This is a genomic window from Microbacterium sp. Z12_35 (genome assembly GCF_058310475.1).
The window spans coordinates 2,596,747-2,651,643 of record NZ_JBZEGJ010000001.1 but is presented as its reverse complement, the minus strand read 5'-3'; the positions used below and the strand labels follow the sequence as shown (position 1 = coordinate 2,651,643).

At 69.7% G+C, this 54,897-nt stretch carries 56 protein-coding genes (2 of these 56 cut by a window edge); 26 read left to right on the top strand and 30 right to left on the bottom strand.

The window, feature by feature from the left end; genetic code table 11:
- Positions 1-116, bottom strand: the 5' end (the start) of a protein-coding gene (pyrE, locus tag AC4FS1_RS12800) for an orotate phosphoribosyltransferase (protein ID WP_491155566.1). It extends 463 nt beyond the left edge of the window; the window shows 116 of its 579 coding nt (coding positions 1-116); its start codon is at positions 114-116; its stop codon lies off the left edge, out of view.
- A 217-nt stretch (positions 117-333) separates the two neighbouring features.
- On the opposite strand from pyrE, the gene AC4FS1_RS12795 reads away from it, so the two are divergent.
- On the top strand, positions 334-1,179 hold the full coding sequence (locus tag AC4FS1_RS12795; protein WP_491155564.1) for an exodeoxyribonuclease III: 846 nt from the start codon (positions 334-336) through the stop codon (positions 1,177-1,179).
- 6 nt (positions 1,180-1,185) lie between these two features.
- On the opposite strand, the gene AC4FS1_RS12790 is transcribed toward AC4FS1_RS12795, so the two are convergent.
- Positions 1,186-1,743, bottom strand: coding sequence for an NAD(P)H-dependent oxidoreductase (locus tag AC4FS1_RS12790; RefSeq protein ID WP_491155562.1), 558 nt, complete (start codon positions 1,741-1,743; stop codon positions 1,186-1,188).
- Positions 1,740-2,813: an LLM class flavin-dependent oxidoreductase gene (locus tag AC4FS1_RS12785; RefSeq protein WP_491155560.1), complete on the bottom strand. Its 1,074-nt coding sequence runs from the start codon at positions 2,811-2,813 to the stop codon at positions 1,740-1,742. The genes AC4FS1_RS12790 and AC4FS1_RS12785 overlap by 4 nt, the downstream gene beginning before the upstream one ends.
- Positions 2,814-2,901: 88 nt before the next feature.
- Between AC4FS1_RS12785 and AC4FS1_RS12780 the strand changes: the two genes are divergently transcribed.
- Positions 2,902-3,348: a MarR family winged helix-turn-helix transcriptional regulator gene (locus AC4FS1_RS12780; protein ID WP_491155558.1), complete on the top strand. Its 447-nt coding sequence runs from the start codon at positions 2,902-2,904 to the stop codon at positions 3,346-3,348.
- Between the two features lie 3 nt (positions 3,349-3,351).
- Here AC4FS1_RS12780 and AC4FS1_RS12775 read toward each other — a convergent pair whose 3' ends face one another.
- The 5 genes from AC4FS1_RS12775 to AC4FS1_RS12755 form a co-directional block, all read right to left on the bottom strand.
- Positions 3,352-3,834, bottom strand: coding sequence for a Cif family virulence factor (locus tag AC4FS1_RS12775; RefSeq protein WP_491155556.1), 483 nt, complete (start codon positions 3,832-3,834; stop codon positions 3,352-3,354).
- 82 nt (positions 3,835-3,916) lie between these two features.
- The gene (locus AC4FS1_RS12770) at positions 3,917-4,537 is read right to left on the bottom strand and encodes a dihydrofolate reductase family protein (protein ID WP_491155554.1); all 621 of its coding nucleotides are present in this window, start codon (positions 4,535-4,537) and stop codon (positions 3,917-3,919) included.
- Positions 4,538-4,554: 17 nt separating this feature from the next.
- The gene (locus tag AC4FS1_RS12765) at positions 4,555-5,250 is read right to left on the bottom strand and encodes a winged helix-turn-helix transcriptional regulator (RefSeq protein WP_491155552.1); all 696 of its coding nucleotides are present in this window, start codon (positions 5,248-5,250) and stop codon (positions 4,555-4,557) included.
- A 3-nt stretch (positions 5,251-5,253) separates the two neighbouring features.
- Positions 5,254-5,691 carry a VOC family protein gene (locus AC4FS1_RS12760; protein ID WP_491155551.1) on the bottom strand — a complete coding sequence of 146 codons (438 nt, stop codon included), beginning with the start codon at positions 5,689-5,691 and terminating at the stop codon, positions 5,254-5,256.
- Between the two features lie 140 nt (positions 5,692-5,831).
- Entirely contained in the window at positions 5,832-6,416 is a 585-nt protein-coding gene (locus AC4FS1_RS12755; protein WP_491155549.1) for an NADPH-dependent FMN reductase, read from the bottom strand.
- 142 nt (positions 6,417-6,558) lie between these two features.
- On the opposite strand from AC4FS1_RS12755, the gene AC4FS1_RS12750 reads away from it, so the two are divergent.
- The 6 genes from AC4FS1_RS12750 (at position 6,559) to AC4FS1_RS12725 (ending at position 12,397) form a co-directional block, all read left to right on the top strand.
- Positions 6,559-7,806, top strand: a complete 1,248-nt coding sequence (locus AC4FS1_RS12750; RefSeq protein WP_491155547.1) for a sensor histidine kinase — start codon at positions 6,559-6,561, stop codon at positions 7,804-7,806.
- Positions 7,799-8,464, top strand: coding sequence for a response regulator (locus AC4FS1_RS12745; RefSeq protein ID WP_491155546.1), 666 nt, complete (start codon positions 7,799-7,801; stop codon positions 8,462-8,464). Before AC4FS1_RS12750 ends, AC4FS1_RS12745 begins: the two co-directional genes overlap by 8 nt.
- A gap of 85 nt (positions 8,465-8,549) precedes the next feature.
- Positions 8,550-8,804 carry a hypothetical protein gene (locus tag AC4FS1_RS12740; protein WP_491155544.1) on the top strand — a complete coding sequence of 85 codons (255 nt, stop codon included), beginning with the start codon at positions 8,550-8,552 and terminating at the stop codon, positions 8,802-8,804.
- A gap of 146 nt (positions 8,805-8,950) precedes the next feature.
- Positions 8,951-9,835 (top strand): ABC transporter ATP-binding protein, encoded by an 885-nt coding sequence (locus AC4FS1_RS12735; protein WP_491155542.1) that lies wholly within the window; start codon positions 8,951-8,953, stop codon positions 9,833-9,835.
- A gap of 35 nt (positions 9,836-9,870) precedes the next feature.
- Entirely contained in the window at positions 9,871-10,938 is a 1,068-nt protein-coding gene (locus AC4FS1_RS12730) for an ABC transporter permease (RefSeq protein ID WP_491155730.1), read from the top strand.
- A gap of 67 nt (positions 10,939-11,005) precedes the next feature.
- Positions 11,006-12,397 (top strand): glucose-6-phosphate dehydrogenase, encoded by a 1,392-nt coding sequence (locus AC4FS1_RS12725; RefSeq protein WP_491155540.1) that lies wholly within the window; start codon positions 11,006-11,008, stop codon positions 12,395-12,397.
- Positions 12,398-12,407: 10 nt separating this feature from the next.
- On the opposite strand, the gene AC4FS1_RS12720 is transcribed toward AC4FS1_RS12725, so the two are convergent.
- Entirely contained in the window at positions 12,408-12,797 is a 390-nt protein-coding gene (locus tag AC4FS1_RS12720; RefSeq protein WP_491155538.1) for a VOC family protein, read from the bottom strand.
- Between the two features lie 283 nt (positions 12,798-13,080).
- Positions 13,081-13,662, bottom strand: coding sequence for an ArsR/SmtB family transcription factor (locus AC4FS1_RS12715; protein WP_491155536.1), 582 nt, complete (start codon positions 13,660-13,662; stop codon positions 13,081-13,083).
- A gap of 57 nt (positions 13,663-13,719) precedes the next feature.
- Between AC4FS1_RS12715 and AC4FS1_RS12710 the strand changes: the two genes are divergently transcribed.
- The 4 genes from AC4FS1_RS12710 to AC4FS1_RS12695 all read left to right on the top strand — a co-directional run bounded on the left by AC4FS1_RS12710 (position 13,720) and on the right by AC4FS1_RS12695 (position 18,047).
- Positions 13,720-15,036, top strand: coding sequence for an MFS transporter (locus AC4FS1_RS12710; RefSeq protein WP_491155534.1), 1,317 nt, complete (start codon positions 13,720-13,722; stop codon positions 15,034-15,036).
- 62 nt (positions 15,037-15,098) lie between these two features.
- The gene (locus AC4FS1_RS12705) at positions 15,099-16,241 is read left to right on the top strand and encodes a type III polyketide synthase (protein ID WP_491155533.1); all 1,143 of its coding nucleotides are present in this window, start codon (positions 15,099-15,101) and stop codon (positions 16,239-16,241) included.
- The gene (locus AC4FS1_RS12700; RefSeq protein ID WP_491155532.1) at positions 16,238-16,930 is read left to right on the top strand and encodes a methyltransferase domain-containing protein; all 693 of its coding nucleotides are present in this window, start codon (positions 16,238-16,240) and stop codon (positions 16,928-16,930) included. The genes AC4FS1_RS12705 and AC4FS1_RS12700 overlap by 4 nt, the downstream gene beginning before the upstream one ends.
- A complete protein-coding gene (locus tag AC4FS1_RS12695; protein WP_491155530.1) occupies positions 16,923-18,047 on the top strand; it encodes an FAD-dependent oxidoreductase in 1,125 nt (374 codons plus the stop codon). Before AC4FS1_RS12700 ends, AC4FS1_RS12695 begins: the two co-directional genes overlap by 8 nt.
- Before the next feature lie 318 nt (positions 18,048-18,365).
- On the opposite strand, the gene AC4FS1_RS12690 is transcribed toward AC4FS1_RS12695, so the two are convergent.
- The 3 genes from AC4FS1_RS12690 to AC4FS1_RS12680 form a co-directional block, all read right to left on the bottom strand.
- Positions 18,366-19,217, bottom strand: coding sequence for a UbiA family prenyltransferase (locus AC4FS1_RS12690; RefSeq protein WP_491155528.1), 852 nt, complete (start codon positions 19,215-19,217; stop codon positions 18,366-18,368).
- 103 nt (positions 19,218-19,320) lie between these two features.
- Positions 19,321-21,525 (bottom strand): ATP-dependent Clp protease ATP-binding subunit, encoded by a 2,205-nt coding sequence (locus AC4FS1_RS12685; protein WP_491155526.1) that lies wholly within the window; start codon positions 21,523-21,525, stop codon positions 19,321-19,323.
- A gap of 137 nt (positions 21,526-21,662) precedes the next feature.
- Positions 21,663-22,712 carry a GlxA family transcriptional regulator gene (locus AC4FS1_RS12680; RefSeq protein ID WP_491155525.1) on the bottom strand — a complete coding sequence of 350 codons (1,050 nt, stop codon included), beginning with the start codon at positions 22,710-22,712 and terminating at the stop codon, positions 21,663-21,665.
- Between the two features lie 84 nt (positions 22,713-22,796).
- On the opposite strand from AC4FS1_RS12680, the gene AC4FS1_RS12675 reads away from it, so the two are divergent.
- Entirely contained in the window at positions 22,797-23,018 is a 222-nt protein-coding gene (locus tag AC4FS1_RS12675) for a hypothetical protein (RefSeq protein WP_491155523.1), read from the top strand.
- Between the two features lie 52 nt (positions 23,019-23,070).
- A complete protein-coding gene (locus AC4FS1_RS12670; protein WP_491155521.1) occupies positions 23,071-23,712 on the top strand; it encodes a hypothetical protein in 642 nt (213 codons plus the stop codon).
- 4 nt (positions 23,713-23,716) lie between these two features.
- On the opposite strand, the gene AC4FS1_RS12665 is transcribed toward AC4FS1_RS12670, so the two are convergent.
- Together AC4FS1_RS12665 and AC4FS1_RS12660 are read right to left on the bottom strand one after the other, a co-directional pair.
- Positions 23,717-24,940, bottom strand: a complete 1,224-nt coding sequence (locus tag AC4FS1_RS12665; RefSeq protein ID WP_491155519.1) for a glycosyltransferase — start codon at positions 24,938-24,940, stop codon at positions 23,717-23,719.
- Between the two features lie 3 nt (positions 24,941-24,943).
- The gene (locus tag AC4FS1_RS12660) at positions 24,944-26,149 is read right to left on the bottom strand and encodes a glycosyltransferase (protein ID WP_491155517.1); all 1,206 of its coding nucleotides are present in this window, start codon (positions 26,147-26,149) and stop codon (positions 24,944-24,946) included.
- Positions 26,150-26,272: 123 nt separating this feature from the next.
- On the opposite strand from AC4FS1_RS12660, the gene AC4FS1_RS12655 reads away from it, so the two are divergent.
- On the top strand, positions 26,273-26,863 hold the full coding sequence (locus AC4FS1_RS12655; protein WP_491155516.1) for a hypothetical protein: 591 nt from the start codon (positions 26,273-26,275) through the stop codon (positions 26,861-26,863).
- Positions 26,864-27,002: 139 nt separating this feature from the next.
- On the opposite strand, the gene AC4FS1_RS12650 is transcribed toward AC4FS1_RS12655, so the two are convergent.
- Genes AC4FS1_RS12650 through AC4FS1_RS12620 form a run of 7 tightly spaced genes read right to left on the bottom strand, consistent with a single transcriptional unit; the run spans position 27,003 to position 35,129 of the window.
- Entirely contained in the window at positions 27,003-27,428 is a 426-nt protein-coding gene (locus tag AC4FS1_RS12650) for an RbsD/FucU domain-containing protein (protein ID WP_491155514.1), read from the bottom strand.
- Between the two features lie 7 nt (positions 27,429-27,435).
- Positions 27,436-29,073, bottom strand: coding sequence for a fucose isomerase (locus tag AC4FS1_RS12645; protein WP_491155512.1), 1,638 nt, complete (start codon positions 29,071-29,073; stop codon positions 27,436-27,438).
- The gene (locus AC4FS1_RS12640) at positions 29,070-30,575 is read right to left on the bottom strand and encodes an FGGY-family carbohydrate kinase (RefSeq protein WP_491155510.1); all 1,506 of its coding nucleotides are present in this window, start codon (positions 30,573-30,575) and stop codon (positions 29,070-29,072) included. Before AC4FS1_RS12640 ends, AC4FS1_RS12645 begins: the two co-directional genes overlap by 4 nt.
- Positions 30,576-30,605: 30 nt before the next feature.
- Positions 30,606-31,649 (bottom strand): ABC transporter permease, encoded by a 1,044-nt coding sequence (locus AC4FS1_RS12635; protein WP_484534150.1) that lies wholly within the window; start codon positions 31,647-31,649, stop codon positions 30,606-30,608.
- The gene (locus AC4FS1_RS12630; RefSeq protein WP_491155508.1) at positions 31,646-33,214 is read right to left on the bottom strand and encodes a sugar ABC transporter ATP-binding protein; all 1,569 of its coding nucleotides are present in this window, start codon (positions 33,212-33,214) and stop codon (positions 31,646-31,648) included. Before AC4FS1_RS12630 ends, AC4FS1_RS12635 begins: the two co-directional genes overlap by 4 nt.
- On the bottom strand, positions 33,214-34,206 hold the full coding sequence (locus AC4FS1_RS12625) for a sugar ABC transporter substrate-binding protein (protein WP_491155506.1): 993 nt from the start codon (positions 34,204-34,206) through the stop codon (positions 33,214-33,216). Before AC4FS1_RS12625 ends, AC4FS1_RS12630 begins: the two co-directional genes overlap by 1 nt.
- Positions 34,207-34,256: 50 nt before the next feature.
- The gene (locus AC4FS1_RS12620; protein WP_491155505.1) at positions 34,257-35,129 is read right to left on the bottom strand and encodes an N-acyl homoserine lactonase family protein; all 873 of its coding nucleotides are present in this window, start codon (positions 35,127-35,129) and stop codon (positions 34,257-34,259) included.
- A gap of 199 nt (positions 35,130-35,328) precedes the next feature.
- Here AC4FS1_RS12620 and AC4FS1_RS12615 point away from each other — a divergent pair, with 199 nt between their 5' ends.
- Complete coding sequence (locus AC4FS1_RS12615) at positions 35,329-36,519, top strand: Fic family protein (protein WP_491155503.1); 1,191 nt, start codon at positions 35,329-35,331, stop codon at positions 36,517-36,519.
- A 160-nt stretch (positions 36,520-36,679) separates the two neighbouring features.
- On the opposite strand, the gene AC4FS1_RS12610 is transcribed toward AC4FS1_RS12615, so the two are convergent.
- Genes AC4FS1_RS12610 through dnaK form a run of 4 tightly spaced genes read right to left on the bottom strand, consistent with a single transcriptional unit; the run spans position 36,680 to position 40,710 of the window.
- Complete coding sequence (locus AC4FS1_RS12610) at positions 36,680-37,141, bottom strand: heat shock protein transcriptional repressor HspR (protein ID WP_491155502.1); 462 nt, start codon at positions 37,139-37,141, stop codon at positions 36,680-36,682.
- Between the two features lie 24 nt (positions 37,142-37,165).
- Positions 37,166-38,158, bottom strand: coding sequence for a DnaJ C-terminal domain-containing protein (locus AC4FS1_RS12605; protein WP_491155500.1), 993 nt, complete (start codon positions 38,156-38,158; stop codon positions 37,166-37,168).
- 8 nt (positions 38,159-38,166) lie between these two features.
- Entirely contained in the window at positions 38,167-38,835 is a 669-nt protein-coding gene (locus AC4FS1_RS12600) for a nucleotide exchange factor GrpE (RefSeq protein WP_491155498.1), read from the bottom strand.
- A 9-nt stretch (positions 38,836-38,844) separates the two neighbouring features.
- Positions 38,845-40,710 (bottom strand): molecular chaperone DnaK, encoded by a 1,866-nt coding sequence (gene dnaK / locus AC4FS1_RS12595; protein ID WP_491155496.1) that lies wholly within the window; start codon positions 40,708-40,710, stop codon positions 38,845-38,847.
- A gap of 344 nt (positions 40,711-41,054) precedes the next feature.
- Between dnaK and AC4FS1_RS12590 the strand changes: the two genes are divergently transcribed.
- From AC4FS1_RS12590 to AC4FS1_RS12555, 8 genes are all read left to right on the top strand, one after another.
- Positions 41,055-41,441 (top strand): prepilin-type N-terminal cleavage/methylation domain-containing protein, encoded by a 387-nt coding sequence (locus AC4FS1_RS12590; protein ID WP_491155494.1) that lies wholly within the window; start codon positions 41,055-41,057, stop codon positions 41,439-41,441.
- Between the two features lie 85 nt (positions 41,442-41,526).
- Positions 41,527-41,955: a type IV pilus modification PilV family protein gene (locus tag AC4FS1_RS12585; protein WP_491155493.1), complete on the top strand. Its 429-nt coding sequence runs from the start codon at positions 41,527-41,529 to the stop codon at positions 41,953-41,955.
- Positions 41,952-42,596, top strand: a complete 645-nt coding sequence (locus tag AC4FS1_RS12580) for a PulJ/GspJ family protein (protein WP_491155491.1) — start codon at positions 41,952-41,954, stop codon at positions 42,594-42,596. The genes AC4FS1_RS12585 and AC4FS1_RS12580 overlap by 4 nt, the downstream gene beginning before the upstream one ends.
- Positions 42,593-44,203, top strand: a complete 1,611-nt coding sequence (locus AC4FS1_RS12575) for a hypothetical protein (protein ID WP_491155489.1) — start codon at positions 42,593-42,595, stop codon at positions 44,201-44,203. The genes AC4FS1_RS12580 and AC4FS1_RS12575 overlap by 4 nt, the downstream gene beginning before the upstream one ends.
- On the top strand, positions 44,200-45,102 hold the full coding sequence (locus tag AC4FS1_RS12570) for a prepilin peptidase (protein ID WP_491155487.1): 903 nt from the start codon (positions 44,200-44,202) through the stop codon (positions 45,100-45,102). Before AC4FS1_RS12575 ends, AC4FS1_RS12570 begins: the two co-directional genes overlap by 4 nt.
- A 13-nt stretch (positions 45,103-45,115) precedes the next feature.
- Positions 45,116-46,204 (top strand): pilus assembly protein PilM, encoded by a 1,089-nt coding sequence (gene pilM, locus AC4FS1_RS12565; RefSeq protein ID WP_491155485.1) that lies wholly within the window; start codon positions 45,116-45,118, stop codon positions 46,202-46,204.
- On the top strand, positions 46,201-46,845 hold the full coding sequence (locus AC4FS1_RS12560; protein ID WP_491155484.1) for a hypothetical protein: 645 nt from the start codon (positions 46,201-46,203) through the stop codon (positions 46,843-46,845). The genes pilM and AC4FS1_RS12560 overlap by 4 nt, the downstream gene beginning before the upstream one ends.
- A gap of 3 nt (positions 46,846-46,848) precedes the next feature.
- Positions 46,849-47,523, top strand: a complete 675-nt coding sequence (locus AC4FS1_RS12555; RefSeq protein WP_491155482.1) for a hypothetical protein — start codon at positions 46,849-46,851, stop codon at positions 47,521-47,523.
- A 19-nt stretch (positions 47,524-47,542) separates the two neighbouring features.
- On the opposite strand, the gene AC4FS1_RS12550 is transcribed toward AC4FS1_RS12555, so the two are convergent.
- Genes AC4FS1_RS12550 through AC4FS1_RS12540 form a run of 3 tightly spaced genes read right to left on the bottom strand, consistent with a single transcriptional unit; the run spans position 47,543 to position 51,705 of the window.
- Positions 47,543-48,772, bottom strand: a complete 1,230-nt coding sequence (locus AC4FS1_RS12550; RefSeq protein WP_491155480.1) for a type II secretion system F family protein — start codon at positions 48,770-48,772, stop codon at positions 47,543-47,545.
- A 1-nt stretch (position 48,773) separates the two neighbouring features.
- A complete protein-coding gene (locus AC4FS1_RS12545; RefSeq protein ID WP_491155479.1) occupies positions 48,774-50,054 on the bottom strand; it encodes a type IV pilus twitching motility protein PilT in 1,281 nt (426 codons plus the stop codon).
- A complete protein-coding gene (locus tag AC4FS1_RS12540) occupies positions 50,041-51,705 on the bottom strand; it encodes a GspE/PulE family protein (protein WP_491155477.1) in 1,665 nt (554 codons plus the stop codon). Before AC4FS1_RS12540 ends, AC4FS1_RS12545 begins: the two co-directional genes overlap by 14 nt.
- 285 nt (positions 51,706-51,990) lie before the next feature.
- Between AC4FS1_RS12540 and AC4FS1_RS12535 the strand changes: the two genes are divergently transcribed.
- Together AC4FS1_RS12535 and AC4FS1_RS12530 are read left to right on the top strand one after the other, a co-directional pair.
- Positions 51,991-52,788 carry a response regulator transcription factor gene (locus AC4FS1_RS12535; protein WP_491155475.1) on the top strand — a complete coding sequence of 266 codons (798 nt, stop codon included), beginning with the start codon at positions 51,991-51,993 and terminating at the stop codon, positions 52,786-52,788.
- Between the two features lie 110 nt (positions 52,789-52,898).
- Positions 52,899-54,317, top strand: coding sequence for an MFS transporter (locus AC4FS1_RS12530; RefSeq protein WP_491155474.1), 1,419 nt, complete (start codon positions 52,899-52,901; stop codon positions 54,315-54,317).
- 156 nt (positions 54,318-54,473) lie between these two features.
- Here the strand turns inward: AC4FS1_RS12530 and AC4FS1_RS12525 are convergent, their stop codons facing one another.
- Positions 54,474-54,897, bottom strand: the final stretch of a protein-coding gene (locus AC4FS1_RS12525) for a zinc-dependent alcohol dehydrogenase (protein WP_491155473.1). It continues 596 nt past the right edge of the window; only the last 424 of its 1,020 coding nucleotides appear in the window; the start codon falls outside the window, past its right edge — the gene reads right to left on this strand; it ends in the stop codon at positions 54,474-54,476.

The following is a 54,897-nucleotide window of genomic DNA, read 5'->3' as shown; positions in this document are numbered from 1 at the left end:
GTCGCCTTCTTGCCGCTGGAGAGGGTGAAGTCGCCGTGGAAGACCGCCTCCGCAGTGATGAGGTCGATGAGGTTCTGGCGGTCGGCTTCGAGCTCGGGCGTGGAGGCGATCGTCATGCCCCGAGTCTATTGAGCGGCGCGCGCCGGCTTGTCCGCGGCGTCGGCAGGCGCCCGTCGCGCGCCGTGCCCATGTCCCAGCATCCGCACCAAGTCTCAGCATCCGCGGTCCATGTCTCCCTTCCTGCAGGAATCGACCCGGATCCTTGCAGGAAGTGAGACATGGAGGCCAGGATGCGGCAGCGGCGCGTCGGCGGGCGCCCGTAGGGTGGGATTCATGCGTCTGGCCACCTGGAACGTCAACTCGATCCGCGCTCGCCTCCCCCGCATCCTCGACTTCGCGGTGCGCGAGCACATCGACGTGTTGGCGATGCAGGAGATCAAGTGCAAGACCGACCAGTTCCCCACTGAGGCGTTCGAAGAGGCCGGGTACCACGTCGCCGCGCACGGCCTCGACCAGTGGAACGGCGTCGCGATCGCCAGCCGTGAGCCGCTCACCGACGTCGAGATCGGGTTCCCGGGCATGCCCGGCTTCGCGAAGGGTCACGACGGTCCGGATGCTCCGCAGGAGGCCCGCGCGATCGGCGCGACTGTCGGCGGGGTGAAGGTGTGGAGCCTGTACGTCCCCAACGGCCGCTCCCTCGGCGACCCGCACTACTACTACAAGCTGGAGTGGCTCAGCGCGCTGCAGCAGTACACCTCCGACACCCTCGCGCGGACGCCCGATCTCGCGTTCGCGCTGACCGGCGACTTCAATATCGCCCCCACCGACGCCGACAACGGTGTCCCCCAGATGGTGCAGGGCTTCTCGACCCACATCTCACCTCCCGAGCGCGAGGCCTTCGCGGCGCTGGAAGCAGCCGGCGTCACCGATGTCGTCCGGCCGCTCATCCCCACCGGCTACACCTACTGGGACTACAAGCAGCTGCGCTTTCCCCGCAACGAAGGGCTGCGGATCGATTTCATCCTCGGCTCCCACGCCTTCGCCGACGCGGTCACCGGCGCCCAGATCCACCGCAATGAGCGCAAGGGCCAGGTGCCGAGCGATCACGTGCCGGTGGTCGTCGACCTCGATCTCACCGGCCCCGAAGCCGACGACGACCGGCCCATGATCTTCGGCTGATCCGCCTCACGCCGCGTACGCGTCGGCCCCGGCGAGGCGCTCGAGCTGGGGAAGCACGTCCTGCAGCCCCACCTGGATGCGGCTGTACACCTCGGCGTTGAGCACCGTCCCCCCGTCGATGTCGCCGGCGTTGACGTAGAAGCCGACCGGCATGACCGCCGCCTGGAAGAACCCGAAGAGAGGGCGCAGTTCGTGCTCCAGCACGAGCGCGAACCGCTCGGATCCCCCCGTGGCAGCCAGGATCACCGGCTTATTCGCGAGCGCGTACTGGTCGACGAGGTCGAACACGTGCTTGAACATGCCCGGGTATGAGCCGCGGAACACCGGGACCGCGACGACCAGGACGTCGGCCTCCTCGATGGCGCGAAGCTCCGCCTCGACGTCGGCGCTCACCTCGCCCCGTTCGGTCGCCTCGGTGAGCCCCGGCCCGAGCCGGTAGACATCCACGCGGCGAACGGACACGGGCAGGAGCTCACCGAGGGTTCCGGTGATGAGGTCGGCGAGCGCCATGGTCTTGGACGGCACGTGGGGACTGCCGTTGACGACAACCACCTCCAGGCTCATACGACCCTCCCGAAGGCGTCGACCCGTCCGGTCTCGCGGCGGAGGACGGGTGCGACCTCGGTACCGATGCGTTCGATGGCAGCCAGGTGGTCGGCCTGCGAGAGCCCGCCGTAGCCGATCTGGAAGGTCACGCGGCTCGCGCCGTAGACCTCGCGGTAGGTCATGAGCTTGTCGATGATCTCCTGCACGCTTCCCACCAGCAGTCCACCGGCGGCGGTGGACTGCGCGTCGAATGCCGCGCGCGGAAGCGGGAACCCGGCCCCGCGCTGATGGTTGTTCTCCATCATCCCGACGCGGAACGCGGGATACATGAGGTCGCGCGCGCTCTGGCTCGTGGCCCCGACGAACCCGTGCGCCCCGATGCCGACGCGCAGCGAATCCGGGTCGTGACCGGCATCGGCGGCCGCTCGCCGGTAGATGTCGGCCATCGGAGCCAGGCTGTTGAGCGGTCCGAGGAGGAGGCCGAGCGCCATCGGGAGCCCCAACTGGCCGGCGCGCACCGCGGACGCGGCCGTGCCGCCCACACCCACCCAGATCGGCAGATCCCCGACCGGACGCGGAGCGATGTCGATGCCGCGGAGGTCGCGCGTGTGGAAGCTCCCCGGCCAGGACGCGGGGTTGCCGGCGCGGATGGCGAGGAGGGCGTCGAGTTTCTCGCGGAAGAGGTCCGCGTAGTCGGCGAGGTCGTAGCCGAACAGCGGGAACGACTCCAGGAACGAGCCGCGCCCGGCGATGATCTCGGCGCGCCCGCCCGACAGCAGGTCGACGGTGGCGAAGTTCTGGAAGACCCGCACGGGGTCCTCCGAACTGAGCACGGTGACGCCGCTGGTCAGGCGGATGCGCTTCGTGCGCTGCGCGACAGCGGCCAGCACGACGGGGGGCGAGGCGATCACGAAGTCGGAGCGGTGGTGCTCCCCCACGCCGAACACATCGAGCCCGACCTGATCGGCCAGTTCGGCCTGCTCGAGCACCTCCTGCATGCGGGTGAGGGGTGACGGCGTCACTCCCGTGCGGGGATCGGGTGAGATCTCTCCGAACGTGAGGACACCGATCTCAAACGGATGGGTCATTTCCCAGCCTTCCAAATAGGTGAAGTTTCATCTTCAACCAGTGTAGGTGAAGTTTCACCTAGGTAGGCCGCGGGCCTACAATCGTGGAGTGGCGAACGCGACAGGCCTGACGGAAGACGATTGGGCGCTATGGCGCGCCTTCCTTGCGGCCAACGCCCGCCTGACCCTCCGGATCGACCGTCAACTGCAGCAGGGAGCGGGCCTGGCGCAGGGCGAGTACGGCACCCTCGTCGCCATCCTGGACTCGCCCGATCGGGCACTGCGCATCGGCGAACTCGCCGCCCAGCTGGGGTGGGAGAAGAGCCGAGTGTCGCACCTGGTGACCCGGATGCAGCGGCGCGGGCTCATCGAACGAACACCGACGGCCGAGGACGGACGCGGAACCCGCATCACCGTCACGCCGGAGGGCAGGCGCGCCATGCTCGCTGCGGTCCGCGGTCACGCCGACGAGGTGCGGCGCGCCTTCCTGGAGAACATCGATCCCGGCGAACGCGCCATCCTCCAGCGGGTGCTGCAGCGCATCGGCGATGCCTGAGGCCTACCCGAAGTAGGAGTCGGCCTCCGCCTCGGTGATCGGGTAGATCGCCGTCTGGTCGCGCACGATGTGCCACCCCGATGCGTCCGTCCGGCGCCACACCTGCGAGTTGTAGCAGCGCACGCGGGTCACCGCACCCTCGGGAGAGACCAGCACGGCGATGAAGACCATGCGCGCTGCGGCGAGGTCACCGGCGACGAGCACCTCCGGTTCTTCATCGATCGCGTGCCGGGCAGAGCGCAACGCCGAGAAGGTCGGCCAGAACGCGTCGGCATAGTCGGCCACCCGCCGGTGCGTCCGAAGCTCGGGATCGGCGTCGTCGAAAAGGAGGACGTCCGCGTCGAAGTCGTAGTACCGCCCGAAGACCTCCTCGAACCGCCGGGCGGGCTCGCCCTCCACGCGGTCCCATCCGAAAATCCACTCGCGCTGCAGGGCGCCGACATCCTGTGCGGCGCGCCGGTCGATCTCACTCGTGTCGTTGACCATGCGTCTTTCCTAGCGGCGGACGACGCGCGCATCCAGGGTCCGGTGAACCCAGGGTCCGGTGAACCCAGGATGCGATGGAATGTCAGCTCTCCATCGTGCCGGTGGTCACGGAGCCCCCGGGGCCGTACCGCAGGAGGAGCGCGCCGTGCTCCCCCGCGACCGGCGGCTCGAGGAGTGTGAGGCCGAAGGCCGGGCCATCCGCGGGAAACAGCCGCTTCCCCGCGCCCAGGACGACCGGATACACCCACAGGTTCAGCACGTCGAACAGCCGTTCGCGCACGAGCGTGCGGGCGAAGTCGATGCTGCCGATCACGTGGATCTCGGAGTGCTTCTCGCGCAGCCCGGCGACGGCGGCCGCGGTGTCGCCGTCGAGCAACGTCGATCCGTCCCACGCGAGCTCCGGCCTGCCGCGGGACGCGACGTACTTCGGCAGGGCGTCGAACCTCCGCGCGATCTCGGCGGCCGGGCCGTCGCCGTAGACCGGCCAGTAAGCCGCGAAGATGTCGTAGGTCTTCGCCCCGAGGAGCAGCGCATCCATGCTCCGGATGCCCTGCATCACCCGCTCTCCGACGGCATCGTCCTCGATCGGAGCCTGCCAGCCTCCGTAGGCGAACCCCCCTTCGGGATCCTCGTCGGGGGCACCGGGCGCCTGCGCGACGCCGTCGAGCGTGGTGAACAGGTCGATGTGGATGACGCCGGCCATGGCGTTCTCCTTCGGTCTTATGCCGCTGAGACAGCGACGGCGATGTGGAATGTTGCCGCGAACCGCTCCAGGAGCGTGGCGTCGCCGCGGATGACCGTGACGATGTCACGCTCGAGGGCTTCGGCGGGAGTCACCTCGCCCGAGATGAGAAGGCGGATGCCCGGTCCCGCGGCGATCACGACGTCGGGGACGCCGCCCGGCGCGGCTCCCCCCACGGGGGGCGCCGGCGGCGCGATCTGCTGCACGCTCAGCGAGCCCCGGTCCACCCGGGCACGCAGGGCAACGTCGCCCACCCGCAGCTCGTAGTCGGCGGTCGGCAGCAAGGCCGCCGCATCCGGCTGGAAGGCCGTCCGCAGCGCCATCGTGAGCGAGTCGGCGGTCACCACGTCGCCGGGGTCCGGCTCGCCCATCTGGGCGAATCCCCAGCGCCCGAGGGCGAGGACGATGGGTTCGAGCTGGCGGCCATACGACGTGAGCTCGTACACCAGGCCGCAGCTCGCCAACGGGACCCGGCGGACGACACCGCCCTCCTGAAGCTCTTTCAGCCGACCGGAGAGGATGTTCGTCGGGATCTTGGGCAGGCCCTGCTTGAGGTCGGTGTAGCGACGGGGCCCGACGAGCAAGTCGCGGACGATGAGCATCGCCCACCGCTCGCCGATGAGCTCAACCGCCGTCGTGACGCCGCAATACTGTCCGTAACTGCGCGCGGTCACGCGTCAGGCCTGAGCCTGATCCGTCACGTACGCATCCGGGCCGTTCTCAGCGGCGGCAGGGTCCATGTAGAAGAAATCGAGAAGGTTGCCGTCGGGGTCTTCCAGGCTCCGGCTGTACATGAAGCCGTAGTCCTGCGCGGGCCGAGGTTCGACCCCGCCCGCGGCCACGCCCGCCTCGAGCACCTCATCGACGCCGGCGCGCGAGTCTCGGCTGAGGCCGATGAGGGCCTGCGCCGTCGTCGTGGTGTCGGCGATCTGCTTGTCGGTGAAGGTCGCGAAGAACCCCCGCGTCACGGCCATGAAGTAGATGTTGTCGTCCCACACGATGCACGCGGCGTTCTCATCCGTGAAGAGCGGATTGATCCCGGCACCGAGCGAGGTGTAGAACGCCTTCGCGCGGTCAAGATCATTGGTGGGGATGTTGACGAAAATTTTGGTCATCGCAGCCTCCGGCTCGTCGGGCGCCACGCGGAGGCGGCGCTGACGCCATGGTTGCAAATAACAAGGCTACTTGTCCATAACAAGCAGAAACCCGGCGGGCCGAGACGGCTCCGCCGGGTTTCCGGGTCCGGGATGCGGTGTCAGGCCGCGCGGGCCTCGCCGCGCTCGTCGGCGACGGCGTAACGAGAGATGAGCGCGGTGAACGCGTCCAGGTACGCCCGCAGGAACGCGGCGGTCGTCTCATCCGTGATCTCGCCCTTGTCGCTGAACAGGCCGGGGGCCGACTGCACGTAGCCCTCCGGCTGGCCGAGGGTCGGCGCGTTCATGTGACTGAGGATCGCTTTGAGGTGCTGCTGTGCGGCGGCGGTCGCGATGGGGCCGCCGGAGGTGCCGATGACGGCGGTCGGCTTGCCATCCAAGGACCCCTGGCCGTACGGGCGAGCCGCCCAGTCCAGCGCGTTCTTGAGCACGCCGGGGATGGAGCGACTGTACTCCGGGGTCACGATGATCACGCCGTCGACGTCGGCGATGGCCTGCTTGAACTCACGTGCCACCGGGGGGAAGTCGGTGTCGTGGTCGGTCGAGTAGAACGGCAGGTCGGAGATCGGGATCTCGACGAGATCGACGCCTTCGGGTGCGACGGATACCAGCGCCTTCGCCAGGCGGCGGTTGATGGACGTGCTGGAGATGCTGCCGACGATGTAGCCGATGGTGTACTCGGTCACGAGTGTCCTTCCTTCGAGATGGAGCGGGGGGCCCGCAGGTCTATTCACGTGCAAGTACTTTGTGCACGGATCTATTCCCGCACGTCCGGTGCTCCCCCCACAGGCGGATGTCCCCGGCTGGCCGCGCCCGTACCGTGGAGGGATGCCGCCTCTGACACCCGCCCAGCAGCGCAACGACGTGATCCTCGCGGCCGTCGTGTTCGTCGGCGCCCTCCTGAGCGCTGTCCTGTCATCGATCGCCGGACTGTACGGGTCGGACAGCGCCGGGATGCCGCTGGCCGTGGCGTACGCGTTCGCCCTCGCCGTACCGCTGGCCGCGCGACGTCGGTGGCCCGCGACGGTCGCCGTCATCGTCTCGATCGCCTATTTCGCCGCCGTCACCCTGCGCGTCCCCGAACTGTACGCCGGGAACATCGCGATGTTCATCGCGTTGTACACGGTCGGCGCGTGGTCGGACGACCGACGTCGCGCGACCATCGTTCGGGTGGCGATCATCGTCGGCATGTTCTTGTGGCTGACGGTCGTCACCTTCCAGGATGCGACGGCCCCGGCGAGCGACGAAGGCCTGTCTCGGGCCGGCGGGTTCTCTCCGTACGTCGCCTACACGCTTCTGAGCGTGCTCCTCAACGCGCTGTACTTCGGTGGGGCCTACTACTTCGGCGAGCGCGCCTTCACGCAGATGCGCGAACGCCGGGCGCTGGAGGAGCGCACGCGCGAACTCGAGCTCGAACGCGAGGTGACGGCCGCCCAGGCGGTGGCGCTGGACCGCGTGCGGATCGCACGCGAACTACACGACGTCGTCGCCCACCACGTCTCGCTCATGGGCGTGCAGGCCGGCGCGGCGCGCACCATCATGGGGCGCGACCCCGAGCAGGCGCGCACCATCCTGGAGGGGGTCGAGGCGTCGGCGCGCGAGTCCCTCGGTGAACTGCGGCACCTGCTGGAGACGTTGCGGACATCTGGCGCCGATCCGGGACCGGATGCGAGCGCGAGCACGCGGGGGCTGGCGGGCGTCCCCCAGCTCGCCGAGGAGGCGACATCGGCCGGGCTCCCCACGGCGTTCACCGAGGTCGGAGAGCCCCTCGACGTGCCCGACGTCGTCCAGGTGAACCTCTACCGGATCGCCCAGGAAGCGCTGACCAACGCCCGACGGCACGCCGGGCCGGATGCGACGGCCGACGTGCGGCTCCGGTACGGCGCCGACGCGGTCGAGCTGGAGATCGCCAACACCGGCCGGGTCGGACTTTCCCGCCCGGGGCTCGGCCAGGTCGGCATGCGAGAACGCGCGTCGGCGTCGGGAGGCACCGTGGAGATGGGCCCACGGGGACGGGGCGGGTATCTCGTGCGCGCGACGGTACCGCTGGCCGGACGGGTCGCCGCAGATGCCTGAGATCCGCGTCCTCCTCGCCGATGACCATGCCATGATGCGCGCAGGATTCCGCACCATCCTGTCGCTGGAAGACGACATCGTCGTGGTCGGGGAGGCTTCCACCGGCGCCGAGGCTGTGGCGGCTGCATCCGCCCTCGCACCCGATGTCATCTGCATGGATGTGCAGATGCCCGACATGGACGGACTGGAGGCGACGCGAGCGATCGTCGCCGATCCGGAGGTGGGCGCTGCGGTCCTCATCGTCACGACCTTCGACCGCGACGACTACCTCTTCACGGCACTCGGCGCGGGGGCCAGCGGATTCCTGTTGAAGAACGCCGGTCCCGAGGAGCTCGTCTCGGCGGTGCGGGTGGTCGCGGCCGGGGATGCGCTGCTCGCCCCCGAGGTGACCCGGCGCGTGATCGAACGGTTCGCCGTCTCCGACGCAGCCGCCCCGGAGTCGCCCCGGCCCGCTCTTCGTCTCGCCGAGCCGCTCACCGAACGCGAAAGCGAAGTCCTCCGTCTCATGGCGGATGCGCTGAGCAATGCCGAGATCGCCGGGCGCCTGTTCATCGGCGAGGCGACGGCGAAGACGCACGTGTCGAACGTGCTGCAGAAGCTCGGCGCGCGCGACCGCGTGCAGGCCGTCGTGCTGGCCCACCGCTCCGGCATCGCCTGACTCTCGCGCTTCCCGACCGTGCTGCAGTGCCGGGCGGAATGTCAAGGGTCCAGACACGTCCGAGTGCGCACATAACCTCGCAGTCATGAACTCCGACGACCGACACGAGTACACGACGGATACCGAGCTCTCCGAGAGCGATGCGGTGCGCAAGGACATGTCCTACAGCCCCGCGAGCGACACCGACACCCAGCACAAGCAGGAGGACCCGCTTCCCGACACGATCGACGACGACATCGACCCGGACGACGTGCGAGCCGTCCCCGGCACCGGCGGGCCGGACGACTTCGGCGACGTGGATGTCGACCCGGATGATCTGAACATGCCCTGGCGGGAGTGAGAAGGGGCGACCTCCGGCATCGCGCCTGAGCGTCCTCCCCCGCACGGGGGAGGACGATGACCCTCCCCGGGGTGGATGCCCCGTCCCCGCGTCCTCCGTAGCGTGAATGCCAACGGCTCCGCACCGGTGCCGAAGGAGGAGGACACGTGCTGCAGCTCGAAGGCATCACGAAGAGCTACGGCGGTCGCCGGGTGCTCGACGACGTGAGCTTCACGATCACCCCGGGGCGTCTGACGGGTTTCGTCGGCGGAAACGGCGCCGGCAAGACCACGACGATGCGCATCGCCCTCGGCGTCTTGGCCAAGGACGCCGGCCGTGTCGTACTGGACGGCCGCGACGCATCCACCGCTGACCGGCGGCGTTTCGGGTACATGCCAGAAGAACGCGGGCTCTACCCGAAGATGAAGGTCGGCGAGCACATTGCCTACCTGGCCCGCCTCCACGGATACTCCAAGGCGGATGCCACGGCCAACGCCGAGGCACTCCTCGACCGTCTCGGGCTGTCGGAGCGCCTCGGCGACCTCGTCGAGACGCTGTCTCTGGGGAACCAGCAGCGCGCGCAGATCGCCGCAGCCCTCGTGCACGAACCCGAGGTGCTGATCCTCGACGAACCGTTCTCGGGCCTGGACCCGCTCGCGGTGGACGTGGTCGCGGGCGTGCTCCAGGAGCGCGCCGCGGCCGGAGCCGCCGTGCTGTTCTCGTCTCACCAGCTCGACGTGGTCGAGCGGCTCTGCGACGACCTCGTCATCATCGCCGGCGGGACGATCCGCGCGGCCGGCTCGCGGGACTCGCTGCGCGCCGAGCACTCCGCGAACCGGTTCGAGCTCGTCTCCCGCGGCGACGCCGGCTGGGTGCGCACGCGACCGGGCATCTCCGTCCTCGACTTCGACGGCGGGTACGCCCTCTTCGAAGCCGAGGATGCCATCACTGCGCAGCACGTGCTGCGCCAAGCCGTCGAGCGCGGCGACGTCGTGAGCTTCGCGCCGCAACGCCCATCGCTCGCCGAGATCTTCAAGGAGGTCATCCAGTGAGCACGCCCCCCACCTCACCGAACGAGCTGCAGAGCATGTGGCTCGTCGCCGAAAGAGAGATCGGCTCGAAGCTCCGCAGCAAGGCGTTCGTCATCTCGACAGCGATCCTGCTGCTGGTCGCGCTGGCCTCGGTCCTCTGGGGCGGATTCGCCGCGAACAGCAGCGGCGACGACGGCATCCCCGTCGCCGTGACCAGTCAGACCGAAGCCGACGTCACGGGCGTCGACGGGATCGACGTCACGGTCGCCGACGACGCGGATGCCGCGACCGCACTGGTGAAGGACGGCACAGTGGACGCCGCCCTCGTGCCCGACAGCTCGGGCGGCACGTTCGACTACAAGATCGTCGCCGACGACAGTGTGCCCAGCACTCTGATGGCCCTGCTCAGCCAGTCGCCGGCAGTCGAACTGCTCGACCCCCAGGGGGCGGCCGACGAGATCCTGCGGTACTTCGTCGCCCTCGGCTTCGGCATCGTGTTCCTCATGGCCGCGTCGATCTTCGGCGGCACCATCGCGCAGAGCGTCGTCGAGGAGAAGCAGACCCGCGTCGTCGAGATCCTCATCTCTGCGATCCCGGTCCGCACCCTCCTGGCGGGCAAGGTCGTGGGGAACACGATCCTCGCGATGGCGCAGATCATCGCTCTGGCGGCGATCGCCGTGGTCGGGCTCTCGGTCACCGGTCAGTCCGAGGTGCTCGCGGGGCTGGGCGCACCCCTGCTGTGGTTCGCCGTCTTCTTCTTCTTCGGCTTCGTGCTGCTGGCGTCGCTGTTCGCGGCCGCCGGTGCCATGGTGTCGCGCCAGGAAGACATCGGAGCAACCACCACGCCGCTGACCATGCTCATCATGGCGCCGTACTTCCTGGTGATCTTCTTCAACGACAACCCGCTGGTGCTGGGCATCATGTCGTACGTGCCGTTCTCGGCACCGGTGGGGATGCCGCTGCGGCTGTACCTCGGAACCGCCGAGTGGTGGGAGCCCGTCGTGTCGCTCGTGATCCTCATCGCCACCTGCGCGGCGGCGATCTGGGTCGGCGCCCGCATCTACGAGAACTCGCTGCTGCGGATGGGCGCGCGGGTGAAGCTCGCCGAAGCATTGCGCGGCTGACGATACGCCGTCGGCGGGGAGGCGCAAGGGTCCCAGCGCCTCCCCGCCGCGTCGCTAGGGTGGCCCCATGGCGGCGGACACGACGACCCTTCTCATCCTCGGAGCATCCGGCGACCTCACTTCACGACTGCTGCTCCCGGCGCTCGGGCAGCTCATCGCCCGCGAGCCACAACGCTCCATCAGCCTGCGCGGCGCAGGCATGGAGGACATCTCCGACGAAGCGTGGCGCGACATCGTCCGCACCTCCTTCGCGACCACCGACTCGTCGAACGCCTTCGACGCCGTCGCATCCACCACGTACACCTGCGCCGACATCACCAACGTCGAGGATCTGAGGGCGCTCCTCTCCGACGTCGAGGGACGCATCGCGCTGTACTTCGCCGTTCCCCCCGCGGTCGCCGAACAAGCCTGCGAGGCGCTGACCGAGATCGACGTGCCCGAAGGTCTGATCCTCGCCCTCGAGAAGCCGTTCGGCAGCGACGAGGCCAGCGCCCACCGGCTGAACGACACGCTCCGGCGGATCGTCCCGGAGTCGCAGGTGTTCCGCATCGACCACTTCCTCGGTCGGTCCACGACGCTGAACCTCGTCGGCGTGCGTGTCGCGAACCGCCTCATCCAGCCTGTGTGGTCGGCCGACCACATCGAGTCGGTGCTCATCCGCTACGACGAGACGCTCGGGCTCGAAGGCCGCGCCGGGTACTACGACCACGCCGGCGCCCTCATCGACATGATCCAGAGCCACCTGCTGCAGGTGCTCGCCATCCTCGCGATGGAGCCTCCGGCGACCTTGAACGAGATGGACTTCCGGGATGCCACCGCCGCGGTGCTCCGCGCCACGCACGTGTGGAACGACGACCCGAAGACGTCGTCTCGGCGTGCCCGGTACACCGCCGGTTCCGCGAACGGGCGCGAGCTTCCCGCGTACGTGGACGAGCCCGGTGTGGACGCCGCCAACGAGACCGAGACCCTCGCCGAGGTGGTCTTCGAGGTACGCACCGAACGCTGGCGGGGAGTGCCCATGACGCTGCGTTCGGGCAAGGCGCTGGATGACGCGGATCGCGAGGTGATCGTCCGTTTCCGCCCGGTGCGCCACCTCCCCGACGGCCTGACGGGAAGCATCGAGCCCTCGGTGCTGCGCTTCTCGCTCGGCCCCGACCGGGTGGCGCTGGAACTCAACCTCAACGGCGGCGACGATCCGTTCGAGCTCGCGCGCGCGTCGCTCCAGGCCGACCTCGGCGCCGGCGCGCTGAAGGCCTACGCCGAAGTGCTGTCGGGGATCCTCGACGGCGACGCCACCTTGGCCGTCCGCGGGGATGCCGCCGAGCAGTGCTGGCGGATCGTGCAGCCGGTTCTGGATGCGTGGCGCCGGGGAGATGTGCCGCTGGACGACTATCCCGCCGGTAGCGAGCGGCCCGCCTCCTGGCCGCGGCATCCCGACGGCGCCCTCGGCGACGCCTGAGCTGCGGAGACTAGTTCTCGTCGGCCTGCAGCACCGAGAGCACGTTGCCGGCGGGGTCGCGGAACCACGCGATCGCCGGCCCGTCCTCTCCCCGGAGGATCCCCTTCGAGTCGGTGGGGAACTCGTGGTCGTCGTAGATCTTCGTGATCACGCCACGCGCGTTCAGGTCGTCCACGGCCGACTCGATCTCGGCCACGGGGAAGTTCAGAATCGTGAAGCTCGCCGGCTCGTGATTCGGCTTGCCGTAGACGAGGACGTGCGCGCCGGAGTCGAGGAGGAGTTCCAGGAACCCCATGTCGTTGTCGACGACCTCGAGCCCGAGCGTGTCGCGGTAGAACGTGCGCGCCTCGTCGATGTCATCCACGGAGAATCCGCTGTACGCGGAGGTCGGGTCGAACATGCTGCCTCCTTCACGGCGCCCTCCGCCGTTCCTCGATGGTCCGCCAGTCTGGGGCGCGTGTCCAGACATGTGGCCCGCCACTCGCGGACCGGATGCCGGGCCGAAGTCGGTCATAACTCAGCAAAAACCCTCACCTGGGGGCCCTGCCGCGGCCTTGGGGCGACGGATCTTGCGGATTTGTGACCGGCTCGGGCGGCGGACGGGTCGGTGCGTCACGATAACGAGCGACGCCGCCTCCCCGTCGCGGTCGGGCCCCAGTCCTTGAACTCCGAGCCGAAGCCGGTCATAACTCAGCAAAAGCGTCGCCCGGAGGCCCTGCCGCCGCCGGGGGCGACGGAGCTTGCGGAGTTGTGACCGCCCCGGGCGGCGGATTGAGGTCGGGATGCGTCACGATGACCAGCGACGCCGCCTCGCCGTCGGGATCGGGGCCGCGGTCCTTGAACTCCGAGACGAGGTCGTACAGGCGGCGGTCCAGCTCCTCGCGATGCTCGGCGTTGAGACGCAGACCCATCCACATCACCTGGACCTGCTCCGGATCCACGCCCTGCAACTGCTGCCGCATCGTCTCGATGAGCACGACCGACTGACCGGGAATGCGGGTCTGCCACGACAGACCGGTCGCCAGATACGGCACCTCCCGCGCGCCGCGGGCGCCGATCCGCTCGGCCTGGGGCGCCAGCATCCCGGCCTGGACCAGCGTGCGGACGTGATGGAGCATGGTGCCGGGGTTCACCTGCAGAAGCTCGGCCAGCTCCTTGTTGGTCCGGGCGTCGAACGCGCAGAGGCGCAGCACACGCAGCCTCAGCGGTGAGCTGAGGGCGCGGGCGATGACCTCGGCCTCGCGCTCTTCGTCCCGATCGGGCATCTGCTCACGATAGCGAAGTGGTTGACAAGTCTCAATCGGTCTTCGATACTGATTTGCATGTCCCAATCGCTCCCGCCGGAAGCGACCTCGCCGGATGAAGCGACCTCGGCCCGGCCCGCCCCCGCCGGTTCGCTGTGGCGCGATGGCAACTTCCTCACGCTGTGGACGGGTCAGGCGCTGAGTCAGTTCGGAGCGGAGATCGCCGGACTGGCCATTCCCGTGCTCGCCGTGCTCCTCCTGGATGCGACGGAGTGGGAGGTGGGCGTCCTCAACGCCGCGCAGGTCGCGGCTTTTCTCGTCGTGGGGCTGCCCGCAGGCGCCTGGATCGACCGGATGCGCAAGCGCCACGTCATGATCTGGGCCGACGCCGTGCGTGCTCTCGCCCTCGGCATGGTTCCCCTGCTCTGGATGCTCGGCACGCTGCAGATCTGGCACCTCTTCCTCGCCGCGCTGGTCGTGGGAGTGGCCATGGTGTTCTTCGACGTCTCCTACCAGAGCCTCATCCCCTCACTGGTGCGCCCGGGCCAGATCGCCGAGGCCAACGGCAAGCTGGAATCGACGCAGCAGCTGGCAGGGCTCGCCGGCCCGGCGCTCGGCGGTGGACTGATCGCGATCATCGGCGCTCCTCTGGCGATGCTCACGACCGTGGGGACGTATCTCGCCTCGTTCGTGGCGTTGCTGTTCACCCATGACTTCGAAGAGCCACGGCAGATCGAAGATCGGGCGCCGCTGGCACGCGAGATCGGCGAAGGGCTGCGGTGGGTCTTCGGCAACCCGCTGCTGCGCCGCATCGTCGGAACGACCGGGTTGTCCAACTTCTTCAGCACGCTGTCGTTCACGTTGCTGCCCGTCTTCCTGCTGCGCGAGCTGGGCCTCTCCCCCGCAGCGATGGGCGTCATCTTCTCGCTCGGTGCGATCGGGGGCCTGGCCGGAGCGGTGGCGACGCCCCGGATCGTCCGCTGGCTGGGCGAAAGGCGCGCCATCCCGATCAGCTCGGTCGGCTTCAGCGTCGTCGCCCTCCTCCTCCCCTTGGCCGCCTCCGTGCCGTCGATCGCCTTTCCGCTCCTCGTCGCGCAGGGGTTCGTCTCCAGTTTCACGCTGCTCCTGTACAACATCACCCAGGTGACCTTCCGCCAGCGGATCACACCCGCCCGTCTCCTCGGCCGGATGAACGCGTCGATCCGCTTCTGCGTGTGGGGCGTCATGCCGATCGCCGCGCTGGCCGCCGGGGCGTTGGGCTCGGCGCTCGGGGTCGTGCCGACGATGTGGATCGGGGCAGCCGGGAGCGTGCTTTCCGCCCTGCCGGTCGTCGTCGGACCGTTCTGGCGAATACGCGACCTTCCCCAGGCGGCGCCGGACGGGGCCGGGAAGTAGCACGGGCGGCCTCTCCTCACCAGCCCCGGCCCAGGGTCGGCTGCAGATGCCTAGAGTGAATCATGACCGCCAGCATCTCCGGGCTCGGAACTGCTCTGCCTCCGACGCGTCTCGAACAGGATCAGGTGCGCGCGATCATGGCCGCGCAGCCGGATCTCGACCGACGGACGCGCCGCTGGATCGATGCGGCCTTCGCCGCATCGGCGATCCAGACGCGCCATACCGTCCTCGCTGAACTCGGCGGCACCGCATCCGGTCTGCACATCCAGCACGAGGGCCGTCTCCTCTTCCCCTCGACCAAGGAGCGCAACGACGAGTTCCGCCGCGCGGCCCCTCCTCTGTTCGCCCAAGCCGCCCGCGCCGCGCTGGAAGCCGCCGACACCGACCCCTCGGAGGTGACCCACGTCATCACGGTGTCGTGCACGGGCCTGTTCAGTCCCGGGCCGGACGCCCTGCTGGTGCACGATCTCGGCCTCAGCCCCTCCGTCGAGCGCGACCATCTCGGCTTCATCGGCTGCGCCGCCGCGATCCCGGCGTTGCGCCTGGCCTCGCGGATCGTGGCCGCCGACCCGGATGCTGTCGTCCTCCTCTCCGCGGTCGAACTGTGCTCGCTCCACATCCGCAGTTCGAACGACCCCGAGCAGATCGTCTCGGCATCGCTGTTCGCCGACGGCGCGGCGGCCGCCGTGGTCTCCGGCGACCCGTCGCGCGGACGAGGGCGACGGCTCGACCTCCACGGTTTCGCCACCCGCCTCACCGGCGAGGGCGAGGAGGACATGACCTGGATCGTGGGTGACAACGGGTTCGAGATGACGCTCACCGCGCAGGTGCCACGCATCATCGGCCGCGAGATCGGCGCGATCGTCGACGACGTGTTCGGCGGCTCGGACACGGTCGACACGTGGGCGGTGCACCCGGGCGGTCGGAGCATCCTGGATCGGGTCGAGAGCGGGCTGGGGCTCGCCCCCGATGCGCTCAGCGCCTCGCGCGCGGTGCTGCGCGACTACGGCAACATGTCGAGCACGACGCTGCTGTTCATCCTGCGCGCGATGCTCGAAGACGAATCCCGGCCCGACGGCGAGCGCATCGGTGCGCTCGCGTTCGGCCCGGGGCTCACCGTGGAATCGGCGCGTCTGGTGGTGCGGGATGCGTCGGCGCCGCAGCATCCCCGAATCGACCGGCAGCCGGTGCTTGCGCAGCGATGAACCTGCGGGAACGCGACGTCATTCTGACCGAGCTCATGGACGACCCGGCGTGCGACCCCGCCCTGCTCGCCGCGACGTATCGCCGATTCGGCCTCGTGAACCGCCTCATCGCGGGGTGGGGGACGACGTGGCGCACCCGGCTGCGCCCGCACCTGTCGGCGCTGGGTCGTCCCGCCCGGGTGCTCGACCTCGGTTCGGGGGGAGGCGACCTCGCCGTCCGGCTGGCCGCGTTGGCGCGGCGGGATGGCGTCGACCTCAGCGTCACCGGCGCCGATCCCGACCCCCGCGCCCACACCGCCGCCTCCGGGCGGGCGAGCGATGCCGTGCGGTTCGTGTGTGCGGCTTCGCGCGAGCTCGTGGCATCCGGCGAGCGGTTCGACGCCGTGGTGTCCAACCACGTGCTGCATCACCTCGACGCGGCATCCCTCGCCACCTTCGCCGCCGACTCGCGCGCCCTGTCGCGCGGCGTCGTGCTGCACAGCGACATCGCCCGCAGCTCTGTCGCGTATGGCCTGTACGCCGTCGGGATCACCCCGCTCGCGCCGGGAACGTTCCTCCGCACCGACGGGCTGCGCTCCATCCGCCGCAGCTACCGTGGCCACGAGCTCGCGCAGGCCCTCGGCCCGGGGTGGAGGGTCGCCCCAGGGGCGCCGTTCCGGCTCCTCGCGGAGGCGCGCGGCGATGCCTGAGGTGATCGTGATCGGCGCGGGGCCCGTCGGTACGCTGCTGTCGGCAGAACTCGCCCGGCGGGGCGTCGATGTCACCGTCGTGGAGCGTCGCGCCGACGCATCCGCGGGCTCCCGCGCGATCGGCATCCATCCCCCCGTTCTCGCCGCCCTCGAGGCATCCGGCGCCACCGAGCGGTTGCTCGCGTCGGCACGGCGGGTCTCGGCCGGAGAGGCGCGCTCGGGCGGCCGCGTGCTCGGGGTGGTGCGGTTCGACCGGTTGTCGCGGCGCTTCCCGTTCGTGGCGACCTTGCCGCAGCCGGCGACGCACCGTGCGCTGGCGGTGGATGCTCCGGACCCGGTCGTCGGCGAAGTGACCGCTGTGCGCGATGGCGGCCGGCCCCGGGTGAGATACCGGACGGGATCCGGCGAGGTGGAGGTGGCGGCCCGGCTCATCGTCGTGGCCGGAGGGCCACGGTCACGGGACCTGCTCTTCCGCACCGGAGCGGTGCGCGTGCAGCCCTACGCCGACCGGTACGTGATGGCCGACATCATCGCCGACGGCCCGGCGGACGCCGTCGTGCACCTCGATCGCGAAGGCGTGCTCGAGTCGTTGCCACTGCCCGGCGGCGTGCGCCGGTTCGTGGCGCCGGCGCCCGACGGAGCGGAGGACCCTGCCGCTCGTGCGGTCGTGCTCCGGGCGGCCCTGCACGCGCGCGGCGAGCATGCCGCCGCGGAATCGATCAGCGCGGCCGACGGGTTCGCCATTCGCCACGCGGTCGCCCCACGGATGAGACGCGGACCGCTGTTCGCGATCGGCGACGCCGCGCACGAGGTCAGCCCGATGGGCGGGCAGGGCATGAACCTCGGGCTGCTGGATGCCGCGACCCTGGCTCCGCTGCTGGCCGCGTGGATGCGATCGGGCGAGGCGCCGGAGGCGGATCTGCGGCGATGGGAGCGGCGGCGGCGCGCGTCGGCGCGTACCTCCGCCGTCATCGCGAGCGTGAACACGTTCCTCGGGCGGCCCGCCTCGGCGGGGGTCGACGCCGTGCGCCGAGCCGCGATGCGCGCCGCACTGGCGACCCCGGCGGGCACGCTCCTCGCCCACGCCTACGCGATGGGCTTCGACCGCGACGCCTGACCCCGCCCCGCCGCGGACGTTCCTCGGTGTTGCGGGCGCAGCGCCCCGTTCCCCGGACGCTGAGCAAGCGCCACGCCCCCTTCCCCGGACGCTGAGCGAGCGCAGCGCCCCCTCCCCGGACGCTGAGCGAGCGCAGCGAGACGAAGCGTCAGCGTCGCACGCCCTCGACCCTTCGTCTCGGTCGCTGCGCTCCCTCGCTCAGGGTCCGCAGGCCACACCGGAGAACACTCCCCGACCCGGACGCTGAGCGAGCGCAGCGCTCCCTTCCCGGACGCTGAGCGAGCGCAGCGAGACGAAGCGTCGCTCCGCCCGCCGTCGCTATGCGGTCAGGGCGGCGCCGGTGGCGACGAGCTGAGCGGCCAAGAGCAGCGCGGCGAGCATCACGAGACGGAAGACGGTCCGATCCGGCGGTCGCACGATCACCCGCACGAGTGTCGCCACCGCGACCCCCACCGCAGCGGCGAAGAACCCCCAACCCAGCACTGGCACGGCGGTCAACTCTCCCCCGGATGATCCGATGAGGACCGCCACGGCACCGCCTCCGACCCCGGCCGCCGCGAGGACGGCGCTCCACCGCGCACCGAGCCGGTGCGGCAGGCCGCGGATGCCGGTGGCGCGATCATCCTCGAGATCCGGCAGCACGTTCGTCAGGTGCACCGCGGCTCCGAGGACCGCTCCGGCCACCCCGGCCCAGGCGGGCGCGAGGGCCGCCGAAGGCAGCGCCAGCGTCGCCAGGGACGGGAAGAGCCCGAACGTCACAAGGAACGGAACGATCGAGAACAGCGTGGCCTTCAGCCCTGCGTTGTACGCCCACGCCGACGCGAGCGCGACGGCGTGAGCGGCCAGCATCCCGGCGCCCAGCGGTGCCGACAGCGCGAGAGCCACCACGACGGCGCCCACAGCGGCCGCCAGCGCGCCGCCCGCGGAGACGACGCCCGCGGCGACCGGCTTGTCGGTGCGGCCGACGGCCTGATCGCGGCCCGCGTCGATGGCGTCGTTCGACAGCCCGATCGAGACCTGTCCGCTGAAAACGGACACGACCAGCAGCACGAGCCGCCACGGCTCCAACCCCGCAGCGATGCCCAGCGCGAGCGAGAGCGCCGTCACGACGAGGGTGGGGCCCGGATGCGTCGAGCCCCACAGAGCCCGGATCACCCGCATGCGCCGCATCCCCCGACGCTACCCTGCACGCGAGAAACGACATCCGAGTTGAGAAAGCACGCAGCGCGTCCTGTCTCGCCCAGGATGTCGTTTCTCGCGACAGCAGGAGGGGTCAGTCGTCGAGGATGGCCTCGATCACCTCGTCGTCGTCGGACACATCGGGCACCACGGAGGGGCCGTCGGTGGTGAGTGCGAGCGACGAACCGTCGCTGGCGACATCGACCCGCACGACGTCGCCGTCGCGCACCCGCCCCGCGAGGATGGCCATGGCGAGGCGGTCCTGGATCTCCGACTGAATGAGGCGGCGTAGCGGCCGCGCTCCGAACATCGGGTCGTATCCGCGCTCGGCGAGCCACGCACGCGCGTCCGGGGTCACCGCGAGGGTGAGCCGGCGCTCGCGCAGGCGCCGCTGCAGCGCATCGACGGCGAGTTCGACGATCTGCGCCAGGTCGTCCTCGGTGAGGGCCTGGAAGATCACGATGTCGTCGAGACGGTTGATGAACTCCGGCTTGAACGCCTGCCGCACCAGCCCCTGCACCTGCTCGCGCTTCTGCTCGATCGACAGGGTCGGGTCGATGAGGATCGGCGAACCCAGGTTCGAGGTGAGCACCAGGATGACGTTCGTGAAGTCGACCGTGCGACCCTGGCCGTCGGTGAGGCGGCCGTCATCCATCACCTGCAGCAGGATGTCGAAGACCTCTGGATGCGCCTTCTCGACCTCGTCCAGCAGCACGACGCTGTACGGACGCCGGCGCACGGCCTCGGTGAGTTGTCCGCCCTGCTCGTAGCCGATGTACCCCGGAGGGGCGCCGACCAGCCGCGAGACGGAGTGCTTCTCTCCGTACTCCGACATGTCGATGCGGACCATCGCGTGCTCGTCGTCGAAGAGGAAGTTCGCGAGCGCCTTGGCGAGCTCGGTCTTTCCCACCCCGGTCGGGCCGAGGAAGAGGAACGAGCCGACCGGGCGCCCCGGGTCGCTGATACCGGCACGCGAGCGCCGGATCGCGTCGGAGACGGCCTTGACCGCTTCCTTCTGTCCGATGATGCGCTTGCCCAGTTCGGCCTCGAGGTGCAGCAGCTTCTCGGTCTCGCCCTGCAGCAACCGGCCGACCGGGATTCCCGTCCACGCGGCGATGACGGCGGCGATGTCTTCGTCCGTGACCTGGTCGTTGACCATGCGGTCGCCCGCGGGCTCCTCCTGCTCGGCGGCCATCAGCTGGCGCTCGAGGGCGGGGATGTCGGCATACAGCAGGCGGGACGCCTTCTCGAGGTTGCCCTCGCGCTGGGCCCGCTCAGCCTCGACGCGCGCAGCATCCAGGCGGGTCTTGAGATCGCCGACGCGGTTCAGCGACGCACGTTCGTGCTCCCATCGAGCCTGCAGCTCATTCAGGCGCGCCTGCTCGCCCGCGAGGGTTTCGCGCAGCGCCGCGAGGCGCTCCTTCGACGCGTCGTCCTTCTCGCGCTTCAAGGCGAGTTCTTCCAGCTTCAGCCGGTCGACGTGCCGGCGCAGCTCGTCGATCTCCAGCGGTGCCGAGTCGATCTCCATCCGCAGCCGCGAGGCCGCCTCGTCGATGAGGTCGATGGCCTTGTCGGGCAGTTGCCGCGAGGGGATGTACCGGTTGGACAGTGAGGATGCCGCCACCAGCGCAGCGTCGGCGATCGCCACCTTGTGGTGCGCCTCGTAGCGCTCCTTCAGGCCGCGCAGAATGGCGACGGTGTCTTCCACGCTCGGCTCGCCGACGTACACCTGCTGGAAACGGCGCTCCAACGCGGCATCCTTCTCGATGAACTCGCGGTATTCGTTGAGCGTCGTCGCACCGATCATGCGGAGCTCGCCGCGGGCGAGCATCGGCTTGAGCATGTTGGAGGCGGCGACGGAACCCTCGCCGCCCCCTGCGCCCATGAGGACGTGCAGCTCGTCGATGAACGTGATGATGCGGCCGTCGGATTCGGTGATCTCCTTCAGCACGCTCTTCAGGCGCTCCTCGAACTGCCCGCGATACATCGCTCCGGCCACGAGGGCGGAGATGTCGAGGGCGACGAGCTCCTTCCCCTTGAGGCTCTCGGCGACATCGCCGGCGACGATGCGCTGGGCGAGACCTTCGACGACGGCGGTCTTGCCGACGCCGGGTTCACCGATGAGGACCGGGTTGTTCTTGGTGCGGCGCGTCAGCACCTGGCTGACCCGACGAATCTCCGAGTCGCGTCCGATCACGGGGTCGAGCTTGCCCTGACGGGCGCGGTCCGTGAGGTTGATGCCGAACTGCTCGAGGGGGCTTTGCGACTCCTCCTGTCCGGGCTGTTGTGTGGCGTTCATGTGTCTCCTGAAACCTGTGGTGCTCAAAACTTGAGCGTTCTTGACTCAAGTTTAGCAGTCGAGGAGTCCATCCACCAGTCCGGCGCACCTGGCCTCCGCCCGCCCATCGAGACGGGGGCGGGCTCGCGCCGGAGCGCTCAGGCGACCGGCACGAGGTCCGAGTCGCGCGCAACCTCGGCCTCGCGAGCCATTTCGGCCTCGCGAGCCACGGCCGCGGATGCTGCGCCCTCCGCCTCCGGGACGCAGCTGAACCGTGCGCGGTAGGCGGTGGGTGTGAGGCCCAGGGTGCGGGAGAAGTTCTGCCGCAGCACGGCTGCCGACCCGAATCCACTCTCGTACGCGACCCGGTCGAGCCCGAGATCGCTCGTCTCCAGCAGGCGCTGGGCATGGATGATCCGCTGGCGCGTCAACCAGGCCGCCGGCGTCGCGCCGAAATCCGCCTTGAACCGGCGCGCGAAGGTGCGCGGCGACATGTGCGCCCGGGCAGCCAGCTGCTCGACGGAGAGGTCGGCCCGCAGGTTCTGCAGCATCCAATCGGTCACCGGCGCCAGCGACTGGGATGCCGCGGCCGGCAGCGGTCGGTCGATGAACTGCGCCTGACCGCCGTCACGCTGGGGCGGCACCACCATGCGCCGCGCGATCTTGTTCGCCAGTTCCGCGCCCAGCTCCTGACGCAGGAGGTGGAGGCACGCGTCGAGGCCCGCCGCGGTGCCGGCGCTCGTGATGATGCGGCCCTCCTGCACGTACAGCACATCCGGGTCGACCTCGACCCGCGGGTACATCGCCGCCATCGTGGGTGCGTACATCCAGTGCGTGGTCGCGCGCAGCCCATCCAGCACTCCGGCGGCGGCGAGGATGAAGGAGCCGCTGCAGACGCTCAGCACCCACGCCTCGCGGTCGACCGCGTGCCGCACCACATCGAGCACCCGATCGTCGGTGTGTGCCCAGTACTCGCGAGGAGTCGGGGAGACGACGACCAGGTCGGCTTCATAGGCGAACGACAGGTCGTTCTCGACGTTCAGCGAGAAGCCGAGCTTGGACCTCACGACACCGGCCTCGGGTGCGACGACACGGAAGTCGAAGCGGGGCACCCCGTCGTCGGTGCGATCGAGCCCGAAGGCTTCGCAGGCGAGGCCGAATTCGAACGGCGCGAACCCGTCTGAAACGATCACGGCGACGGTTCTCATGGCTCTCCTCGATGTGGCAGATCGTGCGGGGTATGGCCATGCTGCCACTCGTGGCAGCATTCACGCAATCGTAGTGTTTCTGCCATGCTCATCCTCCTCGCCTTTGCCGCTCTCGCCGTGGCGGCGGTCGTTGCGACGATCGCCGGCCTTTCCCATGACGGATACCGCGCGGTCCCCACCGACGCCGCGCGGGTTCCGATCCCCTCCCTCGATTCCCCTCTGCCCCAGCCGCGGCTCCACGTCGCGCGGCGGGCTCGCGCGCCGCGACCCGCAAGGAGAGGTGTGCACGCTCGAGCGCAGGCCTGATCGGGTGGGGTCCTGGCCTCCGTAGACTCGAGGCCCGCAGAATCGAGGATCCGTGACCACTCCGCCCGCTTCGCCGCCCGCCCAGCCCTCTCGACCGCCCGGCCTTCCGCCCTACGGCTCGGATCAGCAGATGCCGGCCGCGCCTCCGCCCCCGGCGGGCCACCCGGCCGCTCCGGCGCAGCAACCCGCCCAACCTCTCCCGCGCCCCACCGCAACGCCGCAGTACCCGGCCGGGCCCCCCTCCGCCTATCCCGGCGCCCCCGGCGCGCCCGGCGCGCAGCATCCCGGCGCCCCCGGCGCCCCCGGCGCCCCCGGCGCGCAGCATCCCGGCGCGCCGCAGCATCCCGGCGCCCCCGCGCCGCAGCCCGCAGCGTCACCGCGCCGCGGCAACCCGTTCGGGCTGGTGTCGATTCTCGCCAGCGCGGTGATCCTGCTCTCGATGATGGTGCAGCTGGCCGTTCAGGTGTCCATGGTCGCCAGCGGTGATTATGAAGCGCTGGCCATAGCAGGCGGCGTGAGCGCTGTCCTCGATGGGCTTCTTGCGATCACCGCGATCACCTTCGGCGTCATCGGGCTCACGCAGCGCGGCCGCCCGCACACCCTCGCGGGCATCGGCGTGGGGATCGGCGTCGCGACGCTCTTCTCGACCCTCGTGTGGGGCCTCATCTACCCGGGCGTCCTGAACCTGGTCTGACGGATCACGCCCGCCGGGCGATGGCGCGCTCGTACACCTGCACCATCGCTGCCGTCCGCGAGGACTGACGGAAGAGCTCCGCGATCCGCGGTTCGGGGACGGGCGCCGTCCGCGAACCGATGTCGTCTGCCGCGCGGCGCAGAGTGGCGGCGAGCGCCTCTCGCGAACCGTCGGCGACGAGCCAGATGCCCGATCCGAGTTCGGCCGCGATGTCGGCGTCGCTGACGATCGAGGGCGTTCCGAGCGAAGCGGCTTCGAACACCGTCATGCCCTGCGTCTCGAATCCGATCGAGGTCTGCACCACCGCATCCGCCGCCGCGATGCGGCGCAGTGTTTCGGGGTACGGCAGGCGACCGGCGAAGCGGACGGATGCCGCGGGCCGACGCCGCCGCATGAGCCGCCGAGCGGCGCGGAGTTGTCCCCCGCCGCCGATCACCTCGACGTCGGCGACGACACCGGAGGCCGCGAGGGCGTCGAGGAAGGGCAGGAGCCGCTTCTCCGCGCTCATCCGGCCCACCCAGACCAGCCGCGGCGGACCCGCGGTGCGCTCCGCGCGGGGCGCGGCACGCGTGGCGTCGAGCACGTCATCGTCGATCCCGTTCCACACCACGTCGACCGACGGGTACACGTCGTGGGCCTCGAGGCGCCGCGCGAAGTGCGCCGAGGGGGCGGTCACCGCATCCGCTCCCGCGGCGAGCCTCCGCAGGTACGCCCATCCGTCCGACCCCGCCGCATCCCGGCGCCCCGGATCCGGAGTCCGCATCTCCGCGTCGAGGACGCGGCGCGCCCAGGAGTTGAGCACGCGCAGCACGAGACGGGGAAAGGGCGCGACAGCCGCGATGCCCACGTCGACCCGATTGTGCATCGTGTGAACGACGGGAAGCCCGTGCCGCCGGGCGAAACGGTGCCCGATGAAGGCACCCCAGAAGTCCGCCTGAACGTGCACGAGGTCCACGCTCGGGCGGCGTGCCATCGCCGCATCCACGAATCGGTCGGTGCGCGCGCCGGGCCAGCTCATCGAGTACTCGCGATCGACCGTCACCGGTACCGACGGAAGGTCGACGTAGGCGGGGTCGGGCTCGTCGGACGATCCCCCGCCGTGCATGCGGGGGGCGACCACGGTCACGGTGTGACCCGCGCGCTCGAGGAATCGCCGCTGCAGCCGCATCGACACCTGGGCACCGCCGGATGACTCGACGTGCTGGTCGCCGAACATCACGACGTGCACGTTCTACTCCGGCAGCGGTGTGCCGCGATACAGCGCTTCGAACGTGTCGAGGGTGCGTTCGATGTCGTGGATGACCACTCCGTCGAGCGATGCCTGCTGCATCCGCACGCGCTCCTCCGCGGTCGCGGTGAGCACGTCGGTGAGACGCGCGGCCATCTCCTCGTCGTCGCCCGGTTCGAAGAGGTAGCCGTTCTCACCGTCGTGGACCAGGTGCGGGAGAGCCACGGCGTTGGCCGCCACGACGGGCAGGCCGGATGCCATGGCCTCCATGGTCGCGATGGACTGCAGCTCCGCGATGGAGGCGATGGCGAAGACGCTCGCGCGCGTGTACAGCGCCCGCAGCTCGTCCTCCGGGGCCGGCCCGTGGAAGGTCACGCGGTCGGAGATCCCCAGCTGCTCGGCGAGCTGCTCGAGGTTATTGCGCTGGTCGCCGCCGCCGACGATGTCGAGCGACGCGTCCAGGGACGGGTCGAGGCGCGCGAACGCCTTCAGCAGGACGTCGATGCCCTTCTCCGTCGTGAGCCGGCCGACGAACAGTACTCGGTTCTCGGTGCGGGGCGTGAGGTCGGCGGTGTAGTTGCGGCGGTCGATCCCGCAGCTGACCGGGATGACCCCGGTGATGTCGATCGTCGACTCGAGGAAGTCGGCCGCGTTGCGTGTTGGCGTGGTCACCGCGCGCGTGAGGTCGAAGGTGCGCTTGGCGTCGGCCCACGCCAGCTTCAGCGCGACGTCGTTGAGAGCGTCGGGCAGCGCGGTGAAGTCGATGATGTTCTCGGCCATCACGTGGTTGGTCGCGACGACCGGGATGCCGCGCTTGCGGGCCTCGCGGGTGAGCCCGCGACCGATCACGATGTGCGACTGGATGTGCACGACGTCGGGCTTGACCGCATCCAGTACCTTGCGCGCGTAGTGCTTCGTGCGCCACGGCCAGACGAAGCGCAGCCAGTCGTGCGGGAGCCAGCGCACAGAGGGAAGCCGGTGCAGCGTCATCGGCTGTCCCTCGATGACCTCCGTGTGCGGCGGCGTGTGACGGTACTGCCCATTCGGCGCCATCACATGGACGGCGTGGCCGCGCTCGACCAGACCGGCCGACAGGCGCTCGGCGAACCGGGCGGCGCCATTGATGTCGGGAGAGAAGGTATCGCAGCCCACCACGATGGTGAGAGGGCGGGCGGCGTCGGTCCTGTCAGGCGTCGCAGGGGTGGTCACGGCGGGTGGCTGCCTATCTGTGCGGCGGGTCGGGTCGCACGGTGCGGTGCATGCGCAAGGCCACTGTACCCGAGGCACTTTCCCACGCTCCGGAAGCGCACCCGCACGTCCTACCCTGGAGTCATGCCGCGATTGCAGGCCGACGCCGATCCCGCCCTCTGGGTGCCCGTCACCGGATCCCTCGGGTTCCGTGGACGCAGACATCGCAAGGCGGCGATCCGGATGCTGCTGAGCCAGGCCGGGCGGGCGATCGGGGCGGGCGACCGGCCGGGGAGCGGCTTCCTGGCGTGGGCCATGAGCCAGGCGACGCCCCTGCTGCTCCGCCGCGCCGACGGCCGGGTTCTCGTGTGGGTGTGGAAGGAAGACCCCGAGCTGCTCGTGGCCATGGCCCAGCTGCAGGAGGCGACCCCGCAGCTGCGGGCGGCCCGTGCCTCGATGCCCATGGAGTACGACGACACGGAGGACTTCCGAAACCCGCACCTCGGCGTGGGCGAGAAGCTCGTGATGGACCTCCCCAGCGATCCCCGCACGCCGCCCTTCGCGAGCTACACGTGGGACACCGGCACGTCCTTCGTCTCGCTCACGGCCGTATGCTCCGACCGCGAGCGCTTCGGCACGGTGCTCGGCGCGGTCGACGCGATCGCGCGATCACTCCGGGTCGTCGAAGACCTGTCGCTCGACGAATCCGCCAACATCCTCCGCCTCGACCCCTGATCCGCCCCGGGGCGCGAATGCACGGCCTCGTGTCCATTGCACGACCTTCCCGCGCGGTTTACCCGTCCGTTCGGCGGGAAGCCGTTCACTCCCAGGGATGACCGTGGAGGCCGCATCCGCGGGACGGCGCTGGGGCGGGCTAGCGCCCCAGCGCATCGGCGTACGCCGGGATGACCCCCTTGCTCAGGATCGCGTTGGCGAAGGTCCGGGTCTCGGCGCAGCGCACGACGAGTTGCGCGGATGCCGCGATCTCGTAGAACTCGAAGCGGTCCACGGCGCGCGCCGCGCCCTCCGCAACGTCGGCCGCCGCGATGATCTCCTCCTGCGCGGCGTTCCACGTCTCTCCCGAGCGCATGAGCGTGACCGGATCCAGGTCGTCCAGTGTGAGGACCGTGCGGATGGCCCGCGTCACGCGGGGCGCGTCGGCGGCGACCTCCACGACCGCACGGCCGAGCCGGAAGGCGGGGAAGTGGGCATCCGTGATGACCACGAGGTCGGAATGGCCCATGTGGTCGAGGTGGCGAAGGAGGTCGCCGCTGAGAAGCGGATCTATGCCGAAGAGCATGCCGGCCTCAGATTCCGGCCACTCGACCGACGAGGTTCACGGCGATGCCCATCCGGTCGAACATGGCGGCTTTGGCCAGAAGCGCCTTATCGGCGGTCTCCGCATCCGGTGCGTAGACGACCTGGGCATGGTTCGCCTTGTGCCGCGCCATGAACTGGTCGCGGGAGACGTCGTGAAGGACGACGTGGGCGATCGGCCACTCGGGGTTGGTGGCGCGCTTGCGTCTCTCGGTCTCCGCGGCCGGGAGTTCGATGGCGGTACCCCGGAAGATGTCGGCCTGCAGCACCCCTTCGGCGATGAACACGCGCGAGAGGACCAGCTCCCCGGGCTTGGACACGCCGTTCACGGTCGAGCCTCCCGCAGGGAAGAACACGGGGTCCTGGCGCCAGCCTTCGGCCCGGTCCCATCCCCCGAGGTGGGAGCCCGGCACCGAGCCGGAGATCTCGTACACCCACACGAAGCGGCCGTCGTAATCCTCACCCCAGCGGACGTCGTGAAGGGTGTTATCGGGCACGAGACCCATCGCGGTCCACACCCGGTCGGTCACGAGCGCGTCGACGGCGACGCCCTCATCGGCCTCGTTGAAGTGAGGCAGAGCGCGGGCGGCGAAGAGTTCCCGCTCGCCATCGCGTGAGAATACCGGCGGCCGCTCCGTGGAGTTGAGGAGGCCCTCGGCGAGGTCGGACGCCGGAACCAGGTCCTTCAGGCCCTGCTGGTACTGGATGCCCACCGCATCCAAACCGAAGTCATCCGCCATCCGCAGCGCGGCGATGTACATCTTGAGCTGCCACTGCACCTGTTCGCGGGTGAGCTCGGTGGCTTCGTCCGTTCCCAGCCGGAACGTCATCCCCCGCGAGAGCAGCCAGTCGAATGCGTCGTCGGCCTCGCTGTCGGGAACGCGCAGCATCTCCGCGTACAGCGCCGACTGGGACAGCCTCTCCTTGTAGATCCCGGTGGGGTTCAGCAGCTCGTCGTCGAAGATGGCGTTGTACATGCCCATGCAGCCCTCGTCGAACACGCCGATGATCGCTTTCTCGGCGAGCAGCTGGTCGCCCAGTGCCCGTCCGAGCTCGGTCTCGGGCGAGTCCGGAAGCGGCGGCAGCGACCGCACGTGGGAGGCATCGTGGGTGATGCGACCGGTCTGCGTCCACTCTTGGATGCCTCGAACGAACCACTCGTCGGTGAAATCCACCGACCAGATGGTCGCGTAGTCCTTCCCCATCTTGGTGAGGCCGGCGTTGAGTCCCAGCAGCCCGACGAGTCCCGGCCAGTCGCCGGCGAAGTTCGCGACGGTGAGAATCGGGCCACGGTGTGTGCGCAGTCCGGCCAGAACGTGGTGCGAGTACTGCCACACCGCCTCGGCGACGATGAGGGGGGCGTCCACGGGTATCCGCGTGAACACGTCCAGCCCCATCCGCTGACTCGAGATGAACCCGTGACCCGTGGCCGGGTCGACCTCGTTCGCGCGCACGACAGCCCAACCGAGATCGTTGAGGACGCCGGTGACGCCGGCCTCCAGTTCGACCTGAGTCGTCCAGCCGGCGACGTTGGCGGATTCACGCAGATCGCCGCTCGCGATCAGGTACGCCGTCTGCGGCGCGGACTGGGGTCGGACGAGGGGGGCTGGCAACGTGTACGTGCTCACGAGGGGGATCCTTCCGTTCGCTGTCGGGCAGCGAGAGTGTGGACGACGGGTGTCGTCGCTGAGTAGAGGTCGAGGTAGTCGGCGAAGAGGCCGTCGTACAGGCCCCCCACCGTGGGGTCTGGGTGGACCGTGGACACGACGGGGTTCCACAGGTTGATGTCGGGGGGCGAGTCGGAGACCGCGGTCGCGGCCAGGAAGGCCGCTCCGAAGCTGGCGCCGACCGTCGTACGCGGAACTTCTTGGACGAGACCGGTCACGTCGGAGACGATCTGCAGCCACAAGGCGCCTTGCGTCCCGCCGCCGACGGCGACGACCCGGCGAACGTCCGCACCCGCCGCCCGCATCGTCTCCACGTTGTGGCGCACACCGAACGCCGTCGCCTCCAACGCCGACCGGTACAGGTCACCGCGGCCATGGCCCAGGGTGAGACCGGCGATCACGCCGCGCGCATCCGGGTCGAGGATGGGCGTGCGCTCACCCGCGAAATAGGGCAACGTGAGCAGTCCCCGCGCACCCGGGCCGGACTCCTCCGCCTCGGCAAGGAGGACCGGATAGTCGGCGCCGGTGAGGTCCGCCAACCACCCGGTGAGCGCGCCGGAGGTCGCGAGGCCACCGGCGAGGTTGCGTGATCCGGGAAACGCGCCCGCCGTGGTCCACATCGACGGCGTCCGCAGCGTCTGCGTGCCCGTGGCGATGAGGAACATCGTCGTGCCGTACATCAGCATCAGATCGCCGTCCCCGTGCGCGCCGACACTCACCGCCTCCGTCCAGGCATCGATGCTCCCCGCGATCACCGGTACGCCGGCGGGGAGTCCGGTCGTCTCGGATGCAGCCGCGGTCACGCGCCCGACGATGTCGCCCGCCCAGGCGAGATCGGGCATCTCGATTCCGGCGGCGTACCGTTCCCACCACGGCTCGTACCAGGCGGCACTCTCTATGTCATAGAACGGCGTCATCTGGCTCGCCGATTGGTGGTCGAGGACGTACGCCCCCGTCAGGTGATGACTGAGCCACGATGCCGGCATGAAGAGCCGGCGTGCGCGGGCGGAGATCGCAGGCTCCTCGTCGGCGACCCAGACGATCTTGGGTCCCCCGGCCTGCGTGGTCAACGCCGAGCCGCCCACCGCAGTGATGTGTTCCTCACCGAGCTCGCGCGTCATCCGTTCGATCTGTGCCGTTGCGCGCGAGTCGACCCCGTACAGGATGGCGGGCCGCACGGGGCGTCCGTCGTCGCCGGTAAGCAGAACGCAGGGGCCCATACCGCTGACGCCCACGGCCCGGACTGTCGCGTGCGGGACGGCCGCCGACAGCGAGCGTGTGAGGGCGACGAATTCCTCCCACCACACCTCCCCGTCCATCTCCACCCAGCCGGGGCGCGGCCGTGAGACGGCGTGCGCGATCGACTGCGACGCGAGGACCTCGCCGGAGGAGATGTCGACGAGCACACCCTTGCTGCTGGATGTGCCGACATCCACCCCGAGGACGCACGAGACAGCGGTCATGCCGTGGATCCTTTCGATGGCGGGGCGAGTTCAGGCGCGGGCGTATCTTCGGGCGACGGTGGACAGGGCCACGGCGAGAACGAGGATTCCGCCCTTGAAGATGAACTGCCAGAACGTCGGAGTTCCCAGCAGAGCAAGCCCGTTGAAGCCGACGCTGACCACCAGGACCCCGATGAGGGTTCCGACGATGTGGAACTCTCCGTCGCGGAGCGTCGCGGAGCCGAGGAAGACGGCGGCGAAGGAGTCCATGAGGTAGCCGTCGGCGGCGCTGACGGTGCCGCTTCCGAGGATCGAGGCGAGGAGGATGCCGGTGATGGCGGCGCAGACGCCCGCGATCACGAACGCGGTGATCTTCGACCGGTCCGTGCGGATGCCTGCCAGGCGTGCGGCCTTGGTGTTGGCCCCCACCGCCTGAATGCGCTGACCCGACGCCGTGCGGTTGAGGATGATCCACAGGAGAGCCACGACCGCTGCCATGAACCAGATCGGGTTCTGAATGCCCAGGAAACGCGCCAGCGTGATCCACGTGAACTCGACCGGAACCTGCGTGATCGGAGACCCCGCCGTGTAACCGAACGCGAGACCGGTCAGGATCGTCCCGACACCGAGGGTCGCGACGACGGCGTTGACCCGGGCTTTGGTGACCAGCACACCGTTCACTGCGCCGATTCCGCCGCCCACCATCAGGGTGACGAGGATGGCGAGGATCAGCGGAAGGCCCTGATTGGCGATCAGTCCCGTCACCAGCACGCCGGCAAGGCTCGCGGCGTATCCGACGCTCAGGTCGAACTCCCCCACGACGAGCACCATCGTCAGGCCGCAGGCGATGATCGCGGTCAGGGCGGACTGGTTGACGATGCTGAGCAGGTTGTTGGGGCTCAAGAACGCCCCGTTGGGCACGAGGAGGGCGAAGATGATCACCATCAGCGCCATCGCGATGAGCGTGCCGTATTTGGAGACGATCAGGAGCGCCACGTTGCCCGCGCGGCTCTTCGCCCGAAGGGGTTTCGGCGCCGGCGCCACCGGGCTGGAGCCGGTCGGCTGCGCCGCCGGGTCGGCTGTGGTCGAGGTCATGCTGCGTCCTTTCCGTTCTCCCGCTCGAAGCTGAGCGAGAGGAGGCGATCGGTCGTGATCGCCGGTCCGACGAGTTCGCCCGTGATGCGGCCTTCTGCCATCACCAGGACCCGGTCGCACAGACCCACGAGTTCTTCGTTATCTGAGGAGATGGCCAGCACCGCGGTCCCGCGCGCCGCGAGCTCACGGACGACACGGTGCACCTCCGCGCGGGCGCCCACATCCACGCCGCGGGAGGGTTCGTCGAGGATCAGCAGGCGCGGTTGATCGAGCAGCCATCGTGCGATGGCCACCTTCTGCTGGTTGCCTCCGGACAGGGAGCCCACCGGGTCACTGACGTCGCGTGCCTTGACGGTGACCTCGCGGGCGATGGCCTGGGCGCGCTTGCGCCCTGCCCTCAGCCGGAGCAGCGGCCACACCCGCGACCAGCGGAGGCCGGCGAGCTTGGCCACGTTGATGTTGAAGTCAATGGAGCGGTCGAGGAAGAGGCTTTCTGAGCGACGCTCCTCCGGCACGAGGCCCATTCCCGCGCGCACGGCGTCGGCCGGCTCCCGGAACCGCACCTCACGGCCGTCCAGACGGATCGACCCCGCGGTGCGCGCGGCCTCGCCGTAGATGAGACGTGCGACCTCGGTGCGTCCTGCGCCGACGAGCCCGCCCAGCCCGACGACCTCTCCCGCATGCACCGTCAGAGACACGCCCCGCACGAGACGGGCGTCACTGACGCTCGTCACCTCCAGCACGGGCGATCCGGTGGGCGCGGGCTCGTGCCCGTGCTCCGCGATCTCGATGTCGCGGCCGACGATGGCGCGCACGAGGTCGGCCTTGGAGGAGCGTTCGGCGACGGTGCGCCGGGTGACGGCGCCGTCCTTGAAGACGGTGACGTCATCGCAGAGCTCGCTGACTTCGTCCAGTCGGTGCGACACGAAGACGACCGCCGTCCCCGAGGCCGCCAGCTCGCGGATGATCGCGTGCAGGCGGGTGGCTTCCTCCGCCGAGAGGGACGCCGTCGGCTCATCCATGGCGATCAGGCGCGCGTCCCGCATCAGCGCCCGCCCGATGAGGACGAGCCACTGGTCGGCGGTGCTCAGGTCGTCGACGTTCGCGGAGATGCTGAAGCGCATGCCGAGGCGCTCCGCGACCCGGCGGGCCCGTTCGCGAGCGGGGCGCCAGTCGATCAGCCCCACCGTGGTGGGCGGCTTCTGACCGAGCATCATGTTCCGCAGCACGCTCCAGCCGGGGATGAGACTCATCTCCTGATGGATGAATGCCAGCCCCCGAGCGGACGCGTCATCGGGCGTCACGATGCGCACCGGCTCGCCCTCGAGAAGGATCTCCCCGGAGTCGGGCGTCTCGATGCCGGCAAGACACTTGATCAGCGTGGACTTGCCTGCACCGTTCGCGCCGATCAATCCGTGAACGACGCCCGGGCGGATGTCGAAGCTGACGCCGGCGAGCGCCTGCACGCCTCCGAAGCTCTTGCTGATCTCCCGCACCGACAGGAGCGGGGGGAACTCCCCGTGCCGCCCGTCGGCGACACGGGGAGGTAGTACGGATGCGCTCATCAATCGAGCGCTTCCGGGTGCTCTTCGAGGAATTCGTCGATGTTCTCCGAGGTCACCAGCACACCCGGCACGTCGATCCGCTGGGGGGTGAAGTCCTCCGCCTCGATCGCGGCGAGGACGGTCTCGAACATCGTGCGGCCCTCGAGGAACGCGTCCTCGTAGACCGTCGCCGTCAGTTCGCCATCCTGAACCGCCTTGATGGCGGTGCTGGAGCCGTTGATCCCATAGGTCAGGATGTCGGTGCGCCCCTGCTGCTTGATGGAGGAGATGGCGCCGAGGGTGGGGTCCTCCCAGCATCCCCAGACGGCCAGGTTCTTGCTGCCTGCCGGGTGGGCGGCCATCCAGGCGTTGGCGTAACGTGCGCCGTCCTGGAGGAAGCCGGGGATGTTCACCTCGTTCTTGGTCACGGTGATGTCCGGCGCCGACTCGGCGAGCATCTCATCGAAGAGCACCTCGCGGTCGCGGCAGACCTGGCCGGTGCGGTAGGTCAGGGCCAGGACCTCGCCCTCGCCCTCCATCGATTCGATGAGGGCCTGGGTCGCCGGCTCGGCGAAGGGCGCTCCATCTCCCGCGGTGAGGACGACTCCGGTGCCGTCGCCGCCGCCCCACGTCGCCACCGGGATGCCGGCCTGCTCCGCTGCTGTCAGACCCGCACCCAGAGACGTCGTCGGGAACACGAGGTCGAAGATCATGCCGGCGTCTTTGTTCACGAAGTTCTGGATGGCCGTGTTGGCCTGGTCGGCGTTTCCTGCCGCATCCACCACCTCGACGGTCCAGCCGGCCTCCTCCGCCGCCTCGGTGGCGCCCGCGATCACGCGGGCGTTGTTGGCATCGGTCGCACTGATGGTGACGATGCCCAGCAGGGTGCTGTCGCCTGCGTTGCCGCCGGCTTCGGGCTCACTGCCCGATTCGCTCGGGACACTGCAGGCCGACAGGGCCATCAGGGCCGTGACGCTCAGCGCTGTAGCGAGAACCGCTCTGTTCTTGCGCATTTCTCTCCTTCTTGGTGGTGGGGATGATCCGGGCTCGGGTGCCCAGTCGTCTATGAGGGGTCCCGGGTCGTGATGCGCGAGGGGACCCCCGACGCGAGCAGAAGCTCGGCGACGCTCAGGCCGTCCTCGTACGTGCGCGACGGGTGGCGCCGGAACGTGTCGTACTCGTGCACGATGACGAGTCGGTCGGTGTCGCGGGCGGTGCGGGCCATCTCGTCGATGATCTGGAGCCCTCGCCACCCGCTGCCCCCGCCGAAGCCGATGTTCACCGGCACACCGGAGCCGCCGATCCCTTCGGCGTTCTCGTAGGAGTACATGGCGTCACCGGTGATGACCCAGCTGTCGTCGCCGTCGTCCACGACGACGTACTGCCCGCCCATGGTGTGGGTATCCAGCGCCGTACGGATGTGCAGGCCCGGGAAGAGGTTCTCGACGGGTCCGTCCAGGAGGCGCAGCCGCCCATCCGCGGCCATCTCCTCCAGCATCGACACATCCTCAGGGTCGAGGGCGCCGATGATCGAGGCGTAGAGGTGGGCGTTCTCCAGGGCCCATCGCGAACTCTCCAACTCGACGCGCTGCAGATAGAAGGTCGCGTTGGGGAAGTAGCGTGCCGCGCCGGCATGGTCGTAGTGAGCGTGCGTGAGGATGACGGTGTCGATGTCCTCGGGCTTGACGCCCACCTTCGCGAGCACCGCATCAGGGGCTTGGAAGTCGACGATGTCGTTCACGTCGTTGTAGGCCTTGTTCGAGCCGCGGTTGTCGTGGCCGACGTCGACGAGGATCTTGTGACCGGCGCCTTCGACGTAGACGTACGAGTACGCGAACATGCGCGTCGAGCCGTCCCACACCCCGTAGAAGATGCACCCCATCGGCTGCTCCAGACAGTGCGAATACTCGAGCATCCACAGGGAGTACGACGTCATCGGGGCCCTCTCTCGCTCGGCCGCCAGTGGCCGACTTGGCGACTCTAGGAAGCAGCGGGAGGGAGAGTCAAAGTGGGAACAGGCCGTTTTCGTCAGTACCGACCACAAGGCCAGTCATGTGGTCGGTACGCAGCAGAGCCGATCGCAACCGGGGCCTTATTATCGGATGCGCAGCTATCCAGAACAGTAGTCTGGACTCATGACGGGGAGCACCATGACGTGGCCAGCCGTCTCGTACGAGGAGCGCACGTGGGAGCCGGCCGCGGACGTCCGTGACTCCTTCAGCCCCCATCGCGCCGTGTCCGGACCCTACCGAGCTTCTGTGCCGCCGTCGGTCTCCTCGCGCGCGCTGCCGCTGGCACCCGACACGCTCTCGCGCGCGTTCGACGCGACCGGCGACCTGATCCGGCTCGACGCCGAGTTGGGAGGACGGGATGCTGCGCTCCCGGCGCTTCTGCTGCGCGCCGAGTGCACGGCCAGCTCAGCGATCGAACGCGTCACCGCGTCCGCGGGCGCTCTCATGCTCGCCGGTATCGACGAGTCCCTCGAACCGGCCGCGCGACAGATCGCCTCCCATGTCCGTGCGGATGAGGTGGCGCTCAGTCTCGCGGGGTCTCTCACCGAGGACGCGATCGTTCAGATCCAGCGGACACTGATGGCCTCCACACGGCCCGATCGGCGTGGCCGATGGCGGGACCAGCAGGTATGGATCGGCGGCGGTTCGCTGGGGCCTCAGCGTGCCTCGTTCGTCCCGCCCCACCAGTCTCGCGTCGCCGAGCTCATGACCGACCTGGTGGGCTTCATCCGCCGCACGGACGTACCGGCTCTCGCACAGATCGCGATCGCCCACGCGCAGTACGAGACCATCCATCCCTTCCTGGAGGTGAACGGACGGACGGGACGAGCACTGATGCAGGCGATGCTCCGGCGCGCAGACGTCACGCGCGCCGTGGTCATCCCGCTCTCCGCCGGGCTGCTGCAGGACACCGCGGAGTACTTCGACGCGCTCACCAAGTACCGCGCCGGCCACGTCGATCCCATCGTGGACGTGTTCGCCGGCGCAGCCCATATGGCAGTCGCCTCCAGTCGCGTGCTCATGGACGACCTCGACGCGGTACGCGCATCCTGGCGGGATCGCGCGACGTCACGTCAAGGGTCGGCGGCCCGCCGCCTGATGGAGTTGTTGGAACGCCAGCCCGTGATCAATTCGCGTCTGGCGGTGTCGCACCTCGGCGTCACAGCGCCGAACGCCCTCCTCGCGATCGACCGCCTGGTCGACGACGGCATCCTCACGCAGGTCGGTTCGGGGCGGCGGAACCGCACATGGGCGGCTCGCGATGTCCTGCAGGCCCTGGACGCGCTCGCCGAACGCGCACGCCGCCGGCGTTGACCACCCTCACTCGGGAGTAAGGAACCCCCCGCCCCGGGGCGCGAATGCACGGCCCCGTGTCCAGTGCACGACCTTCCCGCGCGGTTTACCCGTCCGTTCGGCGGGAAGCCGTTCACTCGCAGGGATGAGCGACCCGCGGAGGGCCGCATCCGCGGGCGGCTCAGTCCTCTTCGGCGGGCGACTCGGAGTCGGAAGAGGGATGCCGCGGACGCCACAGCACCACGTCGGTGGCCCGCCGCACCCGCACGCCATGACGCAGCGGCACGACAGCGCCTGTGGCGCCGGCGGCGAAAACTCGGGCGCCCGGGCGGGTCTGGCGCTCGACCGTGAGCTGGCGCTCCAGGTCGGAGACCCGGCGGTGCAGCTCGTGCACCTGCTGTTCGAGAGTGAGCAGCCGTGCGATCGCCGGCAAGCTCATGCCCTCGCTGGACAGCCGCGCCACTTCACGCAGCTGCTGGACATGCCGCGTCGAGTAGCGGCGCGAACCACCCTGCGTGCGCGCGGGGACGACGAGGCCGATGCGGTCGTACTGCCGCAGCGTCTGCGGGTGCATGTTCGACAGCTCGGCGGCCACCGCGATCGCGAAGATCGGGGTGTCCTCGTCGATGTCGCCGTTACCCACGTCGTGCCAGCTCTTCTCCGGTCATCAGCCGCGAGCCTTCGCCATCAGGTCGGCGCGCGGATTCTCCCGGGGTTCCAGCTCGGAGAAGCGCTCCAGTGCCTCTCGGGCTGCGCCGTCGAGATGCGAGGGCACGACCACCTGGACCTCGGCGAGGAGGTCGCCGGTGCCCTTCGACGTCTGAACGCCGCGACCCTTGACCCGCAGAACCCGACCCGACGGTGTGCCGGGGGCGACCCGGAGCTTCACCGGATCTCCGCCGAGCGTGGGCACCTCGATGGTGGCCCCGAGCGCGGCCTCCGTGAAGGTGACCGGCACGGTCACCCGAAGGTTCAGCCCGTCACGGGTGAACACCGGATGCGGACGCACCGCGACCTGCACGACGATGTCGCCGGGCTCGCCCCCGTCCGGAGACGGCCGGCCGCGCCCGCGGAGGCGGATCTTCTGCCCGTCCGAGACGCCCGCGGGGATCTTCACCTTGAACGGCTTGCCGTCCTCGCCCTGCAGCGAGATCGTTTCGCCCTTCGTCGCGGTCACGAAGTCGATCGTGGTGCGCGCGGTCACGTCAGCGCCGCGCTGCGGACCGCCGAAGCCGCGGAATCCTCCGCTGGGCTGTCCGAACCGCCCGGTGCCGAAGCTCGCGCCGCCCTGATCGAACATCGTGAAGAAGTCGTCGAAGCCGGCGTCGTTCGCCCGGGCGCGGGTTCCTCGACCCTGCCCGAACGCACTGAACACGTCTTCGAAGCCGCCGGTGTTGCCTCCAGCCGCCGTGAAACGGGCGCCGGAGCCCATGGCCCGGATCTGGTCGTACTCGGCGCGCTGTTCCGGATCGTTCAGCACGGCATACGCCTCGCTGATCTCCTTGAACGTCGCCTCGGCCTTGGCATCCCCCGGGTTGGAGTCCGGGTGATACTTCCGGGCCAGCTTGCGGTAGGTCTTCTTCAGGTCGGCTTCACTGACGTCCTTGTCGACGCCGAGGACCTTGTAGAAGTCCTTGTCGAACCAATCCTGACTCGCCATACCTGCTCCTACTCAGCCGGGACGGCGACGACGACCTTCGCGGGTCGCAACTCCACGGAGCCCAGACGGTAGCCGAGCTCGACCACCTCGAGGATCGTCGGCACGGTCGTGCCCGGGGTCGGTGCCTGGAAGATGGCCTCGTGCTGCTGCGGGTCGAACGGCTCGCCGGCCTGCCCATAGGACACCACGCCCAGGCGCTCGGCCACCGTACGGACCTTTTCGCCGATCGCAGCGAACGGGGTGCCGGCTTCGATGTCACCGTGCTTCGCGGCGCGGTCGAGGTCATCCAGCACAGGGACCAGGCCCTTGGCGGCCTCGCCCTTCGCGCGCTCGATCTCCCGCTCACGCTGCTCCTCGGTGCGACGGCGATAGTTCGCATACTCCGCCTGCAGACGCTTGAGGTCGCTGAGAAGAGTCGACTCGCGCTCGTCGATGGACGTTCCCTGACCACCCTCGAGCGGCTGGTCCTCCGCGGCGGCTTCAGCGGTCTGCTGAGCACCGAGGATGTCGTCGATGGTGAAGTCTTCTTGCCCTTCCGCCTCGCCCGACGGCGCGGGGCCGGATGCCGCGTCGGGCTGTGCACCCGAGGCATCCGACCCCGTCGTCTCGTCAGGAGCGGCGCCCGAGCCCTGAGCCTCGTTCGGTTCAGGGAACGTTGCGTCGTCCTTGTCTGCCATAACTCCTACTTATTTCTTCTCGTCTTCGTCGTCGACGACTTCAGCGTCGATCACGTCCTCCTCGGGGTTCGGCGTGGTGCCGTCTCCCGGGGTGCCGGCCGGAGCTTCGTCCGACGCGGTCGGCTGCTGCGACGAGGCGTAGATCGCCTCGCCGATCGCGCTCTGGCTCTGGCTGAGCTTGTCGAACGCCGTCTTCACGGCGTCGTCATCCTCGCCGGCGAGCGCCGACTTGAGGGCGTCGACGTCGGCCTGCACCGACGTCTTGACCTCGGCGGGCAGCTTGTCCTCGTTGTCCTTGAGGAGCTTCTCCACCGAGTACGACAGGGTCTCGGCCTGGTTGCGGGTCTCGGCGGACTCGCGACGCTTCTTGTCCTCGGCGGCGTGCTCTTCAGCCTCGCGCACCATGCGCTCGATGTCGTCCTTGGCCAGCGACGAGCCGCCGGTGATCGTCATCGACTGCTCCTTGCCGGTGCCCTTGTCCTTCGCCGAGACGTGAACGATGCCGTTCGCGTCGATGTCGAAGGTGACCTCGACCTGCGGGATGCCGCGGGGGGCCGGGGCGATGCCGGTCAGCTCGAACGTGCCGAGCGGCTTGTTGTCGCGCGTGAATTCACGCTCGCCCTGGAAGACCTGGATGGCGACCGACGGCTGGTTGTCGTCGGCGGTCGTGAAGGTCTCGCTCCGCTTGGTGGGGATGGCGGTGTTGCGCTCGATGAGCTTCGTCATGATGCCGCCCTTGGTCTCGATACCGAGGCTCAGGGGGGTGACGTCGATGAGGAGGACGTCCTTGCGCTCGCCCTTCAGCACACCGGCCTGGAGCGCGGCGCCGACGGCGACGACCTCATCCGGGTTGACGCCCTTGTTGGCCTCCTTGCCGGCCTCGCGCTTGACGAGCTCGGCAACGGCGGGCATACGCGTCGAGCCGCCCACGAGGACGACGTGCGCGATGTCTTCGACCTTGACGCCGGCCTCGCGGATGACGTCTTCGAACGGCTTCTTCGTGCGGTCGAGGAGGTCCTTGGTGAGGTCCTCGAACTTCGCACGCGTGATGGTCTCGCTCAGCGACACCGGGCCCGAGTCGGTCAGCGACAGGTACGGCAGGTTGACGCTGGTGGAGGTGGAGCTCGAAAGCTCCTTCTTCGCCTGCTCAGCGGCCTCCTTGAGGCGCTGCAACGCGATCTTGTCGCCGGAGACGTCGACACCGGTGGTGTCCTTGAACTGCTTGATGAAGTACTCGACGAGGCGCTGGTCCCAGTCGTCACCACCGAGGCGGTTGTCACCGGCGGTGGAGCGCACCTGGATCGTGGAGAAGTCGTCGTCCTTGCCCACCTCGAGCAGCGACACGTCGAACGTTCCGCCACCGAGGTCGAAGACGAGGATGAGCTCGTCCTCCTTGCCCTTGTCCAGTCCGTACGCCAGAGCGGCCGCGGTCGGCTCGTTGATGATGCGGAGGACGTTCAGACCGGCGATCTCGCCGGCTTCCTTCGTCGCCTGGCGCTCGGCGTCATTGAAGTACGCCGGCACGGTGATGACCGCGTCGGTGACCGAGTCGCCCAGGTACTCCTCGGCGTCGCGCTTGAGCTTCTGGAGGATGCGCGCGGAGATCTCCTGCGGCGTCCACTTCTTGCCGTCGACGTCGAACGTCCAGCTGGTGCCCATGTGGCGCTTGACGCTGGACACGGTGCGGTCGACGTTCGTGACGGCCTGGCGCTTGGCGGTCTCGCCGACGAGCACCTCGCCATCCTTCGTGAATGCGACGACCGAGGGGGTCGTGCGGAAACCCTCGGCGTTCGCGATGACCTTCGGCTCGCCGCCTTCGAGGACGCTCACGACCGAGTTGGTCGTACCGAGGTCGATTCCCACTGCACGGGGCATATGTGTTCTCTCCTTCGTATGAACCGCCGGATGCGGCGGCTCGTGGTTGCTGTGAAGTCTGCGCGGCCCGACATCCCAGGGGTGAGCCCGGGGTGATGCCCGCACCGACGAGGGGTTGAGCCGCGATGACTCAAGGTTACCGGGCAGCGCCGAGGCCTGTCAAATGAACTTGATATGGATCGGCTCAACTTCGCGGCCGAGCCGCGAGACCATCGGACCTGAGGGAACGCTGAGGAACGACTGACCGGGGGGTAACGGTGACCTGAGGTGCAGCCGTCATGGTGGGAAGCGTGGGAGACCCACCTCTCGCACCCCGAATTTCATCCCCAGCATCGGAGACCCCCATGAAGAACTACCTCGACGCCCTCAAGCGTCGCAAAGAGGAGACCGGCGAGTCCGGCTTCTCGCTCATCGAGCTCATCGTCGTCGTCGTGATCCTCGGCATCCTCGCCGCCATCGCGGTGCCCGTGTTCATGGGCCTGCAGGGACAGGCCCAAGACAGCGCCGACCAGACGCTGGCCGCCAACGGCGCAAGTCAGGCGGCCGCTGAATTCGCGCGCGACACCGAGCCGTCAGCGACCTCCCTCGCGAACCTCAACACCGATGACGTCACCCTGAGCATCGCCGTCGGCCCGAGTGGCACAGGCACGACGCTTTCCATCGAGAACTTCTGCGTGACCGCCACCCGCACCGGCGACCCCACGCCTCAAACCTCCGGGCCTGGCTGCTAACTAAGCCCCCTCCCCCGGCCGGGCCGACGTCCCCAGCGTCGGCCCGGCCGTTCCTCATCCCCCCTCCCCCCGAAGGACGCAGCGCATGCGCGGCGAACACCGTGTTCACGACCTCGACGACGGCATCGGCCTCGTCGAGGTCGTGATCGCGATGCTGCTGTTCGCCGTGATCGCCATGGCGATCCTGCCGCTGGCCCTGCAGGCGACGAAGCTGAGCGCGGGTAACCGTGACGCCGTCGCCGCCGATGCCTTCGCCTCCGGTGAGCTCGCCGCCGTCCGGGCGCTTTTCCCCGATGAGTCCGCGAACTCGTGCACCGAGGTGCGGGGCACAGCACGCACCGCTTTCCCCGATCCCGCCGGCTCGGGCCTCGTCGCCGACCTCTCCCCGGCCGCGTGCCCGGCGGCCTACCCCGCAGCGCTCACCGTCACCGTCGTCGTGCGCGACCCCGGAGCATCCGACCCCGCGGCGGCCGTGGTCACCATGGCGACCAAGATCGTGGTGACCGCGCCGTGACCGCCCCCTCCGGGCCGGCCGGCGCCGACGCCGGCCTCACCCTCATCGAGCTGCTCATCACCGTCTTCGTGAGCGCCGTGCTGCTCGGGCTCGTCGCGACGATCTTCGTGACCACTCTGCAGGCGAACGCCGCCACGCGCGATCGCGACCTCGCCACGGGCCGGCTCCAGGCGATCAGCACGTCGCTCACCACGAGCGTGCGCAACGCCTCCGCGGTCTCGGTGACGGCGACGGTGGGCGGCGGCACCGTCGTCCGCGCGCGCGTGGCCACCGGGGGCTCGGGCTGGGAATGCCGGGCCTGGGCCGTGGTCGATCTCGAGACATGGGATGCGGCCGGCCGCCGCGCCGGCGCGGACGGGCGGTTCGAGGTGCGCGCCCGCACCTACCCCGGTCTGAGCGCCACGGCGGCCGTACCCGCCCCCACCGCGACGTGGGGCGCGTTGGCCGAGCATGCCCAGTCGGCCACCGACTCGGCGGGCTCCCCGCGGCCGTACTTCACGTGGGACGGGAGCCGCCTGTCGTGGAATCTCACGATCGCCGCGGCCGAGCAGCCGCAGCTGAACGAGCGGAGCCTCGCCTCGGTGGCCGGCTCCGCCGTCGCGCGGGCACGCCAGAACGGAGCGCCGATCCGATGCTGGTGAGCCGCCCCCTTCGTCGGGCGTCGGTGGACGATGACCGCGGCGCCGCCCTCATCTCGGTGATCGTGATCGCGCTGGTGCTGGGACTTCTCACCGTCACGCTTTCGGCCGCGGTCGTGAACACAACCCGCAGCGCAGTCGGCGTCCGCGAGAGCCTCCAGGCGCAGGCCGCCGCCGACGCAGGGATGGCCGAGGCCGTCGCCGCAGCCAAGGCGGGCGAGGTGTGCGCGACCGCCGTTCCCGGCGGGTCCCTCCCCGGGAACGGCGGCGGGGCGAACTACACCGCGACCGTCGTGTGCGACGCCGCCCGGACGGCGGCGACACTCACGGCGACGGGCACGGCGTCCGGAGCATCCGCCACCGTCCGCACCGTGTACTCCCTGGTCGCCGAAACCACCGAGATCGTCGACCCTTCCCTCACACCGGTGGGGTTGGTGCTGTACGAGGGGTCGACGATGGGGCAGGTCACGCTCCTGGCCCACGGCGGCAACGAACCCCAGCTCGTGTCGGTGAAGGGCCCCTTCGGCTGCCGCCTCGGCATCCCCGGCAACCTCATCGTCGGCGGCGATGTGACCTCCTCCGACGGATGCCACGTCACCGGCGACATCTACGCCGGAGGCACCGTGACCTTCAACGGTGGCGCCACCACGGTGGCCGGCGACATCATCGCCGCCGGCACGGGCGTCTCCCGCATCAACAGCAGCATCGGCGGCCCGGCCGGCTCACCCCTGTCGACGGTGCGCGTCGGCGGTGCGCTCGATCTTCTGTGGAGCGGCGCACGCATGCACACCGACGTCATCGCCCGTGGAGCGGTCACGATCAACAACCGCGACATCGAGGGCAGGGTGACCCTTCCGACGGGTCAGACGCCATCCATCAACGGCGGGCGTGTCCAGGGCGGCGTCGTCCAGAGCGCCGCGATCCCCGCCGTTCCGCCGCCGACGCTGCCTGGCTGGTTCGACTACACGTACAAATCCTCGGACTGGCCGGGCGCTGCCGTCATCACCCTGCGGAACGCCTCCGACATGAGCACCACGTCGTGCCGGTACTTCAATGAGAACAACGGCACCTTCGCCAACCAGGGGTGGAAAGACCTCGCCAACTACACCGGCACCGTCGTCGTCGACGGTCGCGCGTGCCCTCACCTGACCTCCAACGCCGGCGGCAATCCGTCACCGGTGCTCAAGGCCTCGCACGTCGTGCTCCTGGCCAAGAAGTACAACACCACCGGTCTGACGATGAAGTCGGCCGCCGGGGCGGCGCCGCGGGTGTGGTTCATCACCGAAGACACCGTCGACGACGACAAGCCGAGCTGCCCCCATGGTGCGACGGCGACGAACTTCGACACGAACGGCGCGAACCTCGATGGGGTGCGCTCCCTCATCTACACACCCTGCCGGCTGTCGGTGTCGGGCGGCGGCGTGCTGCTCGGCTCGCTGTACACGAACGGCTTCAACTCCGGCGGCCAGATCACGATCAAAGGCGAACTCATGAACCTTCCCGGGATGCCGGCACCGGACGGCGGCTACGGCGGCGTCCCGGCCGTCGTCGAGACCGGCGACTACGCCCTCGGCGCTGTCGTGTCGCGCCGGGATGTGGGGATGCCGTGACCTCCGCGCCCATCCTCATGTTCGTCGCGGTGCTGGCCGGCGTGCTCGGTCTCGTCATCGGGTCGTTCCTCAACGTCGTGGCGTACCGCGTGCCGGCCGGCGTCTCGCTGCTGCGCGAGAGCCGCTGCCCGGCATGTGACGCTCCGGTGCGCTGGTGGCAGAATCTGCCGCTGCTGTCGTGGCTCGTGCTGCGCGGGCGCTGCGCCTCGTGCGCCACCGCCATCCCCGTGCGCTATCCGCTGGTCGAACTCGCGACCGGCGTCGTCTTCGCCGGGGTGGCCGTGTGGTGGGCCGCGTCGACCGGTCTGCTCGGCGGCACGCCGCCGCCGCCGAACACTGCCGTCGATGTGCTGGGTGCGCTGGCGGAGGCGCAGCCCTTCGCCGGCCCGGTCACCGCACAGCTGGGCGTGCTTGCGGCGTACCTCTGGTTCGCCGCCGCCGGGATCGTCCTCACCGCCATCGACCTCGACACCCGCCGCCTGCCACACGCGATCACCTCCACGACGCTCGTGGTGTGCGCCGGCTTCCTCGCCGTCGCGTGCGTCCTCGGCGCGGACGGCTGGGCGTTCGCCCGTGCCGTGATCGGCGCCGGCGCGCTCCATGCCTTCTATTCGATCCTGCGTCTCGTGCGCCCCGACGGCATGGGCGGGGGCGATGTCCGGCTGGCCGCGGGGGTCGGGCTCATGCTGGCGTGGCTCGGCTGGTGGCCGCTGGTGATCGGCGCGTTCGCCGCGTTCGCGCTCGGCGGCGTGTTCGGCATAGCCCTGCTGATGGGACGTCGGGCCGGCCGGCGCTCGGCCATCCCCTTCGGTCCGTGGATCGTCGCCGGCGCGTGGGTGGGCCTCTTCGCGGGCGAGGTGATCGGGCAGTCGTACGCATCGCTGTACCCGGTGCTGTGAGGGAGGCGAGCTGATGGCGAAGACGCAGGTGGCGGTGGAGATCACCGAGACGAGCGTGCGCGCCGTGGAGGTGACCACGGGGCGCACACCGATGCTCGTGGCCGCGGGCGAGGTGGCGCTTCCGCCCGGAGCGGCGAAGGACTCGGAGATCCTCGATCGTGACGCCGTCGCCGTCGCATTGCAGCGCCTCTGGGCCGACGCGCGGATCTCCAGCCGCGACGTCGTGCTGGGCGTGGGAAACCGCCGCATCCTCGTCCGGGAGCACTCCACGCAGCTGACCAACCCGGTGCAGATCCGGCAGTCGCTGCCCTTCGAGGTGCAAGACCGCCTGCCCGTGCCCGTCGACCAGGCGGTGCTCGACTTCGTGCCCACGAGGCAGGACGAGCGAGGGGTGCACGGGCTGCTCGTGGCCGCCGTCGCCGAGCACATGGAGGAACTCGTCGGGGCGCTCGTCCAGGCGAAACTGCGCGCGACGTCGATCGACCTCGTCGCCTTCGGCTACTCCCGGGCGCTGGCGGCCCTCGCCCCGCCCGGACGGACCGCCCTGTTCCTGGGGATCGGGGAGCACACGACCCACATCGTGATCGCGACCGACGGCATCCCCCGCTTCGTCCGCGTGGTGCCCATCGACATCGTCGCTCCCCCCGTGGATGCTCCGCCCCCGGGGGGCGCGGAGGTCGCCCGGCCCGCGGCGGGCACCGCGGGTGAGAGCATCACGGTCGTCTCGCGGGCCACGCTCCGACGCGAACGCACCGGCGCCGCAGAGCCGCCCGCGCGCGCCGTCGCGCCGGAAGCCGCGGGCGACGAGCCGCTGCATCCCGACGTGCAGGCGGCGCTGATCGACCTCGTCGGCCGACTGAAGGGCACCGTGAGCTTCTACCGCGACCGCCCAGAGTCGGTGCCGATCGACAGCACCTGGGTCGCGGGCGCCCACGCCGCCCACCCGCGCCTCCTCGAGGCCGTGGCACGGGTCATGGGAACCCCGGTCACGCCCGTGACCGCCACCGACCTCGTCGGCCCCGCCGGATCGTTCGCGCTGCCCGCTGCGGCCGGGCCGCGGCTGGCCGGCACCGTATCGCTTCTGCTGGGAGGACTTCGATGAGCCTGCTCACGTCGCGCGCGCCCGTCCTCCCCCTGGGCGCCCTGCCGCGGGTCGATCTGCTTCCTCCCTCCGAGATGCGCCGCCGCGACATGCTGTCCCGGGCGCGCACGTGGGGGTACGTCGGTATCGCCGCCCTCGCGGTCGCTGCCCTCGCCGTGGGCGGCGCGTTCGCCTACAACATGGCGGCATCCCTGCGCCTGGCCGCCGAGCAGGCGCGCACCCAGCACATCCTCAGCGGCATCGCCGAGCTGTCGGACGTCAGCCGGGCGCTGTCCACCCGCCGCGCGCTGGAGTCGATGCGCACGGACTCGATGGCCGGCGATCTCGCGTGGGAGCCGGTGATGGACGTCATCGCCGACCATCTTCCGGCGGGGGTCGTCATCACCGAGTACGCTCTCGACGCGGGGCCGGCGCCCGTGGCGGGCTCCGATCCGGCCACGGGCACGGGAGTCTCGGGAACCGTCACGTTCACCAGCCCCGTAGCGATCGACTTCGCGGCCACGCGACTGCGTTCGGCGCCCGGCATGCGCGCGGCCGACCTGGCCGAACTGACGTCGGCGGACGGCGTCTTCACCTATACGGTGCGGGTCGACCTCGACCAGTCGGCCTACACGGGGGCTTTCGCCCCGGAATCGGAGTGAGCCGTGAACAAGAAGCTGGTCAACCTCATCGGCGCGCTCGCGTCGCTGGCGATCCTCGGCCTGGGGATCGCCGTGTTCGCACTGCCCCTGTTCTCCGCGGCCGGCGCGACCGCCGCATCCGCCGACGACGTCGCCCGACAGAACGCCACTCAGCAGATCGTGCTCGATACCCTCACCGCGCAGTCCGCGGACATGACGGACCTGGATGAGGCGGTCTCCGAGCTGCGCGCCGAGATCCCCGAAGCCGCGCACGTCGACGACGTTCTGCTTCTGGCGGTGCGGGCGGCCGAGGACAACGGGGGCATCGTGACCTCGCTCACCCCGGCCACCGCCGAGGCGTTCGCGCCGCGCGCCGCCGCCACCGATGAGGCTGCGAGTGCCCCCGCGGCGAGCGAGGAGCCGACCACGGCGGAGCCGAGCGCGGCTCCGGAGGAATCCGCCGGCGAATCGGCGACCGGGGGAGATGCCGCGGGCAGTGCGGGCCTGGGTGCCGATGCCCCGCAGCAGATCGCCGTGACGGTGGTCGTCGAGGCCCCGGATGTCTCCGCAGCGACGCGCATCGTCGACGCCCTGCGCGACGGCCCGCGGCTGGTCGCCGTCACGCAGGCGTCGGTGACCACGCCGACCGAGGGCGGCGTGACCCTCACGGTGACGCTCCTGGCCTTCTACCGGCCCTGACGTCCCCGAGGGCTGGGCGCTACTGCTGTCCGAGCTGGTCGTACATGGTGAACATCGGCATGTAGAGGGCGACCACCATGCCGCCGATGAGGATGCCGAGCACCGTCATCATGATCGGCTCCATCATGCTCGTCAGCTGCTCGGACGCCGCATTGACCTCGGTCTCGTAGAAGTCGGCGATGCTCTCGAGCATGTCGGGAAGCGACCCGGATTCCTCCCCGACCGACACCATCTGCGCGACCAGGGGCGGGAAGACGGCCGCTTTGGCCAGGGGGGCGGAGAACGACCGGCCCAGGCGCACGGAGTCGCGCACGCCCTGCAGGGCGTCTTCCACCGCCTTGTTGTTCGCGGCGCGGCCGACGAGGTCGAGCGCCTGCATGAGCGGCACACCCGCCTTCAGCATCATCGACAGGTTCCGCGCGAACCGTGCCACGGCGATCTTGGTCACCAGGGCGCCGAAGATCGGCATCCGGAGGCGGAACGGGTCGACGACACCACGGAAGCGGTCGGTGTTCTTGACCCGCTGGTACCAGAGGCTCCCACCGACGACGAGCACGGCGAGCAGCGGCAGGATCCACGCCATGTTGGCCGACAACGTCACGAGGATCTGCGTCGGAAGGGGCAGTTCGCCGCCCATGCTGGCGAACATCGCCTCGAAGATGGGCACCACGAACGTGATCATCGCGATCACGCCGACGATGGCGATCACCAGCACGATGATCGGGTACGTCATCGCCGACTTGATCTTCTGCTGCAGATCGACGTCGGCCCGGTAGGCCCGCGCGATCGCGTCGAGCGACGCCGCGAGGAATCCGCCGGTCTCGCCGACGCTGACCAGGCTCACCATGAGCGGGGGGAAGACCCGGGGATGCTCGGCCAGAGCGGCCGAGAACGACCGGCCCGACTCGATGTCGACCTGCACGGCTCCCAGCGCCGAGGAGAGCTTCTTGTTCTCGGTCTGGTCGGCGATGATCGCGAGCGCCCGCATGAGGGGAAGGCCGGCGTGGATGAGGCCGGCGAACTGCTTCGCGAACACCGCGAGGTCTTTCGTGGCGACGCGCTTGTCGAACCCGGGAATGGAGATGTCGCGGTTGAGCCCCGACTTCGACATCGGGACGACGCTCAGCGGCGAAAGTCCTTGCGCGCGCAGCTTCGCCACCACGGCGTTTTCGCTCGCCGCCTCGACGGTTCCCTTGGCCTCCGCACCCGCCAGGGTGACGGCCCGCCACTGATATTCCTCGAGCGGCATATCACACGGTCCAGTCGCCGGATGACGCGACCGGCGTCGCAACCGGCTGGGCTGTTCCCGCCGCCAGCCAGGCCTCCGCATCCAGATCGCGCGGCCGCACGCGCACGTCGTCGAGGGCGTGCGCGTCGGTGAGGTAGTGCCGAGCGGTGGATGCGGCCAGGTCGCCGTCGGCGACCAAGCGCTTCAGCGACTGGTCGAGGGTGTGCATCCCGTGGGCGTCGCCGGCCTGCATCGCGTTGTACAGCTGGGCGATCTGGTTCTCGCGGATCAGGTTGGCGACCGCCGGGGTCGAGACGAGCACCTCCGTGGCGATGACCCGGCCGCCGCCCTGCGCCTTCGGCAGCAGCGTCTGGCTGATGACGCCCTGCAGGGTGTCGCCGAGCTGGCTGCGCACCTGATTCTGCTGGTGGGCCGGGAAGGCATCGACGATGCGGTTGATGCTCTTCGCCGCCCCCTGGGTGTGCAACGTCGAGAGCACCAGGTGGCCGGTCTCGGCCGCCGTGAGGGCGGTGGAGATCGACTCGGGGTCGCGGAGCTCGCCGATGAGGATGACGTCGGGGTCCTGCCGCAGCACCCGGCGGAGCGCCTCCGCGAACGACCGGGTGTCCGAGCCCACCTCTCGCTGGTGGATGAGCGATCGCCGGCTGCTGTGCACGAACTCGATGGGGTCTTCCACCGTCACCACGTGCGCGGGAAGCGTCGTGTTGATGATGTCGATCATCGCGGTGAGGGTGGTCGACTTGCCCGAACCGGTCGGTCCGGTCACCAGCACCAGCCCGCGGGGGCGAAGCGCGAGATCGCGGGCGATGTCCGGTGCGCCCAGCTCGTCGAGCGTGAACGCGCGCGAGGCGATGAGCCGGAAGGCCGCGGCGACCTGACCGAGCTGGCGGTAGACGTTGACACGGAACCGCCCCACGCCCGCCACCTGGTACGACAGGTCGACCTCGCCCGACGCGCGGTAGTCCTCGCGGTGGGTCGGACCCATCGTGGCCAGGAGTTCGTCCAGCAGCACCGCCGACGAGAGGGGGTGGGGGAATCCGGCGACCGGCATCAGGTCGCCGTCCAGGCGCTGCAGCGCCGGAGCGTCGGCGGAGAAGTGGATGTCGGATGCCCCGGCATCGGCCGCCGAGCGGAGGATGCCGTCCAGCAGCTGACCCGACGGATCTTCCGGTGGCATGCCGAGACCCATCCCCGCGATCGCCCCGACCGGGGCGAGCCCACCGCCCGCCGACCGCTCCGCCGCCTCCGCGGCCGCCCGCATCCGCATCTCAGACCGTGACACGCAGCACCTCCTCGATCGTGGTGAGTCCTTCGAGCACCTTCGCCCAGCCGTCGGCGCGCAGTGTCGTCATGCCCTGGGCGAGGGCGAGTTCGCGCAGCTCGCTTCCGGTGGCGTTGCGCACCACGAGCGCCTCGAGTTCGTCGGTCATCGCCATGACCTCGTGCACACCCACCCGTCCGCGATATCCGGTGCCCGAGCACGCGGGGCACCCGCCGGCGCGGTACAGCACCGGGGGGTCGCCCGGATCATGCGGCACTCCCAGGCGGACGAGCACGCCGCCGTCTTCGCGGTAGGGCTGCCGGCAGGTCGCGCACAGGCGCCGCGCCAGCCTCTGCGCGACGACGGCTGACAGCGCCGTGGCCACGAGGTAGGGCTCGGCCCCGATCTCGGTCAAGCGCGATATCGCTCCGGGCGCATCGTTGGTGTGCAGGGTGGAGAGCACGAGGTGACCGGTCAGCGCCGCCTCGATCGAGATGATGGCGGTCTCGGTGTCACGGATCTCACCGACGAGGACGATGTCGGGATCGGCGCGGAGAATGCTCCGCAGCGCCGACTGGAACGTCAGCCCCGCCTTCGCGTTCACCTGCACCTGGTTGATGCCGGCCATGCGGTACTCGACGGGATCCTCCACGGTGATCACGTTGACGGTGGCGTTCGCCACTTCCCGCAGCGCCGTGTACAGCGTGGTGGACTTCCCCGATCCGGTCGGCCCGGTCACCAGCACCATTCCGTGGGGGCGCGTGATCGCGCCGCGGAATCGCCCGAGGTTGGCCCGCCCCATCCGCAGATCGCCCAGAGACAGACTCACGCCGGTGTTGTCGAGGATGCGCAGAACAAGCTTCTCGCCCCACACCGTGGGCAGGGTGGCGACCCGCAGGTCGACCTTGCGCCCGTTGTGCGACACCGAGAGGCGTCCGTCCTGCGGGCGACGGCGCTCGGCGATGTCGATGGACGCCATGATCTTCAAGCGCGAGATGACGCCGTCCTGGATGTTGCGGTCGGCCCGCTGCATCTCGTGCAGTACGCCGTCGATGCGGTAGCGCACCGTGAGGTGGGACTCGCCGGGTTCGACGTGGATGTCGCTTGCCCGGTCGTCGATCGCCTGGGTGATGAGCAGATTGACGAAGCGGACGATGGGGGCGTCGCTGTCCTGCCCCTCGATGCTCTCCGCGGCCGCCGTCTGGGTCGCGGCGCTCTCCTGCAGGGTCGCGGAGAGGTCCGACAGCTCTTCGTCCGATCGCACGTAGCGCTGAAAGGCCATCTGCAGGGCATCGGCGGCGACGACCACCGGCTCCACGTGCAGGTCGGTGAGGGTGGCGACATCGTCCAGGGCGATGATGTCGGTCGGGTTGACCATCGCCAGGATGATGCGGTCGCCCCGGCGCTCGACGGGGAGTACCTGGTACTTGCGGCAGAGGCTCCCCGGCACGAGCCCCACCACGGCCGGATCGAGTTGCGCGGTTCCGATGTCGAGGAAGCGATGGCCCGTGTGCCGCGCGATCGCCTCGCTGAGCTGCGCCGGAGTCACGATGCCGCGGGCGACCAGCTGACGCAGGAACTCATCGGTCTCGCCGAGTTCGGTCAGCAGACCGCTGAGATGCGCCGCCCGGGTCGCGCCGGTCAGAACGAGGGTCTGTGCGATACCCCGCATGATCCGATCACCCCCGTCGACGTGCTCCGAGCTGGGGCCGCTCCCGCGTCTTCAGCGTGACGCGAAGACGGGACCACGCTACGTCCCGCCCTTCGCATATGCCCTTCCCGGGGCTGGATGCTGAGCCAATGCTGGTCGTGCTGAGGAAAAACTGAGGAACGAATCAGTGCGAAAGCTATGAGGATTCTGAGAAAGATGGGAATTATGAGAAAGTACTCATAAAGAGTGCTTCGTTCTCATCAACGACGTCCGACCCCCCAGCGCCGCCGAAAGACACTCCCCCGAATGCGCCCGATCGCAGCCCACCCGCTCTCCGACCCCTACGCCCGGTCGGCCGTCGTCGTCGACCCCGACGTCGTCCACGCCGAGCGACTGGCCGGATCGCTCCGACAGCAGGGCTTCACGGTGCACACGGCGCGTGACGGCTTCACGGGACTGGAAGCCGTGCGCCGCTTCCGGCCCGAGCTCACGACGGTCGATGTGAACCTGCCCGGCATCGACGGTTTCGAAACCGTTCGTCGGCTGCGCGCATTCTCGGACGGCTTCGTCCTCATGCTCACCGCGGACGACTCCGAGTCGGCGGTGGTCGAGGGTTTTCGCGCCGGCGCCGACGATTACATCATCAAGCCCTACGGCCCTCACGCGCTCCGGGCGCGCATCGACGCCCTCCTGCGCCGATCGCGGTCGTTCGTGGGCGCCGCCCGCCCCGAGGACGAGTCCGCCTGGCTCGAACAGGGCCCGCTGCGGCTGCATCCCGGTTCGCGACGCGTGGAGGTCGACGGTACCGAGCGGGAGCTCACCCGCTCCGAGTTCGACCTGCTCTTCACGCTCATGCGCGCGAAGGACCAGGTCTTCAGCAAAGCCTCCCTCGCCCTCATGTTGCGTGAGACGAACGGCCTGCTCGGTCAGCACATCACCACCCACGACCGCCACGCGGTCGAGGTGCACATCATGAACCTGCGCCGCAAGCTCGGCGACGACCCGCGTAGTCCGCAGTGGATCGAGACGGTGCGCGGTTTCGGCTACCGCCTGGCGCCCGCCTCGGCGGCAACGCCCGTGCTGCTGCGCGCCACTGCCGGTTGACTCACGCCGGGCGCTGCAACCCACTAATCTGAGCTGGCGGCAGCGGCGCCGCAGCCTCCCCCCCCGGGCCGGCAACCGGACGTTCACTGAAGGGGCCCATCGTGGCAGACATGACCTCTCCCGACGCCCCGAGAACACCGCCGCCGTCGGCGGCGGCTAGCAGCGGCGCCATTGGGACGATGGGGCTCGACCTTCGCTCAGACATCGCGACTCCCCGGCGCACCGTGATGGCCTGGGCCCTGTGGGATTGGGCGACGCAGCCCTTCAACTCCGTCATCCTCACCTTCATCTTCGCCTCCACGCTCTACCTCACCGGGGAGGCATTCCTCCCACCCGACATCGCGGCCCTGCCGGCGGACGACCCGCAGCGCACCGGCGCGCTGGCAGACCTGGCGTCGGGGTACGGGTGGGGAGGCACGGTCGCGGGCCTCCTGATCCTGTTGCTCGCCCCCGTGCTCGGACAGCGCGCGGATGCGTCGGGGTCTCAGAAGCGCTGGCTTGCCGGCGCCACCGGCCTGCTTGTCGCCTGCATGTTCGGGCTCTACTTCGTCCGGCCCGAACCGCAGTTCTTCTGGCTGGGCGTGGGGCTGATCGCGGCGGGAAGCGTGTTCAGCGAGATCGCCGGCGTCAACTACAACGCTCTCCTCATCGGCATCGCGACGCCGAAGAACATCGGCCGGGTGTCGGCCCTCGGGTGGGGGTTCGGGTACATCGGCGGCATCGTGGCGCTCACGCTCGTCGTCATCTTCTACTCCGCCGACTGGTTCGGCATCCCCGCCGATGACGGGCTGCCGTTCCGGCTCATCGCCGTGGGATGCGCGGTGTGGGCGATCGTGTTCTCGGTGCCGCTGTTCTTCACCGTTCCCGAGCCCAGCGCCGGCCGTAAGCGCCCCCGAACCGGGTTCTTCCGCAGCTACGCGATCCTCGTCCGCGACATCATCGCCCTGTACCGCGACCCCGGCACCCGCCCGACGTTCTGGTTCCTGGTCGCCAGCGCGGTCTTCCGCGACGGACTGGGCGGAGTCTTCGCCTACGGCGCGATCATCGCCGGCGCGGTGTTCGGGTTCGGCTTCACGTCGCTGGTGATCTTCGGTATCGCCGCGAACCTGATCGCCGGTATATCGACGCTTCTCGCCGGTCGTCTGGATGACCGGTTCGGCGCCAAGGCCATCATCGTCACGGCGCTGTCCGGGATGATCGTCGCCGGCCTCGCCGTCTTCTTCCTTCGCGATGGCGGCGACATCGTCTTCTGGATCGGCGGACTGATCCTCTGCGCCTTCGTCGGCCCCGCGCAGGCGGCGGCGCGCTCGTTCCTCGCCCGCGTCACCCCGGCCGGGCGTGAGGGCGAGATCTTCGGCCTGTACGCCACGACCGGGCGCGCAGCCAGCTGGATCTCGTCGGCGCTCTGGTCGACGCTCATCGTGCTCACGAGCGTCACCGCCTTCGGCATCCTCGGGATCGTCATCGTGCTCGCGCTCGGGCTGCTGCTGCTGCTCCCGGTTCGCACCGTCGCACGGAAAGCCGGCTGATCAGGCAGGCAGAGCAATCCCACTCGGGGGTGCACGACATCCCACCGGGCGCACAGCCTCCGGCTGCGGATGCGCCGTGCACTCGATGGGATGCCGTGAGCTCGCCGGCGGCCGGAAGCGGATGCGCGCCCGTGCGAGACCTCCGGCCGACGACAGCTATCCGGCCGCGAGATCGAACACGAGCCGGGCGGGGACAGTTCCCTCGAGCACTTCGTCCATCGCCTCGGCGGCATCCTCGAGCCGCCGCCGTTCCGCGATGACGGTGGTGCGGCCGAGCGCGTGCAACCGGAAGACCTCCCGAAGGTCCTGACGCGTCCCGACGATCGAACCGATGATCGAGATGCCGCCGAGCACCGTGTCGAAGACGGGAACGGACAACGTCGAGTCGGCGGGCAGCGAGACCAGCACCATCCGCCCGCCCCTGTTGAGGCTGCGGAAGGACTGATCGAACACCGAAGGAGCCACCGCGAGGACGAGCGAAACGTCCGCGCCGCCCAGGGCGCGGATGGCCTCGACCGGGTCTTCTGTGGCGGCGTTCACCGCGTGGTCGGCGCCCAGCTCCTTCGCCAGCCGCAGCTTC

What these genes read in the sequence shown, in the direction of transcription:
- AC4FS1_RS12715 (WP_491155536.1), bottom strand. Translation starts at nt 13,662, where the DNA reads ATGCCCGATCGGGACGAAGAGCGCGAGGCCGAGGTCATCGCCCGCGCC.
- AC4FS1_RS12600 (WP_491155498.1), bottom strand. Translation starts at nt 38,835, where the DNA reads ATGGCAGACAAGGACGACGCAACGTTCCCTGAACCGAACGAGGCTCAG.
- AC4FS1_RS12730 (WP_491155730.1), top strand. Translation starts at nt 9,871, where the DNA reads ATGTGGCTCGTCGCCGAAAGAGAGATCGGCTCGAAGCTCCGCAGCAAG.
- AC4FS1_RS12725 (WP_491155540.1), top strand. Translation starts at nt 11,006, where the DNA reads ATGGCGGCGGACACGACGACCCTTCTCATCCTCGGAGCATCCGGCGAC.
- AC4FS1_RS12705 (WP_491155533.1), top strand. Translation starts at nt 15,099, where the DNA reads ATGACCGCCAGCATCTCCGGGCTCGGAACTGCTCTGCCTCCGACGCGT.
- AC4FS1_RS12720 (WP_491155538.1), bottom strand. Translation starts at nt 12,797, where the DNA reads ATGTTCGACCCGACCTCCGCGTACAGCGGATTCTCCGTGGATGACATC.
- AC4FS1_RS12685 (WP_491155526.1), bottom strand. Translation starts at nt 21,525, where the DNA reads ATGAACGCCACACAACAGCCCGGACAGGAGGAGTCGCAAAGCCCCCTC.
- AC4FS1_RS12790 (WP_491155562.1), bottom strand. Translation starts at nt 1,743, where the DNA reads ATGAGCCTGGAGGTGGTTGTCGTCAACGGCAGTCCCCACGTGCCGTCC.
- AC4FS1_RS12775 (WP_491155556.1), bottom strand. Translation starts at nt 3,834, where the DNA reads ATGGTCAACGACACGAGTGAGATCGACCGGCGCGCCGCACAGGATGTC.
- AC4FS1_RS12590 (WP_491155494.1), top strand. Translation starts at nt 41,055, where the DNA reads ATGAAGAACTACCTCGACGCCCTCAAGCGTCGCAAAGAGGAGACCGGC.
- AC4FS1_RS12695 (WP_491155530.1), top strand. Translation starts at nt 16,923, where the DNA reads ATGCCTGAGGTGATCGTGATCGGCGCGGGGCCCGTCGGTACGCTGCTG.
- AC4FS1_RS12530 (WP_491155474.1), top strand. Translation starts at nt 52,899, where the DNA reads ATGACCTCTCCCGACGCCCCGAGAACACCGCCGCCGTCGGCGGCGGCT.
- pilM (WP_491155485.1), top strand. Translation starts at nt 45,116, where the DNA reads ATGGCGAAGACGCAGGTGGCGGTGGAGATCACCGAGACGAGCGTGCGC.
- dnaK (WP_491155496.1), bottom strand. Translation starts at nt 40,710, where the DNA reads ATGCCCCGTGCAGTGGGAATCGACCTCGGTACGACCAACTCGGTCGTG.
- AC4FS1_RS12770 (WP_491155554.1), bottom strand. Translation starts at nt 4,537, where the DNA reads ATGGCCGGCGTCATCCACATCGACCTGTTCACCACGCTCGACGGCGTC.
- AC4FS1_RS12710 (WP_491155534.1), top strand. Translation starts at nt 13,720, where the DNA reads ATGTCCCAATCGCTCCCGCCGGAAGCGACCTCGCCGGATGAAGCGACC.
- AC4FS1_RS12560 (WP_491155484.1), top strand. Translation starts at nt 46,201, where the DNA reads ATGAGCCTGCTCACGTCGCGCGCGCCCGTCCTCCCCCTGGGCGCCCTG.
- AC4FS1_RS12650 (WP_491155514.1), bottom strand. Translation starts at nt 27,428, where the DNA reads ATGCTCTTCGGCATAGATCCGCTTCTCAGCGGCGACCTCCTTCGCCAC.
- AC4FS1_RS12745 (WP_491155546.1), top strand. Translation starts at nt 7,799, where the DNA reads ATGCCTGAGATCCGCGTCCTCCTCGCCGATGACCATGCCATGATGCGC.
- AC4FS1_RS12740 (WP_491155544.1), top strand. Translation starts at nt 8,550, where the DNA reads ATGAACTCCGACGACCGACACGAGTACACGACGGATACCGAGCTCTCC.
- AC4FS1_RS12785 (WP_491155560.1), bottom strand. Translation starts at nt 2,813, where the DNA reads ATGACCCATCCGTTTGAGATCGGTGTCCTCACGTTCGGAGAGATCTCA.
- AC4FS1_RS12680 (WP_491155525.1), bottom strand. Translation starts at nt 22,712, where the DNA reads ATGAGAACCGTCGCCGTGATCGTTTCAGACGGGTTCGCGCCGTTCGAA.
- AC4FS1_RS12540 (WP_491155477.1), bottom strand. Translation starts at nt 51,705, where the DNA reads ATGCGGGGTATCGCACAGACCCTCGTTCTGACCGGCGCGACCCGGGCG.
- AC4FS1_RS12700 (WP_491155532.1), top strand. Translation starts at nt 16,238, where the DNA reads ATGAACCTGCGGGAACGCGACGTCATTCTGACCGAGCTCATGGACGAC.
- AC4FS1_RS12630 (WP_491155508.1), bottom strand. Translation starts at nt 33,214, where the DNA reads ATGAGCGCATCCGTACTACCTCCCCGTGTCGCCGACGGGCGGCACGGG.
- AC4FS1_RS12625 (WP_491155506.1), bottom strand. Translation starts at nt 34,206, where the DNA reads ATGCGCAAGAACAGAGCGGTTCTCGCTACAGCGCTGAGCGTCACGGCC.
- AC4FS1_RS12760 (WP_491155551.1), bottom strand. Translation starts at nt 5,691, where the DNA reads ATGACCAAAATTTTCGTCAACATCCCCACCAATGATCTTGACCGCGCG.
- AC4FS1_RS12675 (WP_491155523.1), top strand. Translation starts at nt 22,797, where the DNA reads ATGCTCATCCTCCTCGCCTTTGCCGCTCTCGCCGTGGCGGCGGTCGTT.
- AC4FS1_RS12640 (WP_491155510.1), bottom strand. Translation starts at nt 30,575, where the DNA reads ATGACCGCTGTCTCGTGCGTCCTCGGGGTGGATGTCGGCACATCCAGC.
- AC4FS1_RS12605 (WP_491155500.1), bottom strand. Translation starts at nt 38,158, where the DNA reads ATGGCGAGTCAGGATTGGTTCGACAAGGACTTCTACAAGGTCCTCGGC.
- AC4FS1_RS12655 (WP_491155516.1), top strand. Translation starts at nt 26,273, where the DNA reads ATGCCGCGATTGCAGGCCGACGCCGATCCCGCCCTCTGGGTGCCCGTC.
- AC4FS1_RS12635 (WP_484534150.1), bottom strand. Translation starts at nt 31,649, where the DNA reads ATGACCTCGACCACAGCCGACCCGGCGGCGCAGCCGACCGGCTCCAGC.
- AC4FS1_RS12750 (WP_491155547.1), top strand. Translation starts at nt 6,559, where the DNA reads ATGCCGCCTCTGACACCCGCCCAGCAGCGCAACGACGTGATCCTCGCG.
- AC4FS1_RS12550 (WP_491155480.1), bottom strand. Translation starts at nt 48,772, where the DNA reads ATGCCGCTCGAGGAATATCAGTGGCGGGCCGTCACCCTGGCGGGTGCG.
- AC4FS1_RS12620 (WP_491155505.1), bottom strand. Translation starts at nt 35,129, where the DNA reads ATGACGTCGTACTCCCTGTGGATGCTCGAGTATTCGCACTGTCTGGAG.
- AC4FS1_RS12795 (WP_491155564.1), top strand. Translation starts at nt 334, where the DNA reads ATGCGTCTGGCCACCTGGAACGTCAACTCGATCCGCGCTCGCCTCCCC.
- AC4FS1_RS12535 (WP_491155475.1), top strand. Translation starts at nt 51,991, where the DNA reads ATGCGCCCGATCGCAGCCCACCCGCTCTCCGACCCCTACGCCCGGTCG.
- AC4FS1_RS12585 (WP_491155493.1), top strand. Translation starts at nt 41,527, where the DNA reads ATGCGCGGCGAACACCGTGTTCACGACCTCGACGACGGCATCGGCCTC.
- AC4FS1_RS12615 (WP_491155503.1), top strand. Translation starts at nt 35,329, where the DNA reads ATGACGGGGAGCACCATGACGTGGCCAGCCGTCTCGTACGAGGAGCGC.
- AC4FS1_RS12690 (WP_491155528.1), bottom strand. Translation starts at nt 19,217, where the DNA reads ATGCGGCGCATGCGGGTGATCCGGGCTCTGTGGGGCTCGACGCATCCG.